Source organism: Variovorax sp. OK212 (assembly GCF_900112425.1).
GTDB lineage: Bacteria > Pseudomonadota > Gammaproteobacteria > Burkholderiales > Burkholderiaceae_C > Variovorax.
This window is the reverse complement of record NZ_FOLP01000030.1, coordinates 1-56309: the sequence shown is the minus strand read 5'-3', so window position 1 is coordinate 56309 and position 56309 is coordinate 1. Positions and strand designations below refer to the sequence as shown.

Annotated in this window: 54 protein-coding genes and 2 pseudogenes (1 of these 56 running past the window's edge); 17 read left to right on the top strand and 39 right to left on the bottom strand. The window is 63.9% G+C overall.

Annotated elements, in window-relative coordinates; translation table 11 throughout:
- Positions 1–313, top strand: the 3' portion of a protein-coding gene (locus tag BM004_RS37665) for a helix-turn-helix domain-containing protein (RefSeq protein WP_093133885.1). The gene continues 236 nt to the left of window position 1, outside the view; the window shows 313 of its 549 coding nt (coding positions 237–549); its start codon lies off the left edge, out of view; the stop codon is at positions 311–313.
- A 58-nt stretch (positions 314–371) separates the two neighbouring features.
- On the opposite strand, the gene BM004_RS37660 is transcribed toward BM004_RS37665, so the two are convergent.
- The 4 genes from BM004_RS37660 to BM004_RS37645 all read right to left on the bottom strand — a co-directional run bounded on the left by BM004_RS37660 (position 372) and on the right by BM004_RS37645 (position 5348).
- A complete protein-coding gene (locus BM004_RS37660) occupies positions 372–1214 on the bottom strand; it encodes a DMT family transporter (RefSeq protein WP_256220251.1) in 843 nt (280 codons plus the stop codon).
- A gap of 22 nt (positions 1215–1236) precedes the next feature.
- Positions 1237–3372 (bottom strand): aminodeoxychorismate synthase component I, encoded by a 2136-nt coding sequence (gene pabB, locus BM004_RS37655; RefSeq protein ID WP_093221615.1) that lies wholly within the window; start codon positions 3370–3372, stop codon positions 1237–1239.
- Between the two features lie 205 nt (positions 3373–3577).
- Positions 3578–4528: an IS481 family transposase gene (locus tag BM004_RS37650; protein ID WP_093221612.1), complete on the bottom strand. Its 951-nt coding sequence runs from the start codon at positions 4526–4528 to the stop codon at positions 3578–3580.
- Between the two features lie 190 nt (positions 4529–4718).
- Entirely contained in the window at positions 4719–5348 is a 630-nt protein-coding gene (locus tag BM004_RS37645; protein WP_093133891.1) for a YkgJ family cysteine cluster protein, read from the bottom strand.
- 771 nt (positions 5349–6119) lie between these two features.
- Here BM004_RS37645 and BM004_RS37640 point away from each other — a divergent pair.
- Positions 6120–6770, top strand: coding sequence for a chorismate mutase (locus BM004_RS37640; RefSeq protein WP_256220250.1), 651 nt, complete (start codon positions 6120–6122; stop codon positions 6768–6770).
- Between the two features lie 51 nt (positions 6771–6821).
- On the opposite strand, the gene BM004_RS37635 is transcribed toward BM004_RS37640, so the two are convergent.
- Genes BM004_RS37635 through BM004_RS37615 form a run of 5 tightly spaced genes read right to left on the bottom strand, consistent with a single transcriptional unit; the run spans position 6822 to position 10335 of the window.
- Positions 6822–7544, bottom strand: coding sequence for an amino acid ABC transporter ATP-binding protein (locus BM004_RS37635; protein ID WP_093133894.1), 723 nt, complete (start codon positions 7542–7544; stop codon positions 6822–6824).
- A 26-nt stretch (positions 7545–7570) separates the two neighbouring features.
- Entirely contained in the window at positions 7571–8158 is a 588-nt protein-coding gene (locus BM004_RS37630; RefSeq protein ID WP_093133897.1) for a hypothetical protein, read from the bottom strand.
- Positions 8155–8856, bottom strand: coding sequence for an ABC transporter permease (locus tag BM004_RS37625; RefSeq protein ID WP_093133900.1), 702 nt, complete (start codon positions 8854–8856; stop codon positions 8155–8157). The genes BM004_RS37630 and BM004_RS37625 overlap by 4 nt, the downstream gene beginning before the upstream one ends.
- Before the next feature lie 6 nt (positions 8857–8862).
- Positions 8863–9534 carry an ABC transporter permease gene (locus BM004_RS37620; RefSeq protein ID WP_093133903.1) on the bottom strand — a complete coding sequence of 224 codons (672 nt, stop codon included), beginning with the start codon at positions 9532–9534 and terminating at the stop codon, positions 8863–8865.
- 15 nt (positions 9535–9549) lie between these two features.
- Positions 9550–10335: an ABC transporter substrate-binding protein gene (locus tag BM004_RS37615; protein ID WP_093221610.1), complete on the bottom strand. Its 786-nt coding sequence runs from the start codon at positions 10333–10335 to the stop codon at positions 9550–9552.
- A 552-nt stretch (positions 10336–10887) separates the two neighbouring features.
- Here BM004_RS37615 and BM004_RS37610 point away from each other — a divergent pair.
- Positions 10888–11824: pseudogene (locus BM004_RS37610) on the top strand (IS481 family transposase); the annotation flags it as partial.
- A gap of 270 nt (positions 11825–12094) precedes the next feature.
- On the opposite strand, the gene BM004_RS37605 reads toward BM004_RS37610, so the two are convergent.
- The 6 genes from BM004_RS37605 to BM004_RS37580 form a co-directional block, all read right to left on the bottom strand.
- Positions 12095–13135, bottom strand: coding sequence for an IS110 family RNA-guided transposase (locus BM004_RS37605; protein ID WP_093221607.1), 1041 nt, complete (start codon positions 13133–13135; stop codon positions 12095–12097).
- A gap of 209 nt (positions 13136–13344) precedes the next feature.
- Positions 13345–13716, bottom strand: a complete 372-nt coding sequence (locus BM004_RS37600; RefSeq protein WP_143072646.1) for a hypothetical protein — start codon at positions 13714–13716, stop codon at positions 13345–13347.
- A 454-nt stretch (positions 13717–14170) separates the two neighbouring features.
- Positions 14171–15469 (bottom strand): cation:proton antiporter, encoded by a 1299-nt coding sequence (locus BM004_RS37595; RefSeq protein ID WP_093221602.1) that lies wholly within the window; start codon positions 15467–15469, stop codon positions 14171–14173.
- Positions 15470–15602: 133 nt separating this feature from the next.
- Positions 15603–16592 (bottom strand): hypothetical protein, encoded by a 990-nt coding sequence (locus BM004_RS37590; RefSeq protein WP_093221600.1) that lies wholly within the window; start codon positions 16590–16592, stop codon positions 15603–15605.
- A 468-nt stretch (positions 16593–17060) separates the two neighbouring features.
- Entirely contained in the window at positions 17061–17912 is an 852-nt protein-coding gene (locus BM004_RS37585) for a tetratricopeptide repeat protein (RefSeq protein ID WP_093221597.1), read from the bottom strand.
- Positions 17909–18844 carry a non-homologous end joining protein Ku gene (locus BM004_RS37580; RefSeq protein WP_093221665.1) on the bottom strand — a complete coding sequence of 312 codons (936 nt, stop codon included), beginning with the start codon at positions 18842–18844 and terminating at the stop codon, positions 17909–17911. Before BM004_RS37580 ends, BM004_RS37585 begins: the two co-directional genes overlap by 4 nt.
- On the opposite strand from BM004_RS37580, the gene BM004_RS37575 reads away from it, so the two are divergent.
- The gene (locus BM004_RS37575; RefSeq protein WP_256220249.1) at positions 18843–19196 is read left to right on the top strand and encodes a hypothetical protein; all 354 of its coding nucleotides are present in this window, start codon (positions 18843–18845) and stop codon (positions 19194–19196) included. The two genes, BM004_RS37580 and BM004_RS37575, sit on opposite strands and share 2 nt — an antisense overlap.
- On the opposite strand, the gene BM004_RS37570 is transcribed toward BM004_RS37575, so the two are convergent.
- The 6 genes from BM004_RS37570 to BM004_RS37545 form a co-directional block, all read right to left on the bottom strand.
- A complete protein-coding gene (locus BM004_RS37570) occupies positions 19180–19554 on the bottom strand; it encodes a response regulator (RefSeq protein WP_093221595.1) in 375 nt (124 codons plus the stop codon). The two genes, BM004_RS37575 and BM004_RS37570, sit on opposite strands and share 17 nt — an antisense overlap.
- 112 nt (positions 19555–19666) lie before the next feature.
- A complete protein-coding gene (locus BM004_RS37565) occupies positions 19667–19909 on the bottom strand; it encodes a hypothetical protein (RefSeq protein WP_093221592.1) in 243 nt (80 codons plus the stop codon).
- Between the two features lie 81 nt (positions 19910–19990).
- Entirely contained in the window at positions 19991–22531 is a 2541-nt protein-coding gene (gene ligD / locus BM004_RS37560) for a DNA ligase D (RefSeq protein ID WP_093221590.1), read from the bottom strand.
- A 14-nt stretch (positions 22532–22545) separates the two neighbouring features.
- On the bottom strand, positions 22546–22725 hold the full coding sequence (locus BM004_RS37555; RefSeq protein WP_093133925.1) for a DUF3606 domain-containing protein: 180 nt from the start codon (positions 22723–22725) through the stop codon (positions 22546–22548).
- 288 nt (positions 22726–23013) lie between these two features.
- Complete coding sequence (locus BM004_RS37550) at positions 23014–23886, bottom strand: SDR family oxidoreductase (protein WP_093134166.1); 873 nt, start codon at positions 23884–23886, stop codon at positions 23014–23016.
- 141 nt (positions 23887–24027) lie between these two features.
- A complete protein-coding gene (locus BM004_RS37545) occupies positions 24028–24279 on the bottom strand; it encodes a hypothetical protein (RefSeq protein WP_093221660.1) in 252 nt (83 codons plus the stop codon).
- A 242-nt stretch (positions 24280–24521) separates the two neighbouring features.
- Between BM004_RS37545 and BM004_RS37540 the strand changes: the two are divergent.
- A pseudogene (locus tag BM004_RS37540) lies at positions 24522–25203 on the top strand (alcohol dehydrogenase catalytic domain-containing protein); the annotation flags it as partial.
- A gap of 165 nt (positions 25204–25368) precedes the next feature.
- A complete protein-coding gene (locus BM004_RS37535) occupies positions 25369–25512 on the top strand; it encodes a DUF3606 domain-containing protein (protein WP_256220248.1) in 144 nt (47 codons plus the stop codon).
- Between the two features lie 347 nt (positions 25513–25859).
- Here the strand turns inward: BM004_RS37535 and BM004_RS37525 are convergent, their stop codons facing one another.
- Positions 25860–26954: a PAS domain-containing sensor histidine kinase gene (locus tag BM004_RS37525; protein ID WP_177206757.1), complete on the bottom strand. Its 1095-nt coding sequence runs from the start codon at positions 26952–26954 to the stop codon at positions 25860–25862.
- A 310-nt stretch (positions 26955–27264) separates the two neighbouring features.
- On the opposite strand from BM004_RS37525, the gene BM004_RS37520 reads away from it, so the two are divergent.
- From BM004_RS37520 to BM004_RS37510, 3 genes are all read left to right on the top strand, one after another.
- Positions 27265–27759, top strand: a complete 495-nt coding sequence (locus BM004_RS37520; RefSeq protein ID WP_093134168.1) for a low affinity iron permease family protein — start codon at positions 27265–27267, stop codon at positions 27757–27759.
- Positions 27756–28637: a YihY/virulence factor BrkB family protein gene (locus BM004_RS37515; RefSeq protein WP_093221587.1), complete on the top strand. Its 882-nt coding sequence runs from the start codon at positions 27756–27758 to the stop codon at positions 28635–28637. The genes BM004_RS37520 and BM004_RS37515 overlap by 4 nt, the downstream gene beginning before the upstream one ends.
- A gap of 1341 nt (positions 28638–29978) precedes the next feature.
- Complete coding sequence (locus BM004_RS37510; protein ID WP_093221584.1) at positions 29979–30302, top strand: hypothetical protein; 324 nt, start codon at positions 29979–29981, stop codon at positions 30300–30302.
- Between the two features lie 200 nt (positions 30303–30502).
- Here the strand turns inward: BM004_RS37510 and BM004_RS37505 are convergent, their stop codons facing one another.
- Together BM004_RS37505 and BM004_RS37500 are read right to left on the bottom strand one after the other, a co-directional pair.
- Complete coding sequence (locus tag BM004_RS37505) at positions 30503–30859, bottom strand: DUF2934 domain-containing protein (RefSeq protein ID WP_093221582.1); 357 nt, start codon at positions 30857–30859, stop codon at positions 30503–30505.
- A gap of 24 nt (positions 30860–30883) precedes the next feature.
- Positions 30884–31612 (bottom strand): glycosyltransferase family 2 protein, encoded by a 729-nt coding sequence (locus tag BM004_RS37500; RefSeq protein WP_093221657.1) that lies wholly within the window; start codon positions 31610–31612, stop codon positions 30884–30886.
- Positions 31613–31808: 196 nt separating this feature from the next.
- Between BM004_RS37500 and BM004_RS41710 the strand changes: the two genes are divergently transcribed.
- Together BM004_RS41710 and BM004_RS37495 are read left to right on the top strand one after the other, a co-directional pair.
- Entirely contained in the window at positions 31809–31976 is a 168-nt protein-coding gene (locus tag BM004_RS41710; protein ID WP_177206756.1) for a hypothetical protein, read from the top strand.
- Positions 31977–32150: 174 nt separating this feature from the next.
- Positions 32151–34598, top strand: a complete 2448-nt coding sequence (locus tag BM004_RS37495; RefSeq protein WP_093221579.1) for a catalase — start codon at positions 32151–32153, stop codon at positions 34596–34598.
- 503 nt (positions 34599–35101) lie between these two features.
- Here BM004_RS37495 and BM004_RS37490 read toward each other — a convergent pair.
- The 4 genes from BM004_RS37490 to BM004_RS37475 form a co-directional block, all read right to left on the bottom strand.
- A complete protein-coding gene (locus BM004_RS37490) occupies positions 35102–35356 on the bottom strand; it encodes a DUF2934 domain-containing protein (RefSeq protein WP_143072645.1) in 255 nt (84 codons plus the stop codon).
- A gap of 111 nt (positions 35357–35467) precedes the next feature.
- Positions 35468–37705 carry a xanthine dehydrogenase family protein molybdopterin-binding subunit gene (locus BM004_RS37485; RefSeq protein WP_093221575.1) on the bottom strand — a complete coding sequence of 746 codons (2238 nt, stop codon included), beginning with the start codon at positions 37703–37705 and terminating at the stop codon, positions 35468–35470.
- 13 nt (positions 37706–37718) lie between these two features.
- Entirely contained in the window at positions 37719–38702 is a 984-nt protein-coding gene (locus tag BM004_RS37480; protein ID WP_093221573.1) for an FAD binding domain-containing protein, read from the bottom strand.
- A complete protein-coding gene (locus BM004_RS37475; protein ID WP_093221655.1) occupies positions 38699–39322 on the bottom strand; it encodes a 2Fe-2S iron-sulfur cluster-binding protein in 624 nt (207 codons plus the stop codon). The genes BM004_RS37480 and BM004_RS37475 overlap by 4 nt, the downstream gene beginning before the upstream one ends.
- A gap of 331 nt (positions 39323–39653) precedes the next feature.
- Here BM004_RS37475 and BM004_RS41705 point away from each other — a divergent pair, with 331 nt between their 5' ends.
- A complete protein-coding gene (locus tag BM004_RS41705) occupies positions 39654–39812 on the top strand; it encodes a hypothetical protein (protein WP_177206755.1) in 159 nt (52 codons plus the stop codon).
- A gap of 67 nt (positions 39813–39879) precedes the next feature.
- On the opposite strand, the gene BM004_RS37470 is transcribed toward BM004_RS41705, so the two are convergent.
- The 3 genes from BM004_RS37470 to BM004_RS37460 are packed head-to-tail and all read right to left on the bottom strand — an operon-like array spanning position 39880 to position 42318.
- Positions 39880–40380, bottom strand: coding sequence for a DUF421 domain-containing protein (locus BM004_RS37470; RefSeq protein WP_093221570.1), 501 nt, complete (start codon positions 40378–40380; stop codon positions 39880–39882).
- 26 nt (positions 40381–40406) lie between these two features.
- Positions 40407–41204, bottom strand: a complete 798-nt coding sequence (locus BM004_RS37465) for an SDR family NAD(P)-dependent oxidoreductase (RefSeq protein WP_093221568.1) — start codon at positions 41202–41204, stop codon at positions 40407–40409.
- 49 nt (positions 41205–41253) lie between these two features.
- Positions 41254–42318 carry an SDR family oxidoreductase gene (locus BM004_RS37460; protein WP_093221652.1) on the bottom strand — a complete coding sequence of 355 codons (1065 nt, stop codon included), beginning with the start codon at positions 42316–42318 and terminating at the stop codon, positions 41254–41256.
- A 452-nt stretch (positions 42319–42770) separates the two neighbouring features.
- Here BM004_RS37460 and BM004_RS37455 point away from each other — a divergent pair, with 452 nt between their 5' ends.
- Positions 42771–43061 carry a proteophosphoglycan ppg4 gene (locus tag BM004_RS37455; protein WP_093221566.1) on the top strand — a complete coding sequence of 97 codons (291 nt, stop codon included), beginning with the start codon at positions 42771–42773 and terminating at the stop codon, positions 43059–43061.
- A gap of 2 nt (positions 43062–43063) precedes the next feature.
- Positions 43064–43684 (top strand): L,D-transpeptidase, encoded by a 621-nt coding sequence (locus BM004_RS37450; protein WP_256220247.1) that lies wholly within the window; start codon positions 43064–43066, stop codon positions 43682–43684.
- A 663-nt stretch (positions 43685–44347) separates the two neighbouring features.
- Here BM004_RS37450 and BM004_RS37445 read toward each other — a convergent pair.
- From BM004_RS37445 to BM004_RS37435, 3 genes are all read right to left on the bottom strand, one after another.
- The gene (locus tag BM004_RS37445; RefSeq protein WP_093221563.1) at positions 44348–44614 is read right to left on the bottom strand and encodes a hypothetical protein; all 267 of its coding nucleotides are present in this window, start codon (positions 44612–44614) and stop codon (positions 44348–44350) included.
- A gap of 178 nt (positions 44615–44792) precedes the next feature.
- A complete protein-coding gene (locus BM004_RS37440) occupies positions 44793–45716 on the bottom strand; it encodes an SOS response-associated peptidase family protein (RefSeq protein ID WP_093133965.1) in 924 nt (307 codons plus the stop codon).
- A gap of 175 nt (positions 45717–45891) precedes the next feature.
- Positions 45892–46086: a hypothetical protein gene (locus BM004_RS37435; RefSeq protein ID WP_093133968.1), complete on the bottom strand. Its 195-nt coding sequence runs from the start codon at positions 46084–46086 to the stop codon at positions 45892–45894.
- A 258-nt stretch (positions 46087–46344) separates the two neighbouring features.
- Here BM004_RS37435 and imuA point away from each other — a divergent pair, with 258 nt between their 5' ends.
- From imuA to BM004_RS37420, 3 genes are read left to right on the top strand one after another with little or no spacing between them, the layout of a single operon-like run.
- Entirely contained in the window at positions 46345–47091 is a 747-nt protein-coding gene (gene imuA, locus BM004_RS37430) for a translesion DNA synthesis-associated protein ImuA (protein WP_256220246.1), read from the top strand.
- A complete protein-coding gene (locus tag BM004_RS37425; RefSeq protein ID WP_093133974.1) occupies positions 47033–48400 on the top strand; it encodes a Y-family DNA polymerase in 1368 nt (455 codons plus the stop codon). The genes imuA and BM004_RS37425 overlap by 59 nt, the downstream gene beginning before the upstream one ends.
- A 10-nt stretch (positions 48401–48410) precedes the next feature.
- A complete protein-coding gene (locus BM004_RS37420) occupies positions 48411–51530 on the top strand; it encodes an error-prone DNA polymerase (RefSeq protein WP_093221559.1) in 3120 nt (1039 codons plus the stop codon).
- Between the two features lie 210 nt (positions 51531–51740).
- Here the strand turns inward: BM004_RS37420 and BM004_RS37415 are convergent, their stop codons facing one another.
- The 5 genes from BM004_RS37415 to BM004_RS37390 form a co-directional block, all read right to left on the bottom strand.
- Positions 51741–52445 (bottom strand): H-NS histone family protein, encoded by a 705-nt coding sequence (locus BM004_RS37415; protein WP_093221556.1) that lies wholly within the window; start codon positions 52443–52445, stop codon positions 51741–51743.
- Positions 52446–53687: 1242 nt separating this feature from the next.
- Positions 53688–53981 carry a hypothetical protein gene (locus BM004_RS41085; RefSeq protein WP_143072644.1) on the bottom strand — a complete coding sequence of 98 codons (294 nt, stop codon included), beginning with the start codon at positions 53979–53981 and terminating at the stop codon, positions 53688–53690.
- Between the two features lie 572 nt (positions 53982–54553).
- Positions 54554–54961: an Hsp20/alpha crystallin family protein gene (locus tag BM004_RS37400; RefSeq protein ID WP_093221551.1), complete on the bottom strand. Its 408-nt coding sequence runs from the start codon at positions 54959–54961 to the stop codon at positions 54554–54556.
- 27 nt (positions 54962–54988) lie between these two features.
- On the bottom strand, positions 54989–55426 hold the full coding sequence (locus tag BM004_RS37395) for an Hsp20/alpha crystallin family protein (RefSeq protein ID WP_093221548.1): 438 nt from the start codon (positions 55424–55426) through the stop codon (positions 54989–54991).
- Positions 55427–55531: 105 nt separating this feature from the next.
- Positions 55532–55861, bottom strand: a complete 330-nt coding sequence (locus BM004_RS37390) for a hypothetical protein (protein WP_093221546.1) — start codon at positions 55859–55861, stop codon at positions 55532–55534.
- Positions 55862–56309: the final 448 nt, after the last annotated feature.

Below are 56309 nucleotides of genomic sequence, written 5' to 3'. Positions count from 1 at the left end.
TCCCTTGCCGCGCACTGTGCCTGGCGACGGCTGCAGTTGCGAACTGCTGGGCCACCTGATGTCTGGTGACCTGAGCATGACACCGTCCCTGGTCCAGATGCGTACGCCCGGGGCGCCCCCCAGCGCGGCACAAGCAGGCCTGAAGCTCGTCTACATGCTCGCGGGTCGCGCTCACTATCGTTATGGCCCCAAGGTCGTGCTGCTTGCGCCCGGGGACACGCTTTTGTTCGATGCGGCGCAGTGCCACGGCGTCGAGGCGATCGAGGTCGCACCGGTTCGCTACCTGTGTACGACGGTCGCCCTGCGCAACTGAGGCGGGTGCCTTGGGGCCCGGCCGCGCGAATGACCGAGAGCGCTGCGATGTATGCCGCTCAGGGTGGGCGTGCGGCACGCAGGTTGGTGATGCCCCCAACGATGATGAGCGCTAGCCCGACCATTGCCGCGATGTCGGGGATGTCCCCCCACACCAGGTAACCGAGCAGACACGCCCAGACAAGCAGGGTGTAGCGAAAAGGCGTGACCACGGAGAGGTCCGTGCCGCGGCACGCCGCGATGAGCGCCACATTTCCCAATGCGGTGCACAGGGCCGCGCCCACGAGGGCCAAGGCCTCGCGTCGCAGGAGCGAACTCCACGATTCCTGCAATGCCCATCCAAGCGCCGGGCCCGCTGCGCAGACAGCGAGCGTCGTGGCGAATGCGACATTGATCGATGACATCGACGGCGGCAGCCGACGGGTCACCATGTCCCTGGCGGCAAGCGACACGGCACACAGGCCCGAAAAAAGGATTCCTGCGGTGCTAGCTTGCATCGAGGGCCGCACGACCAGCCACGCGCCGCCCAGGCCGACGAGCACCGCCAGTAGGCGGCGCGGCTGCGTGGGTTCCCATCGCAATGCCATGCTCGCGCACGCGATCAGCAGCGGCGCCGTCATCATGAGCGCGCTGACCAACCCGAGCGAGGCACGCGCGAGTGCGAGCACGGACATCACCGCGGTGCTGATCTCCAGGGCGCATCGAAGAACCATGATGGGTTGGCGCATTTGGCGTCGAAGGCCTGCCGCATCGGTGCGTCTCCACATCGCAACGACAATCACCGCGCTCGCGGCCGCCCCACGCACGGCCAGGACCTGGCCCGGTGGAAACGCCTGCAGCGTGAGCTTCACGAGGGTGTCGTTGAGAACATAGCAGGCCATCGCCAGCGTCATCAGGACCATGCCGCGGCGGTCGGTCGTGGCGTCAATCACCGGCCATGCCCACGTTCCCGTCGGCGGGCGCCGGCGGTGCGTATCCGTCGGTGGTCGGCATCGGCGCCGATGTGCCGCCGCACTGCTGCAGCACTTCCCACGGCGCGCGAGCTTTCAGGACGATCTCGGCGACTTCCTCATCGGGATCCGACAGCGCAATGATGGCCCCGCCTGTGCCGATGGACACGCGTCCGTCGGTACAGACGATCGTGCGGATCACGATATTGAGTTCGGCCGAGCCATTGAACGACAGATATCCGATGCTGCCGGCATAGACGCCGCGCGCGGCCTCTTCGAGGCCATCGAGGATGCGCATCGTGCGCTCCTTCGGCGCGCCAGTCATCGAACCTCCCGGAAAGGTGGCGCACACACCGTCGATCGGTCCCAGCCGGGCGCGCAGGCGACCCCTGACCGTGCTGACCATCTGATGCACCGTCGCGAAACTTTCGATCTCGAAGAGCCGAGGGACATGGACCGTGCCCACGTCACAGACGCGGTTGAGGTCGTTGCGAAGCAGGTCCACGATCATCAGGTTCTCGGCGCGAGTTTTCTCGTCGGCCTGCAGCGCCGCCTTGATTCGTTCATCGTCGTGTGCATCGACGCCGCGCCCAGCGGTCCCCTTGATCGGCCGGGTCTCCACGCTGGCGTCGACACCGATGCGAAGGAAAAGTTCGGGGGAGGCGCACAGCACCGAAACCTCAGGCATCTTCAGGAAGGCGGCGTAGGGTGCCGGTGTGCGTGCGCGCAGTGCGCGGTACACCGCCCAGGCATCGATCGTGCCCTCGCCCACAAGCTGATTCGTCAGGCAGACCTCGTAGGTTTCGCCTTGAAGAATCTCTTGCTGGGCGCGCACGATGCGCGCTCGGTAGTCGGGCAGGTCGATGCGCCATCGCAGCGGTCCAAGCCCACAGGCCGCGTCTTGCCAATCGGGTTCCAGCGCGTGAAGGCCGTGCGCCATCCGCTGTTCGACGTCGTCCAACCACTGTGCGTTGAGCGCACAAAGCACTTCATCGTCGAGGCAGACGATCCATGTCTGTTGCTCGACATGGTCGAAGGCGATGAATCGATCGGCAACGATCCATGCGGCATCGGGCGTGTCGGCGAGGTGCGTGGGGTGGCCGCCGAGTTCGCGCTTGAGCTCGTAGCCGAAGTACCCGACATGCCCGCCAGCGAAGTCGAAGGGCAGGGCCGTCGCGCTGGCGCGAGGCGCCGGCGCATGATCTCGGAGGTAGTCGAAGATGCTCTGGGTGCGCTTGTTCACAGCGCCATGGGCATGAATCGCGAGTTCCTGCGTGTCGCAGCGGTAAGTGACCCGCTTGCTGCGTGGTCCGCTGCCGTCGCCCATGAAGGAGAAGCGGGCTCGCCCGCTCTCCACCAAGCTGCTGTCGAGCCAGAACGACGTTGGGGCGTCGGAAAAAAGGGTGTCGAATACCTGCTCCGGGTTGGGCAGGGCATCGATGCAGCGGGCGTGGATCTTCGGTGCAGGGTCCTGGCCCAGGCGGAATTCGGGCAGAAAGCTGCCCATCGAAGACGCCTTGTGAACGCCCCCGCGCCAGGCGTGCGTCAGCTCCCGGAAATTGCGCAACAGCCTGGCACCGTACTCGGTGCAGATCGATTCAGGATGGAACTGCACGCCCCACCACGGGCGCGAGACGTGCCGCAGGGCCATCAACGTGCCATCGGCCGTCCACGCGAGCGGCTCGAGCTCCGAGGGCAGGTCCGTCACGGCGAGCGAGTGGTAACGCACCGCCTCGAAGTTGTTCGGTATGCCTGCAAACAGATCCACCGATCCGTGTGCGATGCGGTCGAGGCGCCCGTGCATTGGACGCACGGCCAGATCCACCGTGGCGCCGCAATGGTGCGCGATGGCCTGATGTCCAAGGCACACGCCTAGCACCGGGACGCGCGCATGCTGCAGCGCATCCGCGGAAATGCCCAGATCGCTGTGGCGTTGCGGGCGCCCCGGTCCGGGCGAGATCACGATGTTGTCAAAACTCAGACCGCAGATCTCGCTCCAGGGTTTCTCATCGTTCTTCACCACGACTGGTTCCTCGTCGTTGCAAGCCGCGAGGTACTGGTACAGGTTGTAGGTGAAGGAGTCGTGGTTGTCGATCAAGAGGGTGCGCATGCCGGTTCCTGTGGAATGGATGGGCCATGCATGGTTGACTAGCCGGGCCGGTGCAGCAACTGCCGGATCAGGTAGTCGACACACAGCCAGGGCAGGGCGTTGCCGAAGCCGACCGCGCCATCGCCGGGATGTATTCGCACCGATGAACAGCCAACTTGTTGTTGTGCCTTCCCTGCCACGCGTTCGGCGGGTTCGTTGGCCTCGACTAGATGTGAAGCGTCAAGAGGTTGTTTCTTGACGATTTGATTCTGGACATAGGCGCGAGGCCGCCGATACCGCTGTGCGGGCGGTGCCAGTTGTAGTGGTGCTGCCAGCTTGCCAGGGCATCGGTTCGATGCGCTGAGTTCTGGTAGGTCCAGCCGTAGGCCCATTCGCGCAACGCGGACTGGATGAACCTCTCGGCCTTGCCGTTGGTCTGCGGTCTGTAGGGTCGCGTGAAGCTGTGCTTGATGCCCAGTTCAGTGCAAGCTGCCTTGAACTCGCGCGAGCGGAACGCCGGGCCGTTGTCCGTCAGCAGTCTTCGCACGGTGATGCCCAGGCGGGCGTAATAGTCCACCGCATTGCGCAGGAACAGGACCGCCTGCGCCTGCTTCTCGTCGGGGTGCATAGCGATGAACGCCAGCCTTGCGTGGTCGTCGATGGCCACGAACAACGTCTCCCAGCCAGCACCATCGACCGAGTCGCGCCGGTTGCCCGTGACGCGATGGCTGGGCCGCACGATGCGCCCAAGCTTCTTGGTGTCGATGTGCAGCAGATCGCCAGGTGCTTCGTGCTCGTAGCGCACGATTGGCTCGGCAGGCTCCAGGTCACTCAGCTTGGACATGCCTGCTCGCGCCAGCACGCGGCTGACGGTCGAGGCTGATACGCCCACGCTGCGTGCAATGCGTGACTGCAGCATCCGACGTTTACGCAACTCGAGGATGAGCAAGGCCTTGCCCGAGTCGATGGCCCTGGGCGAGCGTGCGGGTCTTGAAGATGCATCGGCCAAGGCGGCTTCTCCGCCTGCCAGATAACGTCCAAGCCACTTCCTGGCCGTGGGTGCTGTGACGCCGTGTGCAGCCGCCGCGCGCACGGCATCCAAGCCTTCCAAAGTCATCTGCTTGACCATCTCGAATCGGCGGGCGAAGGTAAGTCGGGCATGCTTATGGGTGTTCATCCGGTTGGGCGTCCTGAGTCGATTGGGTGTTTGGCGACTTCCAGTCTCTCAAACCCAATCCGGATGAACACCGGATACAACCTATTGGAGCTTCACAACTAGAGGTCGACCTGCTCAGACAATCCTGCTTTTTCGATGCCTGAGGGCCGATATCAGGCGCACACGCTGCGTGCAGCGCCGGCGGGCGCGGTCAGGCGGGAAAGAAGTCGCGGATGTCGGCGAACTCGCTGGAGGCCTGCGCCGAGAGGGCCAAGGCCTTGATGGCCCTGGCGTCCGCATAGGGAACCTCGGCGCTGTACGTCGGCGCATGACGACACAACAGATCGTCATCGTCCAGGTTCACCAGGACCCGGCAGGCGATCGGTCTGTGCTCGTAGACGGAGCACGTCTCGCGGACCAGGAAAGGGCACGGCGAGGGTGTCGGCAGCTGCTGCAGCGTTTCTTGCGCGTTGATCACATCCGCCTCCGTCTCCAGCGCATCGAGCCGCACGGGATGGGTCGGCATGTTCAAGCTGCGGCCAGATGCGCGCGCCAGGCGCGCCGCTTCCACCCGGGAAATCGTGACCGCGATGTGGCAGCAATGCGCGCAGCCGCTGCGGCAGGCCCCCACGTCCTCCAACGGCCGTGCCCATGCGGAGGCCGCGCGCTGCAGCCAAATCACGCGTTGCTCCAGCGATCTCGCACGTTGTGAGGCGGCGATCAGCGCGCTGGCGGCGTCGTTGGGTCGTAGGTCTTTCAGCTTCGCGCCCGCCCGCTGCGCCGCGGTGACAGCGCGTTCGCGCTGTCGCGTCGCCAGATCGAGACCGGGGGGTGATTCCATTGGCGTCAGCTTAGCCGATCGAATCGTGGCGTATCCGGGGTGCGCCTCGCATGCCAGCGGCCGCCCTGCACACCGTCTTCAGCGTTGGATGCCCTGCAACGCGCCTGAGACGCTGAGGAAAGGAGGGCGATTGGCTCGTCCTCGGGGCAAAACGGGCGTTGGCATCCTGCGCGAGGCGCGGCGAATGCGGCGTCTCGCCAAGCTTCGCAGCCAGCAAGACGAAATGCCAACGCACGATTCACTTCATGAGCGTGAGCCGCCGCACGTATGACGGGCGCTTCTGCGGCGTTCCCTGCCGACAGAGTCGCCGGGCAGCACTGAGCGTCGGACCGCGCCGGTGCAAATTTTCCACCGAACGACGCGGATTTACGCCCACAGTCACTCCCGGCGCGGGTCTGCTGCTCGATTTGGCCGCGCAGGGGATCGACCAGCGGTTCGAGGACACTTCGGCGGGCTCGAACTCGAAGGGCGTCACAGGGGCCGCCGGTCTCAGGCGCTCGCGTCGGCAACCGCGCGACAGTCCTCGCACGCGCGCATTGGCAATGCGATCGCGCGGGCAAAGGGACACCTGCCGGCTCGCGCGTCTGGCGTTGTGGCCCACGTTGACGTAGGCACTGATGCGGTCCCGAAAGCGCAAAGGCCTGAGCGCCGCCCCGTCGCATGCCGTCAGGTCATCCGACTGTGCGTTCGGGTAGTGGGCGGTGCCTTCGCCCAGGGGTAGGCTGACCAGAACCCGCGTCATCACGATGCGACGAAGGTAGAAAGCCGCCCATGCCGACCACCCATCACCCCGCTGCAGTTCTTCGCGTCCCCGTCATCCCCGTCATCCCCGTCATCCCCGTCATGCGCGTGTGCGTTCGTGCGCTCATGGCCAGTGGTGCAATGGTCTTCCTGTCCATTGCATGCGCGGGCGCCACTGCGGCCCCTTCGAAGGACCTTTCCGCATTGATCGATCTGTGTGCGGTTCGCCTGGAGATTTCCCGAAGCGTCGCGCTGACCAAATGGGACACCCAACAGCCGGTTGCGGATCCGCCGGGAGACCCCCGCGAGCGCCAGGTCATCGATGCCGCGTCCGAGGAAGCCTCGCGCGTGGGTCTTCGCAGCGAAACGGCATCGGCATTCTTTGCGGACCAGGTCGAGGCGAGCAAGCTCGTACAGATCGTGCTCATGGCGGACTGGCGACGCTCGGGCGGTGCGCCCCTCGAGCCTCGAGCAGACCTGAAGACAGCGTTGCGCCCGGCGCTCGACAAGTTGCGCAGCGCGCTCATCCAAGAACTGATCGCGACACGGGCACTGCGAGTAGCGCCCGAATGTCCGCAGACGCTCGCGATGGCAACGCTCGCGCATGTGAACGCCCACCGGCTGCCCGCCGTGTATCGCATCGCGCTGGACCGAGGCATGGCGCGCGTTTGCGGCGAATGAAAGGCGCGCCCCGTGCCGGTGGCCGACCCTTGTCGTGCGACGCGTCCAAGTTTAAATGACCTGACTGAGAAACTTGCGGATGCGAGGGTCTGCATCCGGGCCGAAGAACGCTGCCGGTGGTGCGTCTTGCACCACGCGCCCCTCGTCCATGAAGACGACTTTGTCCGCGACCGCCCGCGCGAAACCCATTTCATGCGTGATGCACACCATCGTCATCCCGTCGCGCGCGAGCAGCATCATGGTGTCGAGCACTTCTTTGACCATCTCCGGGTCCAGCGCGGATGTGGCTTCGTCGAACAACATCACCGAGGGGTCCAGGCACAGGGCCCGCGCGATCGCCACGCGTTGCTGCTGGCCGCCGGACAACTGCGCAGGATAGGCGGATGCCTTGTCGGCGAGCCGAACACGATCAAGGTGTGCGAGCGCGATTTCCCTGGACTCGTCCCTCGATCGGCGGCGCACCCATCGTTGGGCCAGGGTGCAGTTGTCGAGCACGCTCAGATGTGGAAAGAGGTTGAACTGCTGGAACACCATCCCGACGTTGGCGCGGATCAGCGCCGAATGAGGCATGTCTGGCGACACCATCGTGCCGTTGACGGTCACGGTGCCGCTGCCGTAGGCCTCCAGCCCGCTGATGCATCGCGCGAGGGTGGACTTGCCCGAGCCCGATGGGCCGCAGACGACCGCACGTTGCCCGGCTTCGACGCGCAGATGGACATCACGCAGCACCAGATGCTGGCCGAAGTGTTTCGAGACGCCGTCGACCGAGACCATCGCAGGGGGGGAATGCACTCGCACGATCAGCGCTCCTTGCGGTACATCACGCCGGCAGGGCTGTCTCGCCACGCCGTCAACCGTCCGCCGCTCACGCGGTCGCGGCCGTAGACGATCCATGCGTCGTCGACGGTGCCGATGAACTTCACCAGACGAAGACGTTCGGGATGCGCTGCCACAGCGTGCGCGTAGCCCACCCCTGCGTCGTAGCGGCCGTCGATCAGCCCGCGGGTGACCTGCGCAACCGTCTCGACCAACTCGATGTGCTCCCAAGGCCCGCGATCGATGTAGTCCAAGGTCGGTCGCATCACTGCAAGCGTCTTCGCATGAGCGACATCGTTGCGCTGGATAACGGCGAGTTCCTGACTTGGGGAGAGAAACGTGTCGATCACGTACAAGCCCTGGAAGAATTTGGCAACGGTGGCCATGGTGGCGGGATGCACGGCGCACTGGACCAGGAAATCCGCTTGTGCATCGAGCACGGCCTTCGCGCCTTCCTCGAAGTCGGCCGCCAGCGTCAGCGTCGCTCGCTCGCGGATGTCGTGGAATTCCAGATAGCGGGAGGCCACGTGCTCGTGGTTGCTGCCCGAGGGGCCCAAGGTGATGAACTTCATGACGTGGTGCGAACAGTGGGATGGGAACGATGGAATGAGGTTTCGAGCCGGCGCATCGCCAGCATCAGGCTGTAGTTCAGCGCCAGGTAGACGATGCCGGCGCTCATGAACACTTCGTACGGTGCGTAGGTCTCTGCGCTCAGCAGACGGGCGGTCCCCGTCAGTTCCAGCAAGGTCACGGTGCTCGCCAGCGAGGTCGCCTTGCAGGTCAGGATGATTTCGTTGCCGAACGCGGGCAGCGCGATGCGAAGCGCCAGGGGCAGCTCGATCAGACAGAACGTGGCCGGTCGACCGAGCCCGAGCACGGACGCGGCCTCGCGCATGCTTCTGGGAACTGCCGCGAGCGCTGCAGCCAGCGTCTTCCCGGTGTAGGAGGCCGAGTTGAGACCCAGGGCGATCACCACGCACCAGAAGGGATCGCTCAGGACCGGCCAGAACACGGAGTAACGCACGACCTCGAATTGGCTGGCGCCGTAGTACAGCAAAAAGATCTGCACCAACGACGGTGTGCCGCGGAAGAACATCACGTAAGCATTGGCCGTCGCGCGCAGCAGTGCGGAACGGGACGCCTTGCACAGCGCGAGGGGAAGAGCCAGTGCGGTGCCCAGGAGAATGACGAGGGCCGTGAGCTTCAGCGTGAGCCAGGCTGCCGTGACGAGGGCGGGCAGTACCGCCGCTGCAAGTTCGACGTCGAACATTGCGGCTCAGTGCGTTTGCGCGCGCGCGGCGCTGCGTTCGGCCCATTCAAGGCACACTGTCGCGGCACCGGTCAAGGCCAGATAGATGCATGCGGCGGCGAAATACATCGTGAACGGCTCGCGCGTGGTGCCTGAGGCCTCGGCAGCCTTTCGCATCAGTTCGTCGCATCCGACGATCGACACGATCGATGTCTGTTTGAGCAGCACGATCGACTGGTTGCCGAATGGCGCGAGCGCGACGCGGGCCGCCTGGGGCAAGACGACGCTCCATAGCGACTGCAGCCGGGTGAGACCCAAGGTTCTGGCCGCTTCGCGTTGGGCTCGTGCAATGGACTGCAGTGCACCGCGCGCGATCTCCGCGAAGTAAGCCCCGAACGACAGCGCCAACGCGACGACGCCAGCCGCGAATGTGTCGACTTCGACGTAGCGGCCCGTCGCTGCCGCCAGCGCTGCGGTGCCCGCAAAGAAGACGCCAAAGACGACCAGCAGGTCCGGCACGCCCCGGATGACGGCGGTGTACGCATAGCCCGCGGCTTGCAGGACGCGGATGCCCGAGAGCTGCAGCCAGCAGCCGATCGCGCCGAACACCGTGCCCACCAGCAGCGAGGCCGCCGCCAATTCGACGGTGGTCACCGTGCCGAGCAGCAACTGACCTCCAAAACCATGCAACATGCTCATGCTGTATCCCACGACTTACATCAGCCTGAATGGAAAGTACCGCGCCGTGATGCGGTCGTAGGTGCCATCCGCACGGATCGCCGCAAGTGCCGCATTGACCCTGGACAGTAGCGCGGTGTCGCCCTTGCGCACGGCGATGCCATTGCCCTCGCCGAGCAGCCCGCCTTTGAGGTCTGGCCCGACGAATGCGAAATTGCGCGATTCGGGCGTCTTCATGAATCCCACGAAGTAAGTGACCATGTTGCCGAGGATGTAGTCGACCCGGCCCGCCACGAGGTCGAGTTCAGCTGCCTGGGATGTGTCGTAATACTTGAGGTCGGCGTCGCGGTAGGCATCGGCCAGGTAGGCGGCTTGGATGGAGCCACGCTGAACGCCGATGGATTTTCCCTTGAGTGCAGCCGGGCTCACGTCAGCTGGTGCGTTCTTTCGGGCCACGAAGCGTGAGATCGTCTCCTTGTATTTTTCCGAGAAGTCCACGCGCTGGCGCCGCTGCGGTGTGATGGCCATGCTCGCGACGATCATGTCGTACTTGCGCGCCATGAGACCGGGGATGATCCCGTCCCAGTCCTGCGCGACGATCTCGCATCGAGCGCTCATCTTCTCGCACAGCGCCTTCGCAATGTCGACGTCCCATCCTTGCAAGACGCCTTGAGCGTCTTTGAAGCTCCAAGGCGCGTAGGTGCCTTCGGTTGCGATGCGATAGTGGGTTTGCGCGCCTGATGCGCCCGCCCACGTGCATAAGAAAGCAAGCAGACAGATCCATCGGCGGATCGAATGGAGCGGGCGCGAAGCGAAGTGCATGGGGACCTCTTGAAAGCCAATGTGAAGAGGCGATGCTCAGAGGAATTGCCCCTTGATACAACCCTTGCACCTCAAGCAACGGGGCCGAGAGTCGACGGGTCGCACGCCGTTCCCGCATGCCGACCACTGTGCTGCAACTGCGGTTGCAGCGCATGCAAATGCACGCTCATTCCGTAGACGGGCGCACTGGTCGTTCATTGATTGACCTGTTCAGACCCGAGCGATACAAAGCGCTGCGACGAGCACGACGGTGCGCGTGGAGTGGCCCGGATGGCATTCGCGCGGCATCAACATGGGTCTGTCAACGCTGGTGAATCCACCCGCAAGGCGAGCATGCCTTCCGGGACGCGAGCTGCGTGGCCACACGTCGCTTCACCTGGCACCCTCCAGACTTCACATGGGCGGCATTCTGGCCACGCACACTGCCTTCCGACAGCAGCTTGGCGCGGGCTAGGTGTGAAGCTCCAATAGGTTGTATCCGGTGTTCATCCGGATTGGGTTTGAGAGACTGGAAGTCGCCAAACACCCAATCCACTCAGGACGCCCAACCGGATGAACACCCATAAGCATGCCCGACTTACCTTTGCCCGCCGATTCGAGATGGTCAAGCAGATGACTTTGGAAGGCTTGGATGCCGTGCGTGCAGCTGCCGCACACGGCGTCACTGCACCCACGGCCAGGAAGTGGCTCGGTCGTTATCTGGCAGGCGGAGAAGCTGCCTTGGCCGATGCCTCCTCCAAACCAGCGCGCTCGCCCAGGGCCATCGACTCGGGCAAGGTCTTGCTCATCCTCGAGTTGCGTAAACGTCGGATGCTGCAGTCACGTATTGCTCGCAGCGTGGGCGTCTCGGCTTCGACAGTCAGCCGCGTGCTGACCCGAGCAGGCATGTCCAAGCTGAGCGATCTGGTACCAGCCGAGCCGATCGTGCGCTACGAGCACGAAGCCCCTGGCGATCTGCTGCACATCGACACCAAGAAGCTCGGGCGCATCGTGCGCCCCAGCCATCGCGTCACAGGCAACCGACGCGACTCGGTCGATGGTGCGGGCTGGGAGACGTTGTTCGTGGCCATCGATGACCACGCAAGGCTGGCATTTACCGCCATGCATCCCGACGAAAAACAGGCGCAGGCGGTCCTGTTCCTGCGCAATGCGGTGGCCTATTACGCCCGCCTGGGCATCACTGTGCGAAGACTGCTGACGGACAGGCCCGGCGTTCCGCTCGCGCGACTTCCGGGTGACCTGCGTCGAGCTCGGTATCAAGCACAGCTTCACGCGGCCCTACCGGCCGCAGACCAACGGAAAAGCCGAACGGTTCATCCAGTCCGCGTTGCGCGAATGGGCCTACGGCTGGACCTACCAGAACTCAGCCCAACGAACCGATGCCCTGGCAAGCTGGCAGCACCACTACAACTGGCACCGCCCGCACAGCGGTATTGGAGGCATCGCACCTATGTCCAGAATCAACTCGTCAAGAAACAACCTCTTGACGTACATGGACGCCCCCGGTTTGCCAAGCTTTCAGTTTGTGAACGGCGCGGAGGTGAAGATTGCACCCGTACATCCGGACTTTTCGCGAGAGCACTCGCTGTCCCTGATGGGTTCTGCTGGCTGGCTCCCCAAAGCTTCAGCGCACTCCAAGGTGCTCTGTCAAGAGCGGGTTATGCCAACCACGGTCTGACCTGCCATGCCATCACTGTGTGATCGCTTGAGCAATCGGCGAGATATTCCTCCTTGGCTGTGTTCTTCTGGAACCCTCTGGCTACGCGACCGCCGCTACGCTCGCGCAGGGCGGTCTAAAACCTTCACCCCGCGCTAGCAGGGCCCACACGATCCTCGCATTCTTGTTTGCCAGCGCGACGGCAGCGACGTTGGCGTTGCGCCGACCGATCAGCTTGAGTAGCCAACCCTGAGCGCTGGCCCGCTGTCGGGCCTGAGCCTGGTAGATCACAAATCGAGCGCCGTGGATTAGCAGTGTTCTCAGGTAGGAGTCGCCTCGTTTGCTGATGCCCAGGAGCGTCGGCTTGCCGCCACTCGAATGCTGTCTGGGCACGAGACCCAGCCACGCAGCGAGCTGACGTCCGTTGTCGAAATTCTTCGCATCGCCCACACTGGCGACCAGTGCCGTTGCCGTCAGCGGTCCGATACCTGGAATCTGCTCCAGGCGACTGCTGGCCTCGCTTGAGCGATGCCACGCCTTGATCTGTGACTCGATCTCGTCGACTTGCTGCTGCAGTAGCTTGAGGTGTTCGAGCAGGCGTTGAATGAGAATTCGGAATGAGCCTGGCAGTTCATTGCAGGCATCCTCGATCAGGGACGGGACACGCTGCGTTAGGTAGGCAATGCCTTGCGGCACGATGAGACCATATTCTCCGAGTAAGCCGCGGATCTGATTCGCCTGAGCCGTGCGCGCCTTGACGAAGCCCTGGCGAACGCGGTGCAGCGAGAGAACTGCCTGCTGCTCGATGTTCTTGATCGGCACGAAGCGCATCGACGGACGTGTGACCGCCTCGCAGATAGCCTCCGCGTCAGCGACATCGTTCTTGTTGCTCTTCACGTATGGCTTAACGAACTGCGGGGCCATCAATCTGACGGTATGCCCCATGGTCTGCAGCTTGCGCGCCCAGTGATGCGCGCTGGCGCACGCCTCGATGCCCACCAAGCACGTCGGTAAGTTGGCGAAGAACGCCGCCACCTGGTCGCGCCTCAACTGTTTGCGAAGCACGCCTATGCCGTGCTCGTTGACCCCGTGGACCTGAAATACGTTCTTGGCCAAGTCGAGGCCGATTGCCGTAATTTGCATGATGGACGCTCCTTCCGGATCGAGTGGTGGCTGACACTTCCACTCTGGCACTGAAATGCCGTTCAAGGGGGGGCGTCCATCCCATTGCTTCACACCTAGGGCTAGGGCGAGGGCGAGGGCGAGGGCGAGGGAGGGACAAAAGGGCCAGGGAGACGCCTTGATGCCGGCCGCTGTCACCTTTCATGGCAGCGAGCAAACGCCACCAGCGCTCAGTGCGTCGGCCGTTCGAACTCTGCACGCAGGGCGTTGCGTTGATCAACGACGTTGCCAAGATTCGCATGGAATCCCTCGACGTCGGCAAGCCGGAATCCGAGCCAACCGAGACCGGGATGGCGCAAGTTGAGCACGAGGCTGCCGTCGGCCTCGATCGACCATTGCCAGGCGGGTCCGTCGACCGGGGGCGGATCTTTGATGATTACCGGCAATGCCTGCGCAAACGCCGGCTCCATGTTCTGTCGGGTGGCAGCCAAGACGCGAATGAGCCGGTCAAACGCTTCGCTTGGTGCAATCTCCCCCGTCGTTGACCATTTCGCGAAATCCGTGCCGCTTTCTTGGATCAACTCGACAGCCATCAGTTTCATGGTTGGGCCTCCGAGGCGTTGGTGCGCGAGATGATCGTCCGATCGATCCACGTTGGCAACAGAAAAAACTTGCATCGGTTGGTCACTTGGAAGCTGTGTCGCGGAAAAGGCGGCCTGTTGGCTGTTCCTCTGCAGGACACTACCTTGTTTCCGGACTGACGTGCCAACGCGTCCGTCACCAGGAGTTGAATCAGACCATTGCTTGGTCCAACCGACCTTGCGCGACCTGTTAGAAGCAGTGATCTTGCAGCCATCGGGCGTCAGCGGCAGCTCGCGGCCCACGTACGCATCTCCGCCCAGCCGGGACGGCGAGCGCAACAACCGTGACGCGCTCACTTCGATGAAATCAGCTTGGCCTAAAACTCGCTGGGATAGCGCACCAAAATCATTGTCGCGGGCAGATGCATGAGCCTGTAGTTGTGCGAGGGATTTCGCTCGAGGGATCGACCTTCGATCATCGTCCTCGCTGCGTCGCTGCCTGGTAGAGATTCATCAACGGCGTGGCGGAGATTCCATGGACGATCACCGACAGCACTACCGTCACCAACACGGCGCCCGTGATCGTTCCGACATCGGACCGCGAGGCGCCGTGCGTCGAGACGTAGGCCAGGTAGTAAATGGAGCCAACACCGCGGATGCCGAACCACGCCCCAAGGCGGCGTTGCGATGCAGTCCAGTGCCCGCCCAGCGTGGCAATGTAGACAGCCACCGGCCGGGCGACTGCGATCAGAAGCACGGCGATCAACACATTGGGGGCGGTCAGCATCTCGGTGCGCAGCAGGCAGCCGATGACCAGCATGGCCGCGAGTTCGACAAATTTCTCCAGCTCCCGTGCAAAGTCGAGCACGTCGCGCGTCATGGCGTTCGCGGTGTGGGCCTGCGCAACCGCGACGTCCCTGACTTGCGGCGGCTTGGCGGTCGCTTGTGCTTGGCCGGCTTTGTCGCCCACGGCGCGCTCCACGTTGCGCATGCTGAGTCCGGCGAAGAAGACGGCAAGGAAGCCATAGACGGCCGCGTGCAAAGCGATGCCGTAGGTCAACGCAATGAGCCCGAGCGCAAGGAAACTTTCCATGCCCAATGCCTGCTTCTTCCTGGTCTGCAGGAACAGCACCAGCCGGGTGAACATCGCGCCACTCGTCCAGCCCAGCGCAATGCCGCCCACGATGGCCCACACCACGTCCAATGAAAGCCATCGAAGTCCCCACGGGCCGAGTTCATGGACACCGGCCAGGCCCAGCGCCAGCATCACGAAAGGAAAAGCGGCGCCGTCGTTCAGGCCCCCTTCGGCGGTGAGGCCAAAGCGCAGGTCGTCTTGATCGTTCTCGTGGCGGACCTGTACGTCGGAGGCAAGCACGGGGTCGGTCGGCGCGAGGATGGCTGCCAAGAGCAACGCGGCCGACAAGCCAAGCTGCAGGCCCTGGCCTGCGAGCGTCATCAATGCGATCGTGACGACCATGGCCAAGCTGGCCAGCAACGCGGGTTGTATCCAACTCTCGACCTGCAAACGGATGCGCAAGCGCAGTCCCACCGCGAAAAGCGAGATCAGCACAGCGACCTCGCTGACCGTCTCGACGAGTGCCGCGTCAGCCGGCATCCCAAGCTTTACAAGATTGAAGCCACCGGGCCCGGCGGCAAACCCCAAGCCCATGTAGAGGGCGGCGGCGCTGATGGGCAACGTCTTGAGAAGCGTGCCGGTCAGCGCTGCCAGGATCAGGAGTGCACCGATCACCAGGTCCCAGGTCGCAGCGGTCATGAGACCCGTCGCCCGATGGCTGTCTCTTTGAAGCCTAGTGGAAGAACAGTGCGATCAGGATGATGATCGGGATCGGCACGCCAAGGAACAGCAGAAGTAGTGAGCGCATGGAGGTCTCCTTTGAAAGTGAGGGTCAGAGGTCGCGGCGGCGGCCACCGTAGGTCGCTGCGAAGCTCGCGACGAATGCGCCGATGAGCATCGAGACCACCAACCAGAGCGAGGCATAGGCTGAAGCCTTGCGCGCGGCGTCAGCCGCTTCCTTGGCCTTTGCCTCTGCATTCTTGAGCGTTGCCTGGGCCTTGGCGTAGGTATCGTTCACGCGCTTCTCCGCGTCCTGTTGGCTCAGCCCCGTGCGCTGTGCCACGACTTGGCCGACGTACTTGGCATCGTCCGGCGGCAGCGCACCGGTGCGGATGCCGTTCAGAAAGATCCGGCTGACCTCGGCATTGGAGGCAGAGGCGCCGCGCTCAGGCGCCATGGCCGGCGCTGCCGGTGTGACCGGTGCGGCAGACGGGGAAGAAGCCGTGGTGGCGTCACCCGTGACCGACGCCGGGCTGCCCGGATCGCGACGAAACAGCGAGTCGATGAAGTAAGCGGTCGGGTCCGAACCCGTTTCACGGCCCGACTGCGCCGCCGCAACGCCTGCACCACCCGCTGCGCTGGCAGCTGCGGTCGCGGCGCCGCCGGCCACCGTAGCTCCCGCCTGTGCACCGGCTCCGAGGATCGAAGCCACCGCGGAGCCCAGAAGCGCTGCTGTGAGCAGCGTGGCTACTGCCCACGCAAGGAAGCCATGCGCGGTGTCGCGAAAGTAGCCCTCGTCCGTGTGAACGCCGGCCCACTTGGTGCGAAGTCTTCCGGCCAGATAGCCGCCCATCCCGGATGCCGCGATCTGGGTGAAGCTCAGCCAGAGGATCGTCGCAATACCGATGGCGGCGGCGCTCGCACCCTGGCTCGTCCAGGGGCTGATCGACGACATGCCAAGGCCCGTACCGAGGAGCAAGAGCACGAGCGACAGTGCTGCCGCGCCCGCGGCACCTGCAAAGATTGCGCCCCATGAAACGCCGCTTTGGACGGTATTTCCTTCGATCACGCCGACCGGTGTATTGACGCCGTACTGGGCCATGGCTGCTCCTTGTTGTGGAGCAGAAACAATTCCTTCCGTGCCGCTCGGCTTCAGTCGGCGCCGGGCTCCAAGCGCAGTAGGTGGCGATCCCATAGAAGACCGTCGACCGTGGAGTGCGTCACTCAAAGTCATGGGTCGGTGAGATGCCGCAGACCGACTTGTGTGAGCTACGAATACGAACACGAGGCTCGTTTGACTCGGAGTGCAGCATCTCGCCGCGGACTTTATTTTTTGCATCGCAGCGAAAACAGCGTGGAAACCCTCGTTGAGCAAACTGGGCTTTCGGCCGGTGCGGTTCCTATTCCGCACCGCCGTGCATCGAGTGGCCGTTGGAGATGCGATATAGCTTCGTCTCGGCCAGCGTCGCGCAGCAGCAAGAGCTGCGAGTTCAACAACGCAAAGCGGAGAGAGCATCAGCCGTATCGATGACGATCAGATCAGGTTGAAGCAGGCGGTGACGCCTGCGGCTCAAGGCGAGCGAAGCGGCCTTTCGGGCTGGAGCCGTTTGAACGCACTGAAGTGCCTGATCGCCATTTGCTGTTGGCCCGCATCCGCATATAGAAGCGCCGCGTTTCGATGCGCATCGAGCAAGTCTGGTTGCAAGCGCAATGACTCCTCATAGCTTTCCAGCGCGCCGTCGATGTTGCCGATGCCCTCTAGCGCGACGGCTCTGTTGAAGTGCATTAAGGGGTCGTCGGGGCAGAAGCGCAGACCGTCCTCATAAAGCGCCGCCGCAGATTCGCACCTGCCTGTCTCGCACAACATGAAGCCAAGATTCAGGTAAGCATGCGCGTAGGATGGATCGTCCGTCAGGATCTGCCGATAGAGTGCTTCAGCCGCTTCGGGTGCGCGTTCTTCCAATGCCTCGGCGCGCGCAAACCGGTCGGCCAATCCCGCAGAATCTGCAGCGTCGGCCTCGTCCTGAGGCAAGAAGCTCACCGAACCGCCGCCCGTCGCAATCTGAAGATCCAAAATGAGCTGGCCGCTCTCGGGCTCCCAGTGCGCGTCCGCAGAACGCACGGTGACTCGGTTCCCTTCTGCCGTGATGCGCAGACCCAGCAACGGCAATTCATCCGGCAACGTGACCTTCAGCTGCTGCAGCGCCTTGAGGATCTGGCGAGTCGGAATGCGCGCGCTTCGGAGTTCTTGCGCCGAGCGAAGCAGCACAATGTCCTGAAAAGAGAACTTCCACGCGTTTCCGTCGTCCTTGATGGGGGTGACAAAGCCAAGCTCAATGAGTCGAAGCACTGAGTGCTTGGACAGCCCCAAAGATTGCACGACGCCCCGAAGTGTCCGCGTCGCGTCCACTTGGCTCTTCACTTCCTCACTCTCGAACGCGGCGCTGGGGCTGCCACGCTTTTCGCTGGTGTCTTGGGTGCACGCTTGGCCTTGGCTTGCGAAGGTCGAAGCGGTGTGACGACCCGGCTGGCCTTCGCCGGGCTCGGTCGAGGCTTCTCGCTGCCTTTGCCCTTCTTTTCCAGGCTGGCCATCAGCATTTGCGTCAAATCGATGATCTGCGCGGATTCCACATCCTCGGGATGTTCCGCCGCCACAATTTCCTCGCCAGCAATCTTGGCGTCGATTGCCGCCAGGATGCGCTTCTTTTCCTCGTCCTCGAACATGGTCGGGTCGTAGGTATCTTGGGAGATCTGGTCGATCAACTGCAGCGCAAGCTTGAGTTCGGCCGCCGACGGCTCCAACTGCTCGATCCCCAGGTCTTTCAGCGAGCGAACTTCTTCAGCGTACAGCAGCTGCTGCAGCACCAAGCCGTCCTCCTCAGCCCGGACCTGAACGACATATTGCTTGGACTTCCACGCCCACTTCGCCAGTGCGCACCGGCCACTTTGCAACATTGCCTTTTTCAGGAGGTTGTATGGCTTTCCGCCGCGCCTGTCGGGCGCCAGGAAGTACGGCTTGTCGTAGTAGATCGGGTCGACGGCATCGGCCGGAATGAATGCCACGATGTCGATGAGATGGCTAGCTCCTTCCTCAAGCGATTTCAGCTCATTCGCTTGGAAGATCACGAATCGATCAGTGTCGAACTCATACCCTTTCACCATCTCCGCGCGAGGAACGACTTTCTTGGTGTTTACAGCGGAAACATACTGCTGCTTTACGCGCTGCCCGTCCTTGGTCAGCATGTTGAATCGGACGGATGCCGAACTCTCCGTGGCCGTAAACAGCCGAACCGGAATGGAGACCAGACCGAAGCCCAGAGACAGGGACGCAATCGATCGCGCAGCAGTGACCATGGCGAGCTCCAAAATGTCCGAAAATGGCCTCAACTTGCCACTTTTTTGGGCGCATGAGAAGAGGCCGATGGCCTCTCATGCGCAAGCAAAGGAAACATCCAACATGCCCATGGACTATCTGCGCACGATCGAAAACGCTCAATTTCCGCTCCGCGTAGAGTCGACCCACGACATCAACAACGTCGCCGTCCTGAAGGCGGCAGGACTGGTCGACGCCGAGATCAGCGGGACTCCAGCAGACTCGCCATCTCCAGGCGAGCCAGAGGTTGCGGTCGTAAGCGGGATCACGCCGTTGGGGCGAAAGGCGCTCGCGGATCATCGCGAAGGCGGAAATCCTACCAAGTGGCGTTGAGCCGCTCGAGGAAGTCCAACAAGCTATCTATTTGCGTGGACTTGTCGAACACGCCGTCTGCTCCGAGTTGCGCCGCGCGCCGCCGAATTTCTTCGGTCGCATAGTTGGAGAAGATGACGATCCGCTGCGTGGGGCCTCGGTCCCGGCAACTGTCCAAGACACCTAGTCCGGAGCCCTCGCGCAAGAAGAGATCAACCACTGCAACATCCCAACCGTCATGCGAGTTGAGCCAAGCAACTGCCTCTGTTTCGGTTTCTGCAAAGCCTTCCACCCTCGCAGCGGAAAGCCCCTCGAGCGTCGGGATCAAGTTGTCTCGGATAATCTTGCTATCTTCGACGAGGAATGCGGTGATGGCCATGCGGCCAACGTATGCGTCCCATTTCGCACGCGTGTAGGTGTTTCTCTGCGGCTTCGGTGAGAACGCGTCGTAGCCTCATCCGAATCAGGGGGTCGTTGCGGCCGGATGGGAATCACTCGGCGTCGGCCTCCGGATTGCCGACCGGATCGGCGTCTTCGTCCTCCGCCCGCATCGCCAGGCGCCATCGAGAGCCGCCCGCATCAAACGCTTTCTGTGCGGAATCGAAGGTGTCTTCGGAGGCGGCGGACTCGCGCACCTGATCGATTTCTCCAGTCGACTCGAGAAGCAGCCAGTGAAAACGGCCGGCGTGATCCGGATCTTCGATCACCGTCAGCGCGAGATGTGAGAGATTCATTTGTTGTGCATCCCTTTCAGGCATCTTTGCGCAAGCATTCGGCTGCCTTCGGCGACGAAACCTCGACCCCCAATTTGCTGCTCATCGTTTGAACCCCAGTAGCTTCATCGGTTCTGCCAAAGCCTGCCTTTGCTTCCAGTAACCGGCCCAAGGGTCGAGCTTCTGGAAGGAGAGGTATTCGCGCGCCGTCCGCACAGTCCATTGCGCACCGCTCTTCAAGCCGGGCAGGTCGTCCCAACTCACTGGGATGGAAACGCCGAGACCCGGACGTGCCCGCGCCGAGAAGGCCGCGGCCGTAGTAGCCCCATGCCCGTTCCTCAGGTAGTCCACGAAGAGCTTTCCCACCCGATTGCTGGGCCCGCTCTTGGCCACGAAACGCGAAGGAATAGTCTTCGCCAGGTGCTGCACGACGGCCTGAGAGAACCCTTTGACGGTGTCGTAGTTGTAGCGTGGCGCCAGAGGCACCACGACGTGCAGGCCTTTACCGCCGCTCGTCTTCAACCACGCGACGAGGCCGAGGGCCTGAAGCATGGCGCGCACGAGCGCCGCGGCCTCCTGGATATGTTCCCAGCTCGTGCCCTCGCCTGGGTCGAGGTCGAAGATCATCCGATCGGGCTTGTCGATGGCCTTGGCCTTCGAGTTCCACGTGTGGAACTCGATGACGTTCATCTGCGCTGCGCCCGCCAACGCCTGCGCATTTCCGACCTCCAAGAGCGATGCGTGGCCAGACCATAGCCCCTCAGGAAGTTCGGTGATTCCTGGAATGCCAATCTTCTCGCCGTGCTTCTGAAAGAACAGTTGACCGGTCACGCCGGCAGGGCCGCGTACCAGCGAGCACGGACGTCCCTTGAGGTGGGGGAGGATAAAGTCGGCCACCGACTCGTAGTAGCGCACCAGTTCCAGCTTCGTGACGCCGGCTGTCGGATCGATGACGCGATCTCCATGGCTGATTTTGATGGACCTATTTGAAGGCGCCGTGCGCTTCGTTGAACTCGCTGCTGCTGGCGCGTCCACCACCTTCGGTTGCTCGCGCACAATCTTCTTCGCCGGCTTGTCATCGCGAAGGCCCAAGAACGACGCGTGGCGGATCTGCCCGTCAGGTGTCCACTCCGCAAAGGTGATTTCGGCCAGCAAGACAGGCTTCACCCAGCGCTCGCTCCCGGCCTGGCGTTTAGACCAACGGCCTGGCTTCGAGATGCCCGTGTCGAAGGGCGCTGCCTTTGCCCCCAGCGGCTGCAGCTTCTTCTTGAGTTCGGTAGCCTCGTCGCTGCTCCAGCCAGTGCCGACGCTGCCTGCGCAAACCAGCTTGCCCTCGGCGTCGTGCACGCCAAGGAGCAGGCTGCCGATCTGCGCCGTGCTGCCACTGCGATCGGTGTAGCCGCACACCACGAACTCCTGGCGCAGCTTGCACTTCAGCTTCAACCATGTCTCGCTGCGGCGCGAGACGTACGGCGCGTCGGCACGTTTGGCGATCACCCCTTCCAGTTGCATCTGGCAGGCCGATCGAAGAATGGACGTCGGGTCGGCCTCGAAGTCCGCGCTGAAGCGCACATGCTCCGAAGCCCTTGCATCAAAGAAGTCACGCAGCAAGCCACGCCGCTCCTTTAGCGGCACATTTCTGAGGTCGTAGCCTTCGAAGAAGGGGGCATCGAAAACGAAGTAGACAATTCGATCCGCTGCCAGCCGCCTGTCGAAGGCGTTCTGCAAGGCGTTGAATTCGGGTGCACCGTTCGATCCAAGAACGACGATCTCCCCATCGAGAAAGCACGAGTGCAGCCCGAGCTTCTCGAGCTCCGAAACCAGGGTGGGCATCCTCGCGGCCCAGTCGTGGCCTCCGCGGGTGATGAGCGAAACCTTTGCGTTCTCGATCCTGGCCAAAATGCGGTAGCCATCGAACTTCAACTCGTAAAGCCATTCCCCCGCTGAGGGAACTCCTGCCGCGAGAGTGGCGAGCTGCGGCTTGAGTACCTGCGGTAGCTCTACCTTGCGCGCACCGGGCATCGGCTGGGTTGCGCTTGAACTGTTTCGGCTTTTAGAGGGTGGAGGCGACTTCGGTCCCGGCTTCTTCAGCGGCTTTGAGATCACGCTGTCCGGAAGTGCGGTCACGACATCGAAATCCCCGTGGGCGCGTGCGAACTCATCCTTCTTCTTGAACAGAATCCACGGCTCTTGCCGCTCGCCGCCTTTGGAAATGTTGACCAGTTCCCAGAGGCCTTCGAGCTTTTGCCCCCGCAGGCGAAACACGAGCTTTCCGGCCGCGAGCCCTGCCCGCGGGTCGCCGACAGGTTCCCACGTGCCGTTGTCCCAGACGATCACGGTGCCCGCGCCGTACTGCTTGGGGGGAATCGTTCCTTCGAAGGACGAGTAAGAGATGGGATGGTCCTCCACGTGAATGGCCATCCGCTTGTCCTTGGGGTCGAAGCTGGGACCTTTCGGCACGGCCCAGGAGAGCATCACGCCGTCCAGTTCGAGGCGGAAGTCGTAGTGCAGCCTGGATGCGGCGTGCTTCTGAACCACGAAACTGAGAGCGTTCGGGTTGCCCTGGCCACCCTCCGTCGGCTCCGACGTCACGGCGAAGTTGCGCTTTGCTCTGTACGTAGAGAGCGCGTCGCTCTTGGCCATGCTCAGTCCGGCGGCTAGTCCTGCTTCGACAGGTACTCACGAACCTTCTCAGCCGAGTTTCCGACCGCTTGAACTGCGCGTCGTAGCTGGTTCTCGGTGCAGTTCAGGCTTTTCATCCAGTTGCGGACCTCGTAGTCTTCTCTGAGTGAGATGAGTTTGCGGTCAAGTGCCGTTTTGTGGGGGTCGTCGGACATTAAAACTCTCCTTGACTCACTAGGCTGGCCTGTGTCGGTGAGGGCGCGTGTAGGCGATGATCATCACGCAAGGGCAGACGCTTCCGAATGCCGTGAGCCGATTGTTGTGCGTCGTCAACAGGGCTCCGCGGGGGGCCCAGCCAATTTACATCCGTCGCCTTCATCTCGAAATCGGCTGGCCCCCAGCCGCGCCGCGAGGGAGAACGCTTTTGCAACGCGAAGCTGTTGTCGCCCCCGTCGGGCGGCAACTACGCCGGGTGAAGGACATGGCACCTTCGGACGCCTGCATTAGATGAAAGGAACGCCGCCCGTCACGGGAATGGTGGCCCCCGAGATATAGCTTCCCTGGTCCGACGCAAGAAGCACATAGACCGCCTGCAGCTCCGCAGGCTGGCCGGGACGCTTCATTGGCGTCTGCTTGCCGAAGTCCTTGACCTTGTCCGGCGGCATCGTCGACGGAATGAGCGGTGTCCAGAACGGGCCGGGTGCCACGCAGTTCACGCGGATGCCCTTCTCGGCCAGCAGCTGGGCCATGCCACCGGACATGTTCTGGATCGCGCCCTTGGTGGCCGCGTAGGCGACGAGCGTGGCATTGGGCTTGTCTGCGTTCACCGACGCCGTGCTGATGATCGAGCTGCCCGGCTTCATTCGCGCGGCCGCCGCCTTGGAGAGGAAGAAGTTGGCGTAGACGTTGGTGCGAAAGGTTCGGTCGAACTCTTCCTCGGAGATTTCGTCGAGCGACTTGTGGCTCATCTGGAAGGCTGCGTTGTTGACCAGCACGTCAAGCTTTCCGAAGTTCTCGATGGCGGTGTCCACAAGCTTTCGGCAATGCGCTTCCGTGCGGATGTCGCCTGGGACACACACGCAGCGGCAGCCGGCGCGCTCGATCCATTGCGCGGTGACACGCGCGTCCTCTTCCTCTTCCGGCAGGTACGAGATGAGCACGTCGGCTCCCTCGCGTGCGAAGGCAAGGGCGACGGCACGCCCGATGCCGCTGTCCCCACCGGTGACCAGCGTGGCCTTGCCATTCAGCTTGCCGCTGCCGATGTACGAGCTCTCCCCGAAGTCGGGCGGCGGTTCCATGCGGGACTCCAGACCGGGCGGCTCCTGGGCTGGGGTGGCGAACGGTGGGCGTGGAGCGGATTCGCGGGGGTCGTTCATGTGCATTCTCTCGAGATAGTGGTGGCCTTTTCATCCGGACAGGTCGCGCCTTTGCTTTGCAGCAGCCATGCGCCGTTTCAAGGCGGCGTGTGGTCGTGCAGCGCAAGGCCGCGTCGGGCGCGGGCTTCGCAACGGCGGAAGTCAGCCTTCTCGTTGCGGTTCGTCCTTTCGGCTGCGATCGGCATAAGGGGAGCTTCCCTCGTTGTCGGACTGCCCGACGCCCGCATCGCCCGGGCGCTGCGGCTTACGCGATCGGGTAACCACCGGCGCGTCGTTCGGTCCCTGGGGCTCATTGCGTTCGCTCGAAGTTTTCGCGGTTTGCTTCATTGCTTTTTGCGCTGGACTTTGGCCCTGCTGGTCATCGCGATGCCCGGGTTGGGAAGCTTGCGTCATGAGGTGCTCCATGGAAACAGAGGAGGAAGAAAAGAGGATAGAAAGGGCGCCAGCGGGAGGGCCGGGCCCGGCGGATCTGCTTCGAGCCGAGGTTGGTGGCTGAAAAGATCGCGGGATGTAGGCCGGCAACGCGCATCGACTGCTTTCATTCCTACAGCGGGCGCGGGGAAAGAGCCCTGCTTTTTTTATCTTCTCTTCCGCCCTGCGGCCCCTGCGCATATCGCTCGAAGGATCACTGAAGCATGAAAGCCCTCACCTACCAGTCTTCCCGGAACGTCGGCGTGGAGACGGTTCCAGATCCCGTGCTGGAGCAAGAAGACGACGTGGTTCTGCGCGTGACCGCCACCGCCATCTGCGGCTCTGACCTGCACGTCTTCCGCGACAAGATTCCAGACATGGAGTCTGGGGACATCCTCGGGCACGAATTCATGGGGGTCGTCGAGGAAGCGGGCCGAGGGGTGACCCGACTGAAGAAGGGCGATCGCGTTGTCATGCCTTTCCCATTTCCTGCGGGCAATGCTTCTTCTCCAACAAGGCGCTGTTCGCTGCCTGCGAGACCACGAGCCCGGGACGCGGCGCCATCCTCAACAAGAAGAACGTGCGCTCGGGTGCCGGGTTGTTCGGGTACTCCCACCTTTATGGCGGCTACCCTGGCGGCCAGGCTGAATTCGTGCGCGTTCCCAAAGCCAACGTGGGCCCGCTCATCCATGGCTTCCTGTTCGGGGACGCGTTCGAGAAGGGGCTCACCTTCAAGATGGGCCAGACCCATGCGCAGCAGCGCCCAAGTTGCTCGAGCACATCCAGGCCGGCGATCTGAAGCCGGAGGCGATCATCACGCACCACATGGCCCTGGAGCACGCCGCGCGAGGTTATGAAATCTTCGAGAAGGCGGAGCAAGCCTGCCGCAAGGTGGTGCTGACCCCTTCGGGGCCGCCTGCCGTGGTGCCGGCCGCCGTCGCGGCCGACCGTGGCCTTGCGCTCTGAACCGCGGTCTCGCTGCACGAAAGGAACCCCCATGGCAGATTCGCAAGGCAAGGCCCAGCCGTCCCCGCAACGCATCGACATGCGCGACCCAGACGCGGTGGAACGTTGGAAGCCAGAACTCGCGTCACGGACGAGCAACTGTCCGAGGCGGTGGCAAAAGTCGGTGACAACGCCGCCGATGTCGAGCTGCATCTCAAGGGAAGCCGAAGCTCCACCAACGCCGACACGACGAGCGACGCGCCACGTTGACCTGGCGGTCAAGCGGCGTGTTCGAGTCAAGGCGGCAACAAGCTCGAGGCGCGACTCGAATGTTCGAAAGTTTCTCGCTGGAGCACTCGAGCTGGCAAACGCTACCTCGCGCGTTCGCTACGGCGGCGCCGCTCCGCCGGTGCTGCTCCTGCACATGCACCCGCGCACGCACGCAACCTAGTCTCGGGTCGCCCCGTTGCTCGCGGAACATCACGTGTCGGCTGTCCGGATCTTCGTGGCTTCGGCGCTTTTTCTGAAAGCTCGTCGACACCACGGATCACGCGGCAGCGTGTCCCCCACCGACTGGACGTCCTGCCATCTCGTCGGGGTGATCGCGTTGGGACGCCTCAAGGTGGCAATGAGGGCCCATCAAGGGGAAGCCGAACGGTGAACTCACTGCCTTGGCCCTTTCCGTCGCAGCGCACTTCCACGAACCCGCCATGGGCGTGGACCAGATCTTTGACCAGGGACAGGCCAACGCCAAAGCCACCGCCGGAGCGGTCAGGGTCCTCCTGCGTAAACAGGTCGAAGATCACCGGCAGCAAGGCGGCATCTATGCCAATTCCCGTGTCCGCCACCTTGATGACCGCGTGGTTCACTTCGACAGTGCAGCGCAGCCAGATCTTCCCTTTTGCAGGCGTGTACTTGATGGCGTTGTGAAGAAGGTTGAAGACGATCTGGTGCACCCGCTGGCGATCGGCCAGGATGGGAATGGCAACGGGCGGCACGAGTACATCGATGGTCTGCTGCTTCGCTTCGACGTCCGCTGCGACGACGTCTGCAATATCGACGATCTCGGCGCCAAGGTCGAATTCGGATTTGAAAAGGGTCAGTTTTCCCACGCCAACCCGCACGACGTCGGCCAAGTCAGCCATCATGCGCTCGACGAGGACGGCTTGGCGGGCGACCACGCTCGCAGGTTTCGCCAGTTCGTCAACGACCAAACCCCGCTTCTCCATGATTTCAGCAGCGATTCGCATGGGCCCGAGCGCATTGCGAACCTCGTGTACCAATCGGCCGAAGAAGGCGTCGCGCGCCTGGACCTTCTCCTGAGCAATCTGCAGTCGATTTTCGGAAGTCTCGATCCGCGCGCGCAGGTTGGTTCGATCGGCCATGACCTTCACGAACCCGACGTGCTGGCCATGCTGCTGAATTGCGATGAGGCTGCCCGTCACCCAGATGCGCGCGCCGTCCTTGCGCAAATGCCATCGGTCGTCTTCCGAGCGATGCGCGGACACTGCGACCTCTCGCTCCAGCTGGGGCAAGCCAAGTACCCTGTCCTCTTCCACGAAGAGGACGTCGATGGGACTGCCGGAGATCTCTTCTTCGGAAAATCCGAAGAGCGCCTCGGCGGCGCCTCGCCAAGCGGTGATCACGCCTGCCGTGTCGAGCACCACGAAGGCGATGTCGGGTGACTGCTCCCAGAGGAGCGCTGCAGCCATTGCAGGGTCGATTCCGACTGCAGCAACAGCGGGACTGACCGGTTGCTCCGCGGCACGTGCCGCATCGTTTGATGCCGTCATGGGCCTATCGTAGGCCCATCCGCGCGCGCAGGCTAGCTAGCGCACGGTTGCGGACATTGGCCGTTCGTCGAGGAGTCTGCGCATTCACGTACTCATGAGTGCGCGGCGGGCATCGTCCTACAGCGGCTTGCGCGAAGAACGCGCGGCCGAGTTCTTCAGCGATTCCTTAGATTTGCGGCACCTGTCCTTCGCCGATCGAAACACAGATCTTCTTATGTCGAGCTTCTCAATGCCTTCTCGTCAGTCGACTGATGATCCCGTGGGGTCGATGCCCGAAACGTCTAGCGCGTCGTACGCAGACCGGTCTCGTTTGCTGTCCGCATTCGATCATTTCGCGAGCAGGGTCACGCGCTGGGCCGGTACACCCGCCGCGTTTTGCCTGGCCATTCTTGCTGTGGTCGTCTGGGCCGTTGTGGGCCCGCTGTTTGGCTTCTCGGAAAACTGGCAGCTGGTGATCAATACGGGCACGACGATTGTCACGTTCTTGATGGTCTTCCTCATTCAGCAGAGCCAGAACAAGGACAGTGTGGCGCTGCACTTGAAGCTCAACGAGCTCTTGGCCGCGAGCAAGGTTGCGAGCAACCGGATGATCGGCATCGAGGATCTCGACGAGCAAGACTTGCGCGAAGTGGCGAACTTCTACGTGCGCCTCGCCGCACGGGCGCGCGAAACCGGCGCTCCCAAGGAGTGCCACTCGATTGATGAGCGCGACGGTTCAATGTGAGCCGATTTCTCGAGGCCTTGCAGCACCTTCGGCAAGTCTTTCTGGCTGTGCCCGGGCTGCGGGTCGTCCTGCTTGCCATTCGCAACTACATCCTTCATCAAAGCGGCAACCAGGCCGGAAGCCTGGCGTTCTCTGCGGTGCTGGCGATGTTTCCACTCCTGATTCTGCTGTCCGCCGCCGCTGGCTTCGCGGGACAGCCCGGCGACGCGGCGGCGCTGGCCAGCCGGGTGATGGACTATGCGCCTCAAGTCGTTCGCGATGCGGTGGCGCCGGTGATCAGACAGGTGCTTGCCCAACGGAACCAAGCGCTGTTGACGGTTGGACTCGTGGCCACCTTGTGGGCCGCTTCGTCGGGCATGCAGGCGGTGCGCACGGCGTTGAATCGGGCTTACGGCGTCGAGAGAGGCTTGCCGTTCTGGAAGGCTCGGATCAAATCCACGCTGGCTACCGTAGTGGTTGGCGGAGGGGTCCTGGCCGCCTTCAGCTCGGTGATCATCCTGCCGTATCTCTGGAGGTTTCTGCAGGACAAGGCGGGGGTAGGGCAGGAGGTGCCGTGGCTGCAGAACAGCGTGCGATACGGATCTGCCTTCCTGCTGCTGACCGTGCTCTACGGTCTGCTGTATGGCTGGCTGCCGGACGTGCGGCAGCGTTTGTACACGGTGCTTCCGGGCGCAGTGGTGGGTGCGGCGCTTTGGGTAGCAGCCGCAGCCACGCTTTCGTACACGCTACGCACGGCGGGAAAGCTTGCGCTGGTGTATGGCAGCTTCGCGGGCGTCGTCGCAACCCTGGTGTTCCTCTACGTCAGCGCAACGACCTTGATCTATGGCGCAGAGATCAACGGTGTTCTGCGCGAGAAGGGGGCACCAGCGCCGTCCTGAACGTTTGCCGCTTCGGCAACCGCAACGCCTCGACGCCTGGCGCAACAACTTGCATCCATCCCACACTCAGCCGGAGCTTCCTGTTACCGAGAAAACGCGATTCGAACCATATACCCGCGCGGCCGGCGGCTGGGGATCCCTGAAAGCAGTGGGCAGCTACCCGTTGCGCGAGCGCATTGCCATCGTTGGCGCAGAAGCGCTGTGGAAACAGAACGAACCGGGGGCTTTGCCTGCGGGAGTGGGGTAGAAGGGTCAGAGATCAGCGGAATTCAACAGTGCCAGCGGCCAAAGCGATTCCGATTCACCTCCATGCATCGTCCGGTGTGTGCGGGGACCGGCATTCCTCCAATGCAGGTCCCAGGGCCACTGCCTGTAGACAGTATCGCCAACGAGCGCATTCGTGATAGCGACATCCTCGCTGCCCCCCCCGTACTGCGAATGCACACACGTGCGTCTGCGCGCGATCGCCCTTCGGCAAATCGCATTGGCGTTCAGCGAACGCCAGTCCGGGAGCCACGGCCACGAGACGACCGTGTCGGCCTCAGTAAACGCAACCCAGCTTTGGGCCGATGGCAACGGTTCAGCGCTACGCGATGCCGCGTGTTAGAAGAATCCACCCCGCAGGTGTTATCTCGTGAACTACTGCGGAATGCGGCGGTGTTTCGGGGGCGGCTCGGCGCAGCGTCGCAGTAATCACCAGAGCAGCGCGGAGCAGTTCCACCTGTCTGACATCAACAGGGTCCGTCACCGTAAGAGGCAAGGTCGCCCGCTCGATCTTGCGGAGGTAGGAGAGTGGCATTTGAGTCGGAGCTTCTTACTTCGCGGGCATTCTGCAAATGACGCCCGACGCCACACGTAGGAGCATTGCTTGTTCCCGCATGCCTTCTACCTCGGCCTAGGCAGCGGTGGAGCGCTCTCACCTTTTGTTGAAGGCTCGGGCCGGACTCGGCCCGGACCTTGTGGACATGTGCGACCGATTTGCCAGGCGCGAAGAAAAACTCATGGCGCAAATGAGCGTAACTGCCTCGACGGGAATCGCCCGTAGCCCGTTCCGTGCCGCTGCAAAGCAGCGCAGGCCCGCGCCGGTCCGCAAGCTGCATGTGGCGTTCAAGCGAAAAAATCAGAATCGTCCGACATTCAATGCGTCGGGCACAACCTTAAATTCGCTTCCCCCGTGGTTAGCCGCAGGCTTGCTGTAAACCTCAACCCGGTCCCGAGCGACCTGGTCTTTTTTCTCGCAGACTTGCGGCTGTGGGCGCCGGTTCCCCTCTTGAAAACCAGCGCGGCAAGATCTATCTTCTTCGTCGTCGCAAAGTGGTCAATCTCAAAGGAGGTACTGAAATGGCCATGAACTTGCTCAGGCAAATCGCGGGCTCTCGACTGCCCATGCCGTTCTACCGTAAGGAGGACATCGACGGGGTAAGGGTCCTCCGGGCCGCGGGGCTTGTCGTCGCTCTGATTCGTCCGGCGTCGACCGACGGTTCGCTTGCTGAGGCCCAGGTGTTGGCGATTACCCAAAAGGGGCGCGAAGAACTCGCGAAGTTTGGCTATCCCGAGTCCCGTGCGCTACGCTGGAGGTTTCGGATGCCCCGTATCAGGTCCGCAGCGTTTATTGCCAGCACGCGCAAATCCTCGACGCCTCGCGAGCCGACCAAGCCTCACTAGGGCACGCAGGTGATATGCATCGACAAGCCCTTGAAACTCGTCGCCGAGCACCGAGACCAATTCACGGAAGCGTCGGGACGCGCGCCCGCGCTCCGTCAACTTTTCGGAGATTGTCGCCATGTATCGATCCTTGTTTCTTCGCGATCTGTTCGCGGAGATGAATCGCCTGCCGCGCGACATGCAGCAGGCCTTCGAGCTCACTACTTGGAGTGTTGTCGGTTCACCTGCGCCTCGGCTTCCAGCCAGTCGTCGACGTCACTGCCCGCAGCACTGCCGCGACGTTCATAAGCTTCATAGGCCGCACGGCGCACGGCTTCCTCGCGGCTGCTTTCTTCTGTGATCGAGGTCGCGCTGACGGAGGCCGGCTCGCTGGGTTCAGTGCCCGAAGGGTTGGTGGAGTTTGTCGCCACCTGCTGCTCGGCTTCGCCGGGGTAGCCGTGCGCCTTGTTCGCTTCCCGGCCCATGCGGCTGCCTTGCGCCGGGCTGTCTTGCCCTACCGCACGGTTCTGGTCGATGTTGACCGGCGACATCGGCTTCTGTTGAGCATTGTTCGTCATGGTGGCTCCTTTGAAGATTTCGGGTCATGGATGATTTATCGAGGACGACGCCGGCGTCGGCAACAGCAGCGGCCGCGCCGCTGCCTCAAGCCGTTGGGCCACGGCATTGATCAAGGCGTCCGCGAATCCGCCCGTGGCCCTTCCATCTTTTCGCGCGCTGGTGACCACCCGGGGCTTCGCGCTCCATGCCACCGCAGCCCCGGAGGCAACCAGCGCGTTGACCAGGGCGACATCCTCGCTGCATTGCAGGTGGCGAAAGCCGCCCGCGCGCCTGTACGCGACAGCCGACACCCCCAGGTTGGCCCCGTGCACGTGCGAGTGACCTTCCGTATCGGTGTAGGTCTGCTGAAAATGCCACTCCAGCAAGGGGGCATGCGCGCCGTGCGGTGTCCAGTCGACCACGCCGACCGTTCCGCACACGGCGTCGGCACCAAGGGAGAGCTGATCCGCAAGCCACGAGCATGCGACGACCGTGTCGGCGTCGGTGAACGCGAGCCATCGTGCCCCCCGGGCGAGCAATGCCTCGGCGCCAATGGCGCGCGCCATGCCGACGTTTCTTGCGCGAACGCTCAGCGTCATGGCTCCTGTGGCGCAGGCGAACACGCCGGTGGCGTCCGTGCATGCGTCCAGAACGACAACGATCTCCACGGGCTCACCTGCCAGGTCAGCGTGCCGGGCGGCTTCACGCAAGGCCGTCAGGCAGAAGCGAATGCAAGCCTCTTCGTTGTGCGCGGGTACGACGATGCCGATCATTTTGATGCTCTCCGGGTGGCGCATGAAAAGGGAGGGGTTGGTCGAAATCTAGAGCGAGACCGCGTGCGTTGCGTCAGCGCGCGCGCGTGCAGCGTGTAGGCGGGCGCAGAGGGCTCGCAGAAAAGAAAATTCAGCCGCCTTCCTACGAAGCGTTCGAGGGGCGCTGGGCACCATTGGCCCTGAGGAGGGTTTGAAAATGTTGAAGACACTGTTTGGCATTGCGGCGAGCCCTGTGATCGCGATCGCAATGTTCTGCTTCGGCTTGCTGTTTGCCTTGTTGCACCTGCTTGCGCTACCAGCACTTTTCTTGTGGGAGCGTTATTTGGAGAACAACCCAGCGCGGCTGCGTGACCGCAGTGATTGAAGCAATAGCTGCGGGCCCGGCATCGTCGCAAGGGCAGCTGCAGGCATTGAATTGGCCCCCGACCCGTTTGTCGTCTCTCCCTGTTGCAAATCTCCCGATGGCGATGCGGCGGCTTCCTACAAAAAGCCGCATCTACAGAGCATAGCCTTGCCTCCCCATTTTCGAGAGAGAGCCATGGCCAAGAAAACCCCACCGACTTCTGCCACCCCTGCAGCCAGCTCAGCGGAAATCGACGCGGCCAGAGCCGCCGCGCGCAACACCGACAGCGGGCCCGCGAGTCCCGCTCCGCCCCAGGCCGGCAAGGGCGACTTGCCCGCGCAGAGAGCGATCGACACCCAGGCGCTTGCAAGCGGAATGCCGTCGAACGAGACGAAGCCTTTCGAACATGGAGAGGCGAATGCGTCGGCAACGCCTGCCGGCGCGGCTGTCTCACCGCCGTCCAGGTTGCCGGGCGGTAGCTCGCTGTCGGAGCGCAACGCCTCCGACAAGACGGGTACGGTTGCTCCCGAAGGCGTCAATGCGACGACCGGCACGCTCGACCGCGTGCGCGTCGATTCGAGCGGTCAGGTGCTGACGACGAACCAGGGCGTGGCCGTTGCCGACAACCAGAACTCTCTGAAGGCCGGGGCGCGCGGCCCGGTGCTGCTCGAAGACTTCATCTTGCGCGAGAAGCTCACGCACTTCGATCATGAGCGCATTCCGGAGCGCATCGTCCATGCCCGCGGCTCTGGCGCCCACGGCTTCTTCGAGTGCTACGAGCCGCTCACCAAGTTCACGAAGGCCGCACCGTTCAAGGAGGCCGGCAAGGTCACGCCGGTGTTCGTGCGCTTCTCCACGGTGGCCGGCGAGCGCGGATCGAAAGACACCGCGCGCGATGTGCGTGGCTTTGCCGTGAAGTTCTATACCGACGAAGGCAACTGGGACCTGGTGGGCAACAACATGCCGGTGTTCTTCATCCAGGACGCGATGAAGTTCCCAGACCTTGTGCATGCGGTGAAACCCGAGCCGCACCACCAGATGCCGCAGGCGGCCAGCGCGCACGACACCTTCTGGGACTTCGTGTCGTTGATGCCCGAATCCACGCACATGCTGATGTGGCAGATGTCGGACCGCGCCATCCCGCGCAGCTACCGAATGATGCAGGGCTTCGGCGTGCACACCTTCCGCCTGGTCAATGAAGCGGGCGAAAGCTTCCTCGTGAAGTTCCATTGGCAGCCGAAGCTGGGGACACATTCGCTGGTGTGGGAGGAGGCGGTGAAGATCTCGGGCGCCGACCCCGACTTCCATCGCCGCGACTTGTGGGAGGCGATCGATGCGGGCGAGTATCCCGAGTGGGAGCTCGGGTTGCAGATCTTCACGGAGGAACAGGCGGAGCAGTTCAGCTTCGACATCCTCGACGCAACCAAGATCGTTCCCGAGGAGCTTGTGCCGGTGCAGATCGTGGGGCGCATGGTGCTCAACCGAAACCCCGACAACTTCTTCGCTGAAACCGAGCAGGTGGCCTTCTGCACCGCGCACATCGTGCCGGGCCTGGACTTCACGAACGACCCGCTGCTCGCCGGGCGCATTCACTCTTATGTCGACACGCAGATCAGCCGGCTGGGTGGGCCGAATTTCCATGAGCTGCCGATCAACGCACCGATCGCGCAGGTGCACAACAACCAGCGCGACGGCATGCACCGCCAGGCGATCAACCGCGGGCGTGTGGCCTACGAGCCTAACTCGCTGGCCGGCGGATGCCCGTTCCAGGCGGGCGCGGCGCAGGGGTTCACGAGCATCGCAAGGCGCATCGATGCCAAGGAAAGCGCGGACAAGGTCCGCATCAAGCCTGAGAAGTTTGCCGACCACTACACGCAAGCCAGGCTGTTTTTCGAGAGCCAGACCGAAACGGAGAAGGCGCATATCGGCAATGCGTTCCGCTTCGAGCTTTCCAAGGTCACGGTGCCCGCGGTGCGCGAGCGCGTGGTGGCAAGCCTGCTGAACGCCGCCCCCGACCTCGCGCAAAGGCTTGCGCAGGACTTGGGCATGGAGCTTCCGGCACCGCTTCCCAGGGCACTGGAGAAGCCGGCGACGCCAGAGGTGGAGGTGTCGCCAGCCCTGTCGCTGATGGCGCGGCCCGGGGACGGCGGCATTCGCACGCGCAAGGTGGCGGTGCTCGTGGCCAATGGCGTCGAGGGGACGTCGCTGCAGAAGGTAGTGTCGTCCCTGGTGGCGGCCGGCGCGGTGCCGCGGCTCGTCGGCGCGCGGCTGGGAACGTGCATTGGCGCGAACGGCGAGAGGTTCGCCGTCGATGCGACGATGGAGAACTCGCCCGGTTTCCTTTTCGATGCGCTGGTGCTGCCCGAAGGTGCTGCGGCGGTCGAGGCGCTGGACGCGGACGCTCACACACTCGAGTTCCTGCGGGTGCAGTACTGGCACTGCAAGACGATCCTGGCGCTGGGCGCATCCGACGCGCTGCTGGCCGAGGCGCAGATCCCGATGACGCTGCCTGACGGGTCTGCAGACCCTGGCCTCATCCTCGCCGACGCTGCAGGCGCCGACGAAGCGATCACTGCGTTCATCGCGGCCGTGGGCGGCCCGCGGCACTTTGCGCGTGAGAATGATCCTCCGCGCGCACCCTGACCTTCGCACCGATGCAACTGGCCAAGGTCCACAGCCTGAAAAGCCGAGCCGTTTCCGCCAAATCAGCGGCTGGTGCGAAGGCTTGGGCGAAGACCGTGGTACGCGAGGTTGTCGAACATTCGGATGGCTCAGCAAGCGTTCGTAGAAGCGGCCCGAAATCTTCCAGTCAACGGTCTGAGCGGACTCGCGGAGAGGCGATGGCAGGCAACTTGAGATTGGAAGCGAATGAGAAGGCGCAGCGCCAGGCGTTCCGATGGGCGGTGGGCGCCCCTGTCGCACTCGCTCTCGGCGTGCCAGTTTGCGGGACGTTTTCCGGCGATCGCCAGCAAGGTACGCGAGCCGCAAGGCCGTCTGGATGTTCGTCGGCCAGCGGCCCGGGCGCTTCTACAAAGTCTTGCCTCGAGCGTTCGCGGTAAGAACTGAAGTTGGTCACGCCGCCGCGTCGTGGCGGCCCCTGACCTGTTCTGTCGAAAGCGGCCCAGGGCCGGCAACTTGCACGGGATTCACAGGCTTGGCCGGGGGTCGAGGCCGTTGGATCCCGGAGGTTGACTCGAGAGCAGCGCGTCCACCTCGCGTTCCGCTTGCAGCCATTCCTCGAGCTGGTTGTGCCCCAGAAATTCACGGCGCTCGGCGAGTTCGTAGGCGCGCTGCCGGATCAGCCGGGCTCGATAGGTTTGCGGCATCTCCAGTTCCACTGAATCAGGCAACTGGGGAGCCGCAATTGACTCCGTTTCGAACGAACCCATCATTCTTGCCATGGTCGACTCCTTTGCTTGAGACACCTGTCACCTGTAGAGCAAATCCAGCTGCACTCGAGCCGAACTGGAAACGTTCACCCTGCGAAATTGCGCGGGTGTTCGCTGCCTGGCTCAGCCTTGGCGCGCCTGCAACCCGAGCACCTTGTCGAGCGTGAGCGGGTAGTCGCGAATGCGCACGCCCGTCGCGTTGTAGACCGCGTTGGCCACGGCAGCACCCGCACCGCAGATGCCCAATTCGCCCACGCCTTTGATCTTCAGCGGGTTGGTTTTGTCGTCGACCTCCTCGAGAAACACGGCTTCGATCGCAGGAATGTCGGCATGCGAGGGCACGTGGTATTCGGCCAGATCGTGGTTGACGAACGCGCCGAAGCGGGTGTCGACCACCGCGTCTTCGAAGAGCGCAGAGCCCACGCCCCAGATCATGGCGCCGGTGGCTTGGCTGGTGGCCGTCTTCATGTTCAGGATGCGCCCCGCGGCGAACACGCCGAGCATGCGGCGCAGGCGGATCTCGCCGGTGTCCATGTCGACCGCCACTTCGGCGAAGTGCGCGCCGTAGGCCTGCTGCGAAAACTTCTTCGCCATGTCGCCCTTCTTGATCTGACCTTCCGCGCGCAGGCCGATGGTGCCAGCGAGCACACCGATCGATTCGGAGTGCGCACCGGCCGTGACGCGGCCGTCGGCGAACACGACGTCGTCGGGCTTCGCGCCCAGGCGGCGCGCGAGTTGGCCGCGCAGGTTGGTGCAGGCGTCGAACAGGGCAGAGCCCGCGCTGGCGGCTCCCCACGAGCCGCCCGAGCCGGGCGTTTCAGGAAAGTCGCTGTCGCCGAGTTCGATGCGCACCCGGTCGACCGGCAGGCCCAGCATCTCCGCCGCAATCTGGGTGAAGACGGTGTAGCTTCCGGTGCCGATGTCGGTCATCGACATGCGCGCCGTGAGCACGCCCTGGCGGTCGAGCGCCACCGCGCACTTGGCGTCCATGAGCAAATTGCTGCGCGTGGCCGCTGCCATGCCCAGGCCGATCTGCCATCGGCCCTCGCGCAAGGAGCCGGGGGTGGCGCTGCGGCGCCTCCAGCCGAAGCGTTCGGCGCCTTCGTCCATGCAGCGAAGCAGTTGGCGGGTGGAAAAGGGAATGTTCTTCTCCGGGTCCGTGGTGGGCTCGTTGCGCCGTCGCAGCTCGATGGGGTCGAGGCCGAGCTTTTCGGCCAGCTCATCCATGGCCTGTTCGAGTGCGAGCATGCCGACGGCTTCGCCCGGCGCACGGGTGGAATCGGAGATGGGCAGGTCGAGCTTCACCGAGCGGTGCGTGGTCAGCCGGTTGAGGGCGGCATAGAGCGAGCGTGTCTGGGTGCTGGCGGTCTCGTAGAAGTCGTCGAAGCGCGCGCTGTGCGACAGCGAGTCGTGGCCGATGGCGGTGAGCCGGCCGTCGCGCGTGGCGCCTAGGCGCAGCCGCTGAATGGTCTGGCTGCGGTGCGTGGTGAAGTGGAACATCTGCTGGCGCGTGAGCGCCGTCTTCACGGGCCGCTTCAGCTGCCGCGCGGCCATGGCCGAGAGCATCACGTCGCCGTACACCGGCAGCTTGCCGCCGAAGCCGCCGCCGATGTAACGGCTCACGATGCGCACCTTCGAGGGTGAAAGCTGCAGCGTGTTGGCCACCGCGTTCTGCGCGCTCTCCAGAAGTTGCGAGGCGCAGTGCACTGTGACACTGTCGCCGGTCCACCAGGCCAGCGTGGCGTGCGGCTCCATCTGCGCGTGGATGTGGTGCGGCGTGGTGTACGTCGCATCGATCTGCACGGGCGCACCCGCAAAGGCCGTTTCGAAGTCGCCGATGCGGCTGTCTGCCTTCTGCATCTCGTCGTCCTTCGGCTTTTCGGCCTTGGCCTGCGCGGCCGCCATGTCGTAGTCGCCGGGCGCGGCTTCGTAGCGGATGCGGACCAGCGCGGCGGCTGAGCGTGCGGCCTCGAAGCTTTCGGCCACCACATAGGCCACTGCCTCGCCGTAATAGCGCACCTTGTCGCTCGCCAGCTGCGGGGACGATCGCGCGAAGCGGTCCTTGGCGTCGATGGGCCCCCACGGCGCCTGCTTCGGCGCGTTGCGGTGCGTCATGACCAGCAGCACGCCGGGCGCCTTTTCGGCGGCCGAGGCGTCGATGTCGGCCACCGTGCCCTTGGCGATGGTGGCCTCGACGATGAACCCGTAGGCCGGCTTTCCCGGCGCCTCCTGCACTTCATAGGCGTAGGGCGCCTTGCCCGTCACTTTGAGGCGGCCGTCCACGCGGTCGATGGGCTTGCCGATCAGGCCGGTGCGGTTGTCGTCTATGGGGTTGCGCGTCGAGGGAGCGTTCATTTCCATGGTGCGTTCTCCTTCAGGCCGCGCGCACGGCTTCGGTGATGGTCGCCTGCAGCGTGCGGCGCACGAGCGGGAGCTTGAAATCGTTGTGGCCGTAACCGCGGGCGCCGGAGAGCACCCCGTCGGCCGCGGCATCGACGGCGGCCTCGTCGAGCACGGTGTTCGCCAACCGCGCCTCGGCCGCCTCCACGCGCCAGGGCTTGTGCGCCAGCCCACCGAAGGCCATGCGCGCCGAGCGGATGCGACCACCCCCGGCGTCCACGATGGCTGCTACCGAGACCAGCGCGAAGGCGTAGGAAGCGCGGTCACGCACCTTGCGGTACACGTGCTGCCCGGGTACGGGCGGCGGCAGCGTGACGCCGGTGATCAGCTCGCCGGGTTGCAGGTTGGTCTCCAGCTGCGGCGTATTGCCGGGCAGGCGATGAAAGTCGGCAATGGGAATCACGCGCCGCGTGCCGCTGGGCATCACCGTTTCCACCGACGCATCGAGCACGCGCATGGCCACCGCCATGTCGGAGGGGTGCGTGGCAATGCATTGGTCGCTGGCGCCGAGCACCGCATGCATGCGGTTGTAGCCCTGCAGCGCGGCGCAGCCCGAGCCCGGCTGGCGCTTGTTGCACGCGCGCGCGGTGTCGTAGAAGTAGACGCAGCGCGTGCGCTGCAGCAGGTTGCCGCCGGTGGTGGCCTTGTTGCGCAACTGGCCCGAGGCGCCAGCGAGCAGCGCGCGGCTGAGCACCGCGTAGTTCTTGCGCACGCGGGCGTCGGCGGCCAGGTCGGCATTGCGCACCATGGCGCCGATGCGCAGGCCGCCGTCGACGGTGGCGTCGATGGTGTCCAGCCCCAGGCGGTTGATGTCGACCAGGTGCACGGGCGACTCGATCTGCAGCTTCATCAGGTCGAGCAGGTTGGTACCGCCTGCAATGGCGCGTGCACCGGGACGCGCGCAGGCGGAGGCCGCTGCTTCGGGCGAGCTGGCACGCTCGTAGCTGAAGGCTTTCATGAGCGCGCTCCCGATGTTCCCGGTTTCCCGGATATTCCCGATACATCGGCCACGTCCTTGATGGCCGCCACGATGTTGGGATACGCACTGCAGCGGCAGATGTTGCCGCTCATGCGCTCGCGGATCTCTGCCTCGCCGAGCGTCACGTTGGCGCCCAGGTCGCGCGTGACATGGCTGGGCATGCCTGCCCTGGCTTCGGCCAGCATGCCCGCGGCCGAGCAGATTTGGCCCGGAGTGCAGTAGCCGCACTGGAAGCCGTCACGGTCGAGGAAGGCCTGCTGCAACGGGTGCAGCGTGTCGCCCTGCGCCAGGCCCTCGATGGTGGTGACCGACTGGCCGTCGTGCATCACCGCCAGCGTGAGGCAGGCGTTGGTGCGCCGGCCTTCCACGAGCACCGTGCAGGCGCCGCACTGGCCATGGTCGCAGCCCTTCTTGGACCCGGTCATGCGCAGGTTCTCGCGCAGCGCATCGAGCAGGGTGGTGCGGGTGTCGACCTCGAGCCGGTGGGATCGCCCGTTCACCTGCAGCTGCACCTGCATGCGCTGAGGCGGCGGTTCGGCTGCAGGCACGGAAGATGAGACAGCGGGTGCGGACCCACTTTGCGCATTGGCCGTTGCCATGCAGCTGCCTGCCCCGAGGAGCGCAGCACCGGACTGGAAGGCGGCGCGGCGGGTCAGGCGGGCGCCGCCACCGTCTTGCACAACAGCGATGGAATGTTCGAATTTCATGTGGGGTCTCCGGGCGCATGAAGCGCTGCGGAAATCCTAGGAACAGCGTGCGGTGGCGACATGGCGCGTTGGCGCTGTCGTCATGTAGGCACCAGCCGACGCTGATGGCGCGCAAGAGTGCCTGCGGCTGTCTACTGGCCCGCCGGTCCGGCGCGCCGTCATGCCCAGGACGCGGGTGGGGCGGGCGAAGTCCTACGTTGGCTTGCGTGGAGCACGAGTGGACATGCGCGAAGGCGTGACGCTCATCAGCATCGCGCATCGCGCGGCTGTGGTGCCGTTTCACACCCATGTGCTGCAATTCGGGGGCGATGGCAGCTGGAGCCTGCAGGATGTTCCCGCATTTCTCGCCGCCGGTCGCGCCGAGTCCGCCAGGAGAATCTGATCGTTGTTTCGCTTTGCGGCCGCGCGGACAACGCGATCTTGACCGGAGACGGCAGGCAAAGCACTGCTCAATCCCGCTTCACCACGGTGAGTTTGCCGTCGCGCTCGAGGACGGCGCAAGCCACCTTGTCGAGGTCGGCATTGCCAAGCTGTTGGCGCATCGCCTCCTCAAGATTGCTTCGCGAGACAAGGGCACGCCGCATGGCGCCCTCGTTGACATGGCCGTCCCGCACGAGGACGATCTCGCGGCCGTTGACGAAGTCTTCCAGGCGTGGCCAGCGGCTGCTTCCCAGTGCCAGGGCGCGGTGCACCAGGACCAGCGCCGCGCCAGCGGCCATCGTGCTCCAGAATGGCGAGGCGCCGACCACCGCACGACTGAGCACGGCGCCCAGGAGCACCGTGATGCATGCATCGAAAGGACTGTGCTGTCCGAACGAACGACGCCCTGAAGCGCGTATCAGCGCCAGCGCAATGAAGAACACAGCGATGGCCCGTGCAGCCATCTGCCAAGGTTCGAGCTGCGGTCCCTGCCCGAACAACCATTCGGTGAATTCCTCGGCCCGGTGCATGCGACTTCCGGCTGGCTTGGCTGCACTCAGGAATCCGCAGTCCCCGGTTCCGCCATCTTGCGGTGCTGCTCTGCCAGGATCGACGACGGCGTGATGTTCGCCAGTGCGGCCTGCAACTTGTTCTTCCACCCGGCGACCACGTCGCCTTGCCCGTCGAGCATGGCCTCGAAGCCGATCTTCGCGACCTTGGCGGGGTCGGCCTTCTTGCCCTGGCCCACCTTGGTGTCGAGCATGTCGGCCCGCTCGAAGAACTCGGTGTCGGTAGGGCCGGGCATCAGGCAGGTCACGGTGACGTTGCTTTCCTTCAGCTCGTTGCGCAAGGCAAAGGAGAACGAGTCGATGAACGCCTTCGTGCCGTTGTAGACCGCCTGGAACGAGCCCGGGATGAAACCGGCAATCGAACCGGTGATGAGGATACGGCCGCGGTCGCGCGCCCGCATCTGGCCGGCGACCTTGTGCAGCAGATACAGGGTGCCGGTGACGTTGGTATCGAGCACCAGCCTGGCCTGCGAGAAGTCTTCGTCGAGAAAGGCGTGGCCCAGTCCGCGTCCGGCATTGGCCAGTAGTGCGTCGACAGGCCGCCCGTCCGCGGCAGCGTGCAGGCGGTCCACACCTTCCATTGTCGACAGGTCGACCTGGAGCGCTTTGACTCGCACGTTCTCACGGCGCAACACCTGGGCTGCGGCCTCGATCTCCGGCTCGTCCGCCGCAATCAGAAGATCGAAGCCCGACGCCGCGCAGCAGCGCGCCAACTCGAGACCGATGCCCGAAGAAGCTCCGGTCACGATGGCAAAAGAACCTTTGTTCGATTCGCGCGAAGACATATCGAAGCTCCTTTGTGAGGTGAGGTGAGGTGAGGTGAACGGCAGGGTTTCACGCGCCACGACGCTGGCGCCGCCTTGCCCAGGCACCGGCCAGCGCGAGTGCGCCGAGGCCGGCCGCTGCCGCACCGATTGCCACAGCGGCGGGATTGATCGCCGAGGTGGATCGGAACCCGCCGTCGATGGCGGTGCCGCGAGAGGGCTCGAACAGGTTGCCGTCAGAGCGTGCCGCCGGCCGGGCGCGCTGCAGCGACTTGTCAGTGAGCCATTTCATGGTGCGCACCACGAGGTTTGGTGCCAGTGCGTGGGCCAGGATGCCCGGCCGCGCGGGCGCGCCGATGTAGGTGCTGGCGCGTGGACGGGTGGCGAGCGACACGAGCGCACTGGCCACGGTGCGCGGATCGACCACGGGCGGAGGCGGTCGCAGTTGCCCGCCGCTGTAGTTTGCGCCGTGCGACATGCCGGGGGTGTCGACGAAGGTCGGGTATACCTCGCACACGTGAATTTCGGGCTGGTCAGCGAGTTCGGCGCGCAGCGATTCCGAGAAGCCGCGCAGGCCGAATTTGCTGGCCGTATAGGCGGTGGCGTAAGGCGCTGGCACCCAGCCGCCCAGCGAAATCATGTTGACCAGCGTGCCATGCCCGCGCGACTTGAAGTGCGGCAGGATCGCGTAGGCGCCGTTCATGTGGCCGAGCAGGTTCGCCTCGATCACGCGGCGATGGGCTTCCATCGGCGTTTCGTCGAACAGGCCGACTGCACCGACACCGACGTTGTTGATCCACAGGTCCACATGCCCGAGATGTGAGACGGCGGCATCGGCAAGGGCTTGGACGGCACCGGCGTCGGTCACGTCGGTGGGAACGACCATGGCCCGCCCTCCAGCTTCTTCGCAGGCCTGCGCCACCGCCTGCAGGTTTTCGCGATGACGCGATGCAAGGACGAGCGAAGCGCCCTGCGCGGCGAATGCCAACGCCGTGGCACGGCCAATGCCGCTGGAGGCGCCGGTCAGAACCACATTGCGGGAGACACCCTCGCGTGCGTTGGCGGTAAAGGTGGCATCGGCCTCGGCCGGTTCCCCGGTGTCGAGCGGCGATGGCGTTGCGTCTTGAGGCTGCATGGTGGTCACGACTGGAGGTGTCGGCTGGAGGTGTCGTTCGGATGTATCGCTTGCCAGATGGATCCGCCTGTGTCGGCGCGGCGTGGTCAACGCTTCTTCGTGACCACGGCTTCTCCGGTGATTCGAGCATCACTCGCCGAATGCGACCTCGTGTAGGCAAGCGCCGCTTTTTGCTCCAAGACGCGGGTGGCGGCGACGCACGCGAAGTGCACCGGATACGAACTGTTAAAGCTACGCGTTCAGTTCGCGATCCACCGGGGTGCGATTTTGCCCACCGAGCCAAGCTCTGTTTGCCGCCCCATCGGGTACGTTTTCAAGAGGTGTCCCGCCCGCATCGCGGCCTCCTACATGGGGGTCGGTTGAGCACTGACTTGCGGTGACATGGCGCTGCCTAGTCTGCACTCGTCGGTCCCCGGATCGGCGCATGTTCCCAACCAACTGGAGACTCGCTCATGAAACACCATTCACTGCTTCTTGCCGCCGGCACACTTGCAATCGCCAGCGCGGCCTTCGCCCAAGGCAATCCGCCGACCACTGCCCCGGCCAATCCCGCAACCGCTGCCGGGCAACAAAGCCCCGCTGGCGGCCCGATGGGCACCACTGGAACCACGCCGCAGAACAACACGGCCGGCGGTACTGCGCCTGCCGCGCCAAGCATGAACACCGGTAGCAGCAACGACACGTCGATGGCGGCATCGAACACAACCCGTCCCATGCGGCCGGCGCGAACGGATCGCAACTGATCGTGGTTCGGTACGCCGGATATTTGGTCGCGGTATTGATGCTTGCGCCCGTGTGCAGTTGGGCGCAGCGTCCTTCCGCCTCTGACTCGGATCACCTCGCGCGGCGGGTTGCGCGCGACGCAGTCGAGTCGCGGGACAACAAGGGCGCAGGCTTCGCCATCGTCGACAAGACCAGGGCCCGTCTGTACCTGTTCGATGCGATGGGACAGTTGCAGGCGTCTTCGCCCGTGCTCCTCGGGTTGGCGCACGGAGATGATTCGGTGAAAGGGATCGGCACGCGTCCGATGGCTCAAATTCGGCCCACGGAACGGACCACACCGGCGGGTCGATTCGTGACAGAGCCCGGTATCAATACCGGAGGGGAAGACATCGTCTGGATCGATTACGACGCCGCTGTTTCGATGCACAGGGTCCGGGCCACAAAGAAGTCCGAGCGGCGGCTCGAGCGATTGGCCAGTCCGTCGGCATTGGACAACCGTATCTCCTACGGTTGCATCAACGTGCCCGCCGACTTCTACGATGCGTACGTGAAGCCGGTGTTCGGCAACGTACCAGGCGTTGTCTATGTGCTGCCGGAAAACTCGCCCGTTGCAAAATATCTGTCGTTCGCTCGACAGGAGTAAAGAACTGCGAACCAGCGTAGGAAATCCAACTTCAGCGTGCCATCAACAGGATCGGTTCTAGGCGCGTTCGTGCATGCCTGTTTGCCCTCAATCGAGGAGGCCGACTCGTCGAATTCCTCGCTTTGTAGCTCGTAGCCGAGGTCATGAATGCCACTTCTGTGGACTTGGGCGGCGCGCAATCCATGTCGTTTGGGTAAGCGTGGACGTCGGACAGTTAATCATTTCGATTGGCCCAAGATCGAAGCGGCCAAGAGTCATCCACAGCACGACTCGCGCTGCCGCGCGCAGTGTTCCTCCTGCGCCCCTTGCTTGGCATCCCGAAACCCGCCGGCAACGACGCTGTCAGGCGTCCACCCGGCGCAGCTATACAGTGAGCAAGGGCAGTCCCTCGTCGTCCTCACGGATGAGGCGACACACCGGCGAACGTATTTAGTCGCAACACTTTTGCCTACGCAGTCTCTTAGTGTGTTGCATCGACTGTTCGACTTCGCCACGCACGTGCGACTATGGCGTCTGGCCGGACCGGCCAACAGCAACCGTTCAGCGACTGAGCACAGTTTTTCCGAAAGCGCAGGCGTTCGACTTCTCACGGCTGACGACTACTTGGACAAGACCACGGACTGTTGGGTTGTCCCGCGACGCCAGGCGGCGTGGCCCTCGGGCTCAAGGCGCCGGTGCTGGATCGATGGTGTAGGCCAGCAGGGGGTTTCCGACGTAATCTTGCGAATAGGCAAAGTGGGCTGCGGGCGGCACAGGTCGCCGCACGTTGGCCACGGCCTCGTTGGCGACGGCCCCGTTGGCAACCGTGCCAGCGCCGTTGCTGGCGGTGCAGGCCCAGGTTGGGATCTCGGCCTGGTTCTTGACCGTGACCGCGTAGTTCGCGACGCTGGGGGGCGCGGAGCTGAAGCTGCCGTTGGCCGCGATGGCCAAGTCGTCACCGGCGTTGTTTTTGCAGCACCAGTCCGGCGCCGATCAGACCGGTGACGCTGCCGCCCAAGTTGTAGGTGGGCGCGGCGGGCGCGGGCTCTGCTGTGGTCGCTGGTGCGGCGGGTGCTGCTGGCAGGGGTGAGAAAGGGCCACCGAAACTGCCCATCGCAAAGAGGTGCGGTCAAGCTGCGAGCCGGTGCTCGTAGTACGGTCGCGCGCGGTCATCGAGGAGAGCGTACTGCACGTCCGGATTTCCCATGTCCGGCCTCAACCACGCGTCGATGTTTTCGGGCTTGAGCGGAATGGGGCAGCGGTCATGCCCGGCTGCGCGAATTTCGTCCGGCGGCTCGTCCATGATGAGGGCGAACGAGAGCAGGTCGGGCTGGCCAGGCGCGGTCCATCTGGACCACAGGCACGCGAGCCACATGTCCTGCGCGGGCCTTGGCATGAACTCGAGGATGGTGTCCTTGCCATCGCGGTCGACATGCTCGTAGAAAGCATTGATCACGAGGATCCCATGCGTCACGCCGAACTGGCCCCGCCAGAAGCCTTCCAGGTTGTCGCGCCGAGCGTTGTAGGTGCCCGGGTAGAGGACATCGAATTTCTCAGGCTTGCCGGCCGGTCGGCAGTGGTAGCGCATCGGCTTGACCACACGATGCCCGTTCTCCCAGATCATCACGGGCGCATACACGCCCGGAAAGATCCTCGCGTCGCGCGGCTCGGGCTGCGTGCGTCTGAGGTCTGCCAGCTTTCCCAACCCCCATTCGACTTTGGCCGTGGCGATTCGGACGTCGTCGGTGGCCTTCTTCGTGGTCTTGACCTGAAGCTTACGTTCGGCATCGGCCAGGCGCCTGCGCTGCGCAAAGATGTCTTGCTCGAGCTTCAGGGCCTGCTCAGTATTGAAGGCGTCGATCAGCCCCTTGATCTCGCGCTCCTCTTCGTTCTCTGGAGTCTCGAAGGCCGCGTCCATCGCCTTGGGGATCTTGATCTTCGGGTTGCCCTGACGCTCGTAGTAGAGCTCGGCAAAGGCGCGCAAGGTGAGCACACCGCCGAACAAGCGGAAGAACCGTTTGTAGTCGGCTCGGATCTGGGCGGAATAGCACATGCGACAACTCCCGTGATGAGATGCCCACGGTGGCGGGCAAACAGTTCTCTAGAACCTCGAGTCTTCAGGCTTCGCAAAAAACGCGTGTATCGAAAGCGACTTATAAATCAGTTTGAAGATGGTTGAAGCTCCCAGGTTTGCGTAGGGCGACGGCGGCGTGTCTCCCGAATTGGGGCTACTCGCGCGATATCAGAATGGGCTCCAGCCACTGTGCCGCCGCAGCCTGCGGTGACAGCTGACGAAGTTGCGGCTCCCGGGCAAGGTCCGCGGCCAACTCCTCGAGTTGCACAGGATCGACCGTGCGCCAGTGCATCTTCAACCGCCGTGCGCAGTAAAAAATCCAGATGTCGGTGGGTATGTCGTGATCCATGGCGGTGTCGTGTGCGGGGCCGCTGACTGATGGGCTCTTGTTAGAGCGTGAGCCGCCCAGAGCCCGGCAGCGGACGAAAATTTGTAAACCTTCTTGCTCAAGCCCGAAGGCACAGAGATACTGTACATCCATACAGTAATTGGAGCCGAAATGGCCATCTCCCTGTCATGGGCTGATGGCGAAAACACGCCACCGTCCCCCCAATCCCCCCCGCCGCCCACCGGGCCGCACCGCTGGCCTGTCCCGCTCCCGCACGCCGTGGAATCGGCGATCTGGCGCGGCGACGCGCTCGGCTCGCCCGTCACGACCACGCTCGGCACCGGCTTCGAGGCCTTGGATGCCGAACTGCCCGGAAACGGCTGGCCGTGCCAGTCGCTGACGGAGGTTTTGCAGGTCCAGCCTTCGGTACTCGAGTGGCGGCTGCTTGCGCCCGCGATGCGCGAATTGGTCGCCCAGGGCAAACAGATTGTTGTTGTCGGCCCGCCGAAGGCCCCGCATCTGCCTGGCCTGCGTCACCTCGGCCTCGATGAGCGCCAACTGGTGTGGATCAACGCGGACAAGCCAGTGGAGCGCCTGTGGGCGACCGAGCAGCTCATCAAGGCCAACGCCGCGGGCATGCTCGTCAGTTGGCTGCCACAGGCCCGCCAGGAGCAGATCCGTCGCTTGCAGGTCTGCGCCCAGAGCTGCGACGGCCCCGTCATCCTGTGCCGGCCGGCGGCTGCCGCACATGAAGCCTCGGCCGCGCCGCTGCGCCTTCAGGCCCGCCTGGGCGTCGACTGGGAGCTGCACGTCCACCTGCTCAAGCGCAAGGGCCCGCCGCACGAAGGCGAGCTGCGCTTGCCCTCCATCCCTGGCGGTCTGGAGGCGGTCCTGACGCCGCGCCTTCGCTACCCGAGCCGCCTGATCGCGGCCCGCAAATCGCAAGATCTTTCCAGAGAGCTCTCCCATGCTGTGGGCAGCCCTTCTTCCCGACAGCCTTCCGGACGACCCGCAGCCGCGCACTGAGGCGCTCGACGGGCTCGCGACGTGGTGTCTTCAGTTCACACCCCGCGTCGCTGTTCTCGAAGCGCTCCTGCAGTGCCCGGCGGTCGTCATGGAGATCGAGCAGAGCCTGCGCCTGTTCGGCGGCAAGCGCCGCCTGGTCGAACGCGTGCGCGAGGAGTGCACGGATCTCGGCGTGCGGCAGCTGAGCTGGGCGCCGACGAGCCTGGCCGCGCTGGCCGTCGCCCGGGCGGGAGCGTCCAATGGATTTGCCAAGCCGCTCGCGCAGCTCCTCGATGCGCTGCCGCTCGAAACGCTGACGCAAGTCGCCGCGCACCAGGCGACGCTGGCCCGGCTGGGCTGCCGGACGTTGGGCCAGGTGCGAGCATTGCCGCGGGGAGGTTTGAGCCGGCGGTTCGATGCGCAGCTGCTGGCGACGCTGGACCAGGCCTACGGCCTGCGCCCCGAGACCTACCCGTGGGCGCAGCTGCCCGAGACCTTCCACGCCAAGCTGGAACTCATGGCACGCGTCGAGCATGCACCCGCCATGCTGTTCGGTGCACGTCGTCTGGTGCTGCAGATGGCCGGCTGGCTCATGGCCCGGCGCTCGGGCGTGACCGCGTTCACGCTGCGCTGGTGCCATGACGCGATGCGCTCGAAGACCGCCGGCGACGGCGGCGAGCTCACCGTGCGCACCGCGCAGGCCACGCGCGACACGGAACACCTGATCCGGCTGCTGGCCGAGCACCTCGACAAGGTCGAGCTGCTGGCACCGGTGGGCGATCTGGAGTTGCTGGCCACCGAAGTGCAGCCACTGGAGGAGAAGAGTTTCTCGATGCTGCCCGAGGCACGGCAGTCGGGCGAAAGCCTGGCCCTGGTGCTCGAGCGCATCGCCGCGCGCCTCGGGCCAGACCGCGTGCTGCGTCCCGTGGTCCTCGAGGACCACCGGATGGAATGGATGTGCCGCTGGCGACCGGCACCCGAGCCGGCGCCGCGCGCGAAGCGCTGCATGGTCGACGTGCCCCAGCCCACCTTCATCCTGCCGAAACCGCTGCGCCTGGCGACGCAGAACAATCGGCCGCTGTATCAGGGCGTGCTGCAGCTGCTCGCGGGCCCGCACCGGGTTGAAGGCGGCTGGTGGGACCGCACCACGCAAATCGCAGCAGGCGAAGCAGGCGAAGGGGGCGAAGGTCGACCCGCACAGGAAACCACCCGGCACAGCGCCCGCGACTACTGGGTGGCCGTGAGCGAACACGCGGGCGTGCTGTGGATCTTCCAGATGCGCCTGGCCAAGGAAGAGACGGCGTGGTTCCTGCACGGCACCTTCGCCTGAGTGAGTGCGCATGGAACTGCCCGACTACGCCGAACTGAGGTGCGTGAGCAACTTCAGCTTCCTGCGCGGCGCCAGCCAGCCGGAGGAGCTCGTCGAACGCGCGAAGCAGCTCGGCTATACCGCACTGGCCATCACCGACGAGTGCAGCTTGGCGGGCGTGGTGCGCGCCCACGTGGCCGCAAAGGAGCACGAACTCAAGTTGCTCATCGGCAGCCAGTTCCTCGTCGAACCCGAGGAGATCGAACGGGATGAGACCCCGTTCACGCTCACGGTGCTCGCCTGCAACCTGGAAGGCTACGGCAACCTCTGCGAGTTCATCACCAAGCTGCGCCGCGCTTCCGAGAAGGGCACGTACCGGCTGCCGCTTGCGGACATCCGGGGCCGCGAACTCGAGAACTGCGTGGTGCTGGCGTCGCCCAAGCGCATGTGCACGCCGGCGCAGTTGCGCTGGCTGGGCCGCTGGCTCCTGAGGCATTTCATGGGGCGCAGCTGGTTCGCCGTGGAGAAGCTGCGCGTGCTCGACGACGAGATGTGGCTGCACCGCCTGGGCGAAATCAGCGCCGACACCGCGATCCCGTTGGTCGCCGCCGGCGACGTGCATTTCCATGTGCGCTCGCGCAAGCCGCTGCAGGACGTGATGACGGCGACGCGCCTGGGCCAGCCGCTGACCGAGTGCGGGCTCGAACTTCAGCCCAATGCAGAGCGGCATTTGCGCACCCGGCTGCGGCTTGCGCAGACGTACGCACCGGATCTCCTCGCAGAAACGCTCAAGGTGGCTGCACGTTGCAGCTTCAGTCTTGAAGAGTTGCGCTACCAGTACCCCGACGAGGTCGTGCCCGACGGCGAGACGCCGGCCGGCTACCTGCGGCGCATCACCTACGAAGGGGCAGGGCGCCGCTGGCCCGACGGCATCCCTGCCAAGGTGCAAACGCAGATCGAACACGAGCTCGTGCTCATCGCCGAGCTGAAGTACGAGCACTACTTCCTGACCGTCGCCGACATCGTCATGTTCGCGCGCTCGCGGCACATCCTTTGCCAGGGCCGCGGGAGCGCTGCGAACAGCGTGGTCTGCTACTGCACCGGCGTCACCGAGGTGGACCCCGCGCGCATGAGCGTGCTGTTCGAGCGCTTCATCTCCAAGGAGCGCAACGAGCCGCCGGACATCGACATCGATTTCGAGCACGAGCGGCGCGAAGAGGTGCTGCAGTACCTCTATGCCAAGTACGGACGGGATCGAGCCGCCATCACCGGGGTCGTGATCAGCTACCGGCCGAAAAGCGCGATACGGGACGTGGGCAAGGCCCTGGGAATGTCGCTCGAGACGGTCGACGCGATCGCCAAGGGGCACCAGTGGTGGGACGGGCGCGAGGCGCGGCCGGAACGGCTGCAGGAGATCGGGTTGTCGATGGAGTCGCTGCAGGTCCAGCAGCTCATGCACCTCACCGGACAGCTGATCGGGTTTCCGCGCCACCTGAGCCAGCACACGGGTGGCTTCGTGCTGACCAAGGGCCCGCTGTGCCGCATGGTCCCCATCGAGAACGCGTCGATGCCCGATCGCACGGTCATCGAATGGGACAAGGACGACCTTGATGCGCTCGGCCTGCTGAAGGTGGACTGCCTGGCGTTGGGCATGCTCACCGCCATCCGCAAGGCGCTGGACTTCATCGGCCTGCGCAAGGGCTGTGTCTTCGGCATGCAGGACATTCCGCCAGAGGACAGCACCACCTACGACATGATCTGCAAGGCCGACACCGTCGGCGTCTTCCAGATCGAAAGCCGGGCGCAGATGAGCATGCTACCGCGTTTGAAGCCGCGCTGCTTCTACGACCTGGTCATCGAGGTGGCCATCGTGCGGCCTGGGCCCATCCAAGGCGGCATGGTTCACCCGTACCTGAACCGGCGCCAGGGCAAGGAGCCGGTGATCTACCCGAGCGAAGCGCTGAAGGAAGCGCTCGGGCGCACGCTGGGCGTGCCGGTGTTCCAGGAGCAGGTGATGCAGATCTCCATCCTCGCCGCGGGCTTCACGCCGGGTGAGGCGGACGGGCTGCGCAGATCGATGGCGGCCTGGAAGCGAAAGGGCGGGCTGGAGCACTACTACTCGCGGATCGTGGACGGCATGACCGCGCGCGGGTACGAGGAGAGCTTCGCCAAGGCGATCTTCGAGCAGATCAAGGGCTTCAGCGAATACGGGTTCCCCGAGAGCCATGCGGCGTCGTTTGCGTTGCTGGTCTACGCGAGCTGCTGGATCAAATGCCACCACCCGGCTGAGTTCCTGGCGGCGATGCTGAACTCACAGCCGCTGGGGTTCTATTCACCGTCGCAGCTCGTGCAGGATGCGCGGCGGCACGGCGTCGACGTGCGGCCGGTGGACGTGATGTACAGCGACGTGGACTGCACGCTGGAAGACCTGGACCATGAACCCGCGGTGCGGCTGGGACTGCGGATGATCGGCGGGCTCAAGGCCGCCTCGGCAGATCGCATCGTCGAGGCGCGTGCTCGGAATGTCTTCGACAGTGCCGAAGACCTGGCGCTGCGTGCCCAGCTCGAGCTGCATGAGATGAAGCTGCTGGCGGCGGCCGACGCGTTGATGAGCCTGTCGGGACACCGGCGCCAGCAGGTCTGGGAAGCTGCGGGGTTGCGTGCGGCGCCAGGGCTACTGCGCGAAGCGCCCGTCGATGAAGACTTCCTCGAGCTCGATGAAGCGCCGGAGGGCGAAGAGATCGTGTTCGACTACGCATCAACCGGACTGACCTTGCGCCGGCACCCGATGGCCTTGCTGCGCGAGCGCCTGACGCTTCGGGGGCTGATGACTGCGCAGGACCTGGAAGCGATCGAGAACGGCGAGCAGGTGAGCCACTGCGGCATCGTGACGCTGCGCCAGCAGCCGGAGACGGCAAAGGGCACGATCTTCCTGTCCTTGGAGGACGAGACTGGCGTCGTGCAGGTGATCGTGTGGAAGAGTCTGCGGGAGGTCCAGCGCCAGGAATTGCTGGGTGCGCGACTGATGGTGGTCCATGGCACCTGGCAGCGCGAAGGCATCGTGAAGAACCTGATCGCCGCGCGGCTTGAAGACTTGACGCCGTTGCTGGGACGGCTGGCGTCGGCAACGGCGAGCAGGGATTTCAGATGAGCGTGGGCTTGCGCATACGGCGCCAACGGACGGTATTCGCTGAAGTGAAGAGCTCGTCGGTCGGAACGATTTGATTGCACCGACCTGACCCAACTGCCGCGATCCGCGTCGCGCTTGATGAATGTCGGGGGCTGGTCAGCAGCCCGACAGAAGCCGTAGAGATGGCGCGCTTCCCCGAAATAGCTTTATCTCGGGAATTGCTGCGCCGGATTATTCGGCAGTGACAGGCGAAGCTGGTGCCGAGGCGGGGGCCGAAACGGTGTTGAGACGTTTGCCCTTGGGTCGCGATGTGCCCTTGGCGGCGGTCGCGACCGCATGCTTGCCCGGCGCCTTCTTCGCGCCTGCTGTCTTTGTGGCACGCGTCGTCACTCGGCCATTGGCCTTCGATACAGCCGTGCTCGCCAGACTTGCATCTGTGGACACTGCTTCGCCGGACGCCGTGGGAACTGCCGTGACAGCAGAACCAGGCACCCTGGTGCCTGCCTTGGCCCGCTTCGCACCCTTCGCGCCCTTCGCAGCGGTCGACTTCTTGGGCGCGGCGACGGCATCTGCCTTCAGGGATTGGATGGTGACGGCCGACGAGCGCTTTCGGGCATCTGCGCTGAACTCATCCAGCGAACGGCCCTCGGCGAGCGCCTCACGCAGCCACATGGGCCGTGGACCGCGCCCCGACCACACCTGGCCGCTCCCATTGGCAAATTTCGGCAAGGCAGCCTTGTCGCTGGGTTTCGCTGAAGCCTTGGCGCTCTTGGCGACCGGCTTGCCAAAACCCAGTTGGTCTGGCGTCAATCCGTAATGAGAAATCGCCACCCTGATGCGATCGATCACCCCCTTCAGTTCGGTCTGGCGCAGCGCATCGGCCTCCTTCTGGAGCTTCTCGATCTGCTTGGTGATTTGCGCGAGGGTTTGTGCCATATCGGGAATCCTGTGGAACGAATAATGGCCGCAGCATAGCTGTTTTGCATTGAAGAACTCCGAAGTCGCGGATTAAGTCATCAGCTGATGGACGGGTCGCGCGGCGTCAACGCTTCGAACAACGGAGCGTAATCTCACGACTTCGAGATCTCTCCGGTGCCTCAGACGCTCTGCAGCGGTCGGATTTTGCGCAGTTGAAATTGTGTGCATATGGCTAACTTCTCTGGGTTTTTTCGCTTCCTCGCGCGACACGACAGTGCGCTTTGGCGACGTGTTCAAGTGAACATGTCTGTTTGTTCGCGTCCGTCCAAGCCACGGCAGCCTTGGGCATCGGCGCGATGCTCGTAGCAATACCGGCGACGTATCAGGCAGGGCTCAGTCCGACGGGTAAAGCGCTGAGCACCTCCGTCAGCGCGGAGAGTGCCGCTGAGGCATTCGACTGGCGGCGGCGGAGGGGACGGGTGACAGGAGCGGCCAGTGACACGACGTTCGAGCATGGCGGCAATGGCGCACGGCCTCGGCTGGCGATCTGGAATCGATGCTGCGTCGTCAACGATACCAATTGATCTGAACGGGATCATGAGTGAAAGCAGCATCGACCCGGAAAGAGCGGGCAGGCCTCGACGGCAGGCGCAGCTGCGTTATGCGATGGACGGCGCCGCTCGCGGGATGCACCATGCGAATCCGGTTGCACCAATTAAAGAACGGCTCCAGCTCTGTGGATTTGTCGAAAAAGAGCGGCAGCGCCGAGTCCCATCGTGCGTTCGCGCATCTCTGAGAACGGGTAATTCGTCAGAACGGCGACGCGTTGATGTGGCAAGCGGCGCTGGATCGAGCGCAGCACGTCCAAGCCAGAGCCCTCGCGCAAGAAGAGGTCAACCTCGGCGAGTTGCCATGATTCGCACAGTCCGTCCAGGGGCGACGCTGCGTCGTTGCCGTCTCCGCAAAGGCGATCACTCGCACACTGGCCATGTCGCGCAGGATGGACAGCAGCAACTTTGAAGAAGGCATTGAAGCGCATCGAACGGCAAACCGTCGACTGGCACTGCACCCACGCTCGGCTCGATTGCGAGGGCGCCTACGCCTCCATGATCAACTCCACCTTCGTACGCATTTATTGCCCAGCCGATGCTCGCACTGCGGAATGCCCCATGTGCGAGGTGCTACAGCAATTTGCGCATGGGAGACGCGCGCCAGGAGTCTTACGCCGTCTCGTTTACAGCCGTCACCCGGGCACCAGAGTTACTGCGCGAAAGCACCGAGCGCGAAGACACTGTTTGGCACGTTCGGCAACGAGGGTGGATACCGTCGACCCACGGGGGCAATCGCTGACGGATTTTCCAACTCGTGTTGTCGAAGCCGCTCGCGGCCATCCGGCAAAAGAAACCATTCCGCGGGACCCGTTCGATCGCTCGGCTCGACGTCGACAAGTCCCTGCGCTTTGGCGGCGCGCAGCGTGCGACGAACCTGTTCGACATCGAAGTGCACCAGCGCGGCCAGCTCCTTTGCCTGAGCTCCCAAAGGGAGGGTCAGCATCGCGCGAAGTATCGATGCGGTCAATGGCTTGATGGACGATGGAGCTGATGGAAGAGCTTCGGACGATGTTTGAGTCATAAGAGGTGTAAACGGCTAGTGGGGTGACGATGCGCCGAAGGCCGGTGAGATCGATGTCGCTGCGTATTCGCGTTGATCACTACACCGGCTGCTGCGCATTTCGTCAATAGGCGAAGCTGCCGTTGTCTGTCGGATAAGCGCGCCTACCCGCTTCGAGCTTAGGAGCCCTTGGAAATCACAGGCGTGACGCTCTTTCGCGAACAGTTCCGCGCACGGGGAGAGCTCGGGTGTCTTCGACACTGAATTTGACTTTCTCGACCAGACCGTTGGTGAGAGATAGCCAAGTCTGATAGTCGAAGATCAGAACTCTCCGTGTTCCCTGATCCGTGCGTTTACCGCCCGAACCCCGCCGTGCGGGGCGATCAGGCGGCAGTAGATCGAGCGAGCGCTGGCGGGTCTTCGTCATGACGCGGAACGATGGCGGGAAAAAAGAGGCTGCGGTCCCTCGGCTGGTGGCCTCGTCTTCCGTCAGAGGCCGCCCACCGCAACAGCTCTCATTCGGCTTTCACTTCGATGCGGCGCGGCTGCGCGTGGGATGCTTTCGGTATGCGCAGCGTCAGCACGCCTTGGTCCAACTCGGCTGTGACCTTCTCGGTGTCCAACTCCTTGCTGAGTGTGAAAACGCGCCGGAACCGGCCGAGTGCCACTTCGGTATGGCTGATCTTCAAGCCTTCGGCGACCTTCAGGGCCGATTCTGCGTCAATGGTCAGCGTCGAGGCTTCCACGTGCAGGTTCAGTCCTTCGCGGCTCACGCCGGGCAGGTCCGCGTACAAGGTGATGCCATTGATGTCCTCGATCACGTCCACTGGCGGCGTGAGCGCGGATGCCTCGTAGCGGGCGTTGTCGGAAACGCCAGAGTCCTGGCGAGCCGAGCGGCCGGTTGCTTGAATGTCGCTGTTCATGATCTATCCTTCCTTGTGTTTCGACGTTTACTGGACGGTGATGCGGCGCGGCTGGGCGGACGCGCGCCGCTGAACGGTGATGTGAAGCAGCCCGTTGCTCAACTTGGCATCCACGCCGTCCGGGTCTGCGTCCTCCGGCAGCGTCATCACCCGGCGGAAGGTCCCTTCGAAACGTTCGTTGATGTGAAGCGTGGCCTTGTCGCCTTGACGAGGTACGACTCCTTTTCGCTCCCCGGCGATGGTGAGCAGCCCGCGCTCGAGAGTGACCTCGAGCGTCGCCGGATCTACCCCGGGGGCAAACGCGTAGATCTCGAGCGCGCGTTCGGTGCTGCCCACATTGAGTGCGGGAAAGCCGTCGCGCGGCAGCCCCCGGATGCTGGGCGAAAGATCTGCGGCCTGACGCATGTCGCGCTGCAGGCGATCGATCTCGGCGAGCACGTCGCGGGGGAACAGTGAACGGTACATGGCAAATCTCCTGAGAGCAGGCACGCCTCGGCCGAGCGAGACGGCACATGGTTGATACAACGGCGGGTGGGGGCGGGCAAGCCACGCTTGCCGGGGCGATGGGCCCTACTGCATGGGGGCGGACTTGCGAGAGTCGGCACCCGGGCGGGACGCCTGCTGCCATCCCGCGGTCTTGATCCGAGGCATCCGGAAGCGCCATCGCGATGCGCGCGATCCGGCGCCGTGTAACTTCGCAAGTTCCTCGCGGCCCTTCTGGGTGATGGCCAGCACCTGGGCCGCAGAACGCGAGCCCGAAGCGGACTGAGAAGGCGAGGGCACCACGGCGACCACAAGGCCTGCGGCGCAAAGGATCCTGACCTGGTCGATGTCCTCCGTGCGATAGTAAGTCAGTGGTAAGCGAGAGCCGGCGATCTGCCTGAGCAAGTTCATGGTCATTTCAATACCTCCTTTGGCGGTGACCAGTTTCCGACGGTGAAAATCTAGGCGCTGCCAAACAGCTTTCAAGGGACACGAAACACTTTTTTTCGCATCCGCAGGACGGGAATGCGGACTCTCGCGGAAAGGTACGCAACTGTTCAACCGATCTTGAAAGCTCTCGGCTCAGGTTCATAAGACGAGGCGCGACCTCCCGTGCTCTTGAACTGGACAGCAAGAGGGAATTTGTTCTGCATGAGAGCACCAAGGCGCCGCGCAGGGCGCTCACGAGCCGGAAGACGCAACTTAAGAATGGCCGGGAAACGGGGGCAGGGTCGGTTTTGACCTGCCCCCTCCGAGCCGTACCGGCGTAGTGGCAGTGAAGTCCGTCAACTTGGAGAATGACGGACATGAGAAAGAGCAGATACACCGAGGAGCAGATCATCGGTTTCATCAAGCAGGCCGAGGC

Coding starts and splice junctions, on each gene's coding strand:
- BM004_RS37605 (WP_093221607.1), bottom strand. CDS start 13,135: ATGCAAATTACGGCAATCGGCCTCGACTTGGCCAAGAACGTATTTCAG.
- BM004_RS37520 (WP_093134168.1), top strand. CDS start 27,265: ATGCCTTCTCGTCAGTCGACTGATGATCCCGTGGGGTCGATGCCCGAA.
- BM004_RS37435 (WP_093133968.1), bottom strand. CDS start 46,086: ATGGATCACGACATACCCACCGACATCTGGATTTTTTACTGCGCACGG.
- BM004_RS37475 (WP_093221655.1), bottom strand. CDS start 39,322: ATGGCAACGGCCAATGCGCAAAGTGGGTCCGCACCCGCTGTCTCATCT.
- BM004_RS37400 (WP_093221551.1), bottom strand. CDS start 54,961: ATGAACAGCGACATTCAAGCAACCGGCCGCTCGGCTCGCCAGGACTCT.
- ligD (WP_093221590.1), bottom strand. CDS start 22,531: ATGGCCAAGAGCGACGCGCTCTCTACGTACAGAGCAAAGCGCAACTTC.
- BM004_RS37625 (WP_093133900.1), bottom strand. CDS start 8,856: ATGTTCGACGTCGAACTTGCAGCGGCGGTACTGCCCGCCCTCGTCACG.
- BM004_RS37555 (WP_093133925.1), bottom strand. CDS start 22,725: ATGTCCGACGACCCCCACAAAACGGCACTTGACCGCAAACTCATCTCA.
- BM004_RS37485 (WP_093221575.1), bottom strand. CDS start 37,705: ATGGAAATGAACGCTCCCTCGACGCGCAACCCCATAGACGACAACCGC.
- BM004_RS37525 (WP_177206757.1), bottom strand. CDS start 26,954: ATGGCTGCAGCGCTCCTCTGGGAGCAGTCACCCGACATCGCCTTCGTG.
- BM004_RS37465 (WP_093221568.1), bottom strand. CDS start 41,204: ATGTCTTCGCGCGAATCGAACAAAGGTTCTTTTGCCATCGTGACCGGA.
- BM004_RS37645 (WP_093133891.1), bottom strand. CDS start 5,348: ATGGAATCACCCCCCGGTCTCGATCTGGCGACGCGACAGCGCGAACGC.
- BM004_RS37575 (WP_256220249.1), top strand. CDS start 18,843: ATGGCGAGCTCCAAAATGTCCGAAAATGGCCTCAACTTGCCACTTTTT.
- BM004_RS37660 (WP_256220251.1), bottom strand. CDS start 1,214: ATGGTCCTGATGACGCTGGCGATGGCCTGCTATGTTCTCAACGACACC.
- BM004_RS37505 (WP_093221582.1), bottom strand. CDS start 30,859: ATGACGAACAATGCTCAACAGAAGCCGATGTCGCCGGTCAACATCGAC.
- BM004_RS37600 (WP_143072646.1), bottom strand. CDS start 13,716: ATGAAACTGATGGCTGTCGAGTTGATCCAAGAAAGCGGCACGGATTTC.
- BM004_RS37390 (WP_093221546.1), bottom strand. CDS start 55,861: ATGACCATGAACTTGCTCAGGCAGATCGCCGGCTCTCGCTTACCACTG.
- BM004_RS37440 (WP_093133965.1), bottom strand. CDS start 45,716: ATGTGCTATTCCGCCCAGATCCGAGCCGACTACAAACGGTTCTTCCGC.
- BM004_RS37595 (WP_093221602.1), bottom strand. CDS start 15,469: ATGACCGCTGCGACCTGGGACCTGGTGATCGGTGCACTCCTGATCCTG.
- BM004_RS37500 (WP_093221657.1), bottom strand. CDS start 31,612: ATGATCGGCATCGTCGTACCCGCGCACAACGAAGAGGCTTGCATTCGC.
- BM004_RS41085 (WP_143072644.1), bottom strand. CDS start 53,981: ATGCTGACCCTCCCTTTGGGAGCTCAGGCAAAGGAGCTGGCCGCGCTG.
- BM004_RS41710 (WP_177206756.1), top strand. CDS start 31,809: ATGTTGAAGACACTGTTTGGCATTGCGGCGAGCCCTGTGATCGCGATC.
- BM004_RS37495 (WP_093221579.1), top strand. CDS start 32,151: ATGGCCAAGAAAACCCCACCGACTTCTGCCACCCCTGCAGCCAGCTCA.
- pabB (WP_093221615.1), bottom strand. CDS start 3,372: ATGCGCACCCTCTTGATCGACAACCACGACTCCTTCACCTACAACCTG.
- BM004_RS37635 (WP_093133894.1), bottom strand. CDS start 7,544: ATGGTCTCGGTCGACGGCGTCTCGAAACACTTCGGCCAGCATCTGGTG.
- BM004_RS37615 (WP_093221610.1), bottom strand. CDS start 10,335: ATGCACTTCGCTTCGCGCCCGCTCCATTCGATCCGCCGATGGATCTGT.
- BM004_RS37490 (WP_143072645.1), bottom strand. CDS start 35,356: ATGGCAAGAATGATGGGTTCGTTCGAAACGGAGTCAATTGCGGCTCCC.
- BM004_RS37640 (WP_256220250.1), top strand. CDS start 6,120: ATGCCGACCACCCATCACCCCGCTGCAGTTCTTCGCGTCCCCGTCATC.
- BM004_RS37510 (WP_093221584.1), top strand. CDS start 29,979: ATGGCCATGAACTTGCTCAGGCAAATCGCGGGCTCTCGACTGCCCATG.
- BM004_RS37550 (WP_093134166.1), bottom strand. CDS start 23,886: ATGAACGACCCCCGCGAATCCGCTCCACGCCCACCGTTCGCCACCCCA.
- BM004_RS41705 (WP_177206755.1), top strand. CDS start 39,654: ATGCGCGAAGGCGTGACGCTCATCAGCATCGCGCATCGCGCGGCTGTG.
- BM004_RS37620 (WP_093133903.1), bottom strand. CDS start 9,534: ATGAGCATGTTGCATGGTTTTGGAGGTCAGTTGCTGCTCGGCACGGTG.
- BM004_RS37480 (WP_093221573.1), bottom strand. CDS start 38,702: ATGAAAGCCTTCAGCTACGAGCGTGCCAGCTCGCCCGAAGCAGCGGCC.
- BM004_RS37650 (WP_093221612.1), bottom strand. CDS start 4,528: ATGAACACCCATAAGCATGCCCGACTTACCTTCGCCCGCCGATTCGAG.
- BM004_RS37565 (WP_093221592.1), bottom strand. CDS start 19,909: ATGAATCTCTCACATCTCGCGCTGACGGTGATCGAAGATCCGGATCAC.
- BM004_RS37580 (WP_093221665.1), bottom strand. CDS start 18,844: ATGGTCACTGCTGCGCGATCGATTGCGTCCCTGTCTCTGGGCTTCGGT.
- BM004_RS37455 (WP_093221566.1), top strand. CDS start 42,771: ATGAAACACCATTCACTGCTTCTTGCCGCCGGCACACTTGCAATCGCC.
- BM004_RS37460 (WP_093221652.1), bottom strand. CDS start 42,318: ATGCAGCCTCAAGACGCAACGCCATCGCCGCTCGACACCGGGGAACCG.
- BM004_RS37570 (WP_093221595.1), bottom strand. CDS start 19,554: ATGGCCATCACCGCATTCCTCGTCGAAGATAGCAAGATTATCCGAGAC.
- BM004_RS37630 (WP_093133897.1), bottom strand. CDS start 8,158: ATGAAGTTCATCACCTTGGGCCCCTCGGGCAGCAACCACGAGCACGTG.
- BM004_RS37470 (WP_093221570.1), bottom strand. CDS start 40,380: ATGCACCGGGCCGAGGAATTCACCGAATGGTTGTTCGGGCAGGGACCG.
- BM004_RS37420 (WP_093221559.1), top strand. CDS start 48,411: ATGGAACTGCCCGACTACGCCGAACTGAGGTGCGTGAGCAACTTCAGC.
- BM004_RS37415 (WP_093221556.1), bottom strand. CDS start 52,445: ATGGCACAAACCCTCGCGCAAATCACCAAGCAGATCGAGAAGCTCCAG.
- BM004_RS37590 (WP_093221600.1), bottom strand. CDS start 16,592: ATGGCCCAGTACGGCGTCAATACACCGGTCGGCGTGATCGAAGGAAAT.
- BM004_RS37425 (WP_093133974.1), top strand. CDS start 47,033: ATGCTGTGGGCAGCCCTTCTTCCCGACAGCCTTCCGGACGACCCGCAG.
- BM004_RS37395 (WP_093221548.1), bottom strand. CDS start 55,426: ATGTACCGTTCACTGTTCCCCCGCGACGTGCTCGCCGAGATCGATCGC.
- BM004_RS37545 (WP_093221660.1), bottom strand. CDS start 24,279: ATGACGCAAGCTTCCCAACCCGGGCATCGCGATGACCAGCAGGGCCAA.